Origin of the sequence: Pseudomonas sp. 28 E 9, from assembly GCF_900004785.1 — a bacterium.
Taxonomy (GTDB): domain Bacteria; phylum Pseudomonadota; class Gammaproteobacteria; order Pseudomonadales; family Pseudomonadaceae; genus Aquipseudomonas; species Aquipseudomonas orientalis_A.
Genome location: NZ_CVTK01000054.1, coordinates 1 through 57235 on the forward strand (window position 1 = coordinate 1; position 57235 = coordinate 57235).

At 62.7% G+C, this 57235-nt stretch carries 50 protein-coding genes; 28 read left to right on the plus strand and 22 right to left on the minus strand.

What is annotated here, in order from left to right; translation table 11 throughout:
• Positions 1 to 206: 206 nt before the first annotated feature.
• Both BFQ00_RS21830 and BFQ00_RS21835 read right to left on the minus strand, forming a co-directional pair.
• A complete protein-coding gene (locus BFQ00_RS21830) occupies positions 207 to 1700 on the minus strand; it encodes a CoA-acylating methylmalonate-semialdehyde dehydrogenase (protein ID WP_065934735.1) in 1494 nt (497 codons plus the stop codon).
• Between the two features lie 39 nt (positions 1701 to 1739).
• Complete coding sequence (locus tag BFQ00_RS21835; protein ID WP_065934736.1) at positions 1740 to 3089, minus strand: aspartate aminotransferase family protein; 1350 nt, start codon at positions 3087 to 3089, stop codon at positions 1740 to 1742.
• Between the two features lie 127 nt (positions 3090 to 3216).
• On the opposite strand from BFQ00_RS21835, the gene BFQ00_RS21840 reads away from it, so the two are divergent.
• From BFQ00_RS21840 to BFQ00_RS21865, 6 genes are all read left to right on the plus strand, one after another.
• Positions 3217 to 4137 (plus strand): LysR family transcriptional regulator, encoded by a 921-nt coding sequence (locus tag BFQ00_RS21840; protein ID WP_065934737.1) that lies wholly within the window; start codon positions 3217 to 3219, stop codon positions 4135 to 4137.
• Between the two features lie 87 nt (positions 4138 to 4224).
• A complete protein-coding gene (locus tag BFQ00_RS21845) occupies positions 4225 to 5619 on the plus strand; it encodes a uracil-xanthine permease family protein (RefSeq protein ID WP_065934738.1) in 1395 nt (464 codons plus the stop codon).
• Between the two features lie 87 nt (positions 5620 to 5706).
• Positions 5707 to 6366, plus strand: coding sequence for a TetR/AcrR family transcriptional regulator (locus tag BFQ00_RS21850; protein WP_065886509.1), 660 nt, complete (start codon positions 5707 to 5709; stop codon positions 6364 to 6366).
• 12 nt (positions 6367 to 6378) lie between these two features.
• On the plus strand, positions 6379 to 6960 hold the full coding sequence (locus BFQ00_RS21855) for an IMPACT family protein (RefSeq protein WP_065894623.1): 582 nt from the start codon (positions 6379 to 6381) through the stop codon (positions 6958 to 6960).
• 57 nt (positions 6961 to 7017) lie between these two features.
• Positions 7018 to 7704: an SDR family oxidoreductase gene (locus BFQ00_RS21860; protein WP_057726414.1), complete on the plus strand. Its 687-nt coding sequence runs from the start codon at positions 7018 to 7020 to the stop codon at positions 7702 to 7704.
• A 237-nt stretch (positions 7705 to 7941) separates the two neighbouring features.
• A complete protein-coding gene (locus BFQ00_RS21865) occupies positions 7942 to 9300 on the plus strand; it encodes an 8-oxoguanine deaminase (RefSeq protein WP_065934739.1) in 1359 nt (452 codons plus the stop codon).
• 75 nt (positions 9301 to 9375) lie between these two features.
• On the opposite strand, the gene BFQ00_RS21870 is transcribed toward BFQ00_RS21865, so the two are convergent.
• A complete protein-coding gene (locus BFQ00_RS21870) occupies positions 9376 to 10467 on the minus strand; it encodes a calcium:proton antiporter (RefSeq protein WP_065897928.1) in 1092 nt (363 codons plus the stop codon).
• 193 nt (positions 10468 to 10660) lie between these two features.
• Here BFQ00_RS21870 and BFQ00_RS21875 point away from each other — a divergent pair, with 193 nt between their 5' ends.
• Entirely contained in the window at positions 10661 to 11614 is a 954-nt protein-coding gene (locus tag BFQ00_RS21875; protein ID WP_065934740.1) for an adenosine deaminase, read from the plus strand.
• Between the two features lie 139 nt (positions 11615 to 11753).
• Here the strand turns inward: BFQ00_RS21875 and BFQ00_RS21880 are convergent, their stop codons facing one another.
• The 3 genes from BFQ00_RS21880 to BFQ00_RS21890 all read right to left on the minus strand — a co-directional run bounded on the left by BFQ00_RS21880 (position 11754) and on the right by BFQ00_RS21890 (position 14974).
• Positions 11754 to 13124, minus strand: coding sequence for an MFS transporter (locus BFQ00_RS21880; RefSeq protein ID WP_065934741.1), 1371 nt, complete (start codon positions 13122 to 13124; stop codon positions 11754 to 11756).
• A gap of 84 nt (positions 13125 to 13208) precedes the next feature.
• Positions 13209 to 13910, minus strand: a complete 702-nt coding sequence (locus tag BFQ00_RS21885; RefSeq protein ID WP_065886504.1) for an ArsR/SmtB family transcription factor — start codon at positions 13908 to 13910, stop codon at positions 13209 to 13211.
• A 137-nt stretch (positions 13911 to 14047) separates the two neighbouring features.
• Positions 14048 to 14974: a LysR family transcriptional regulator gene (locus BFQ00_RS21890; RefSeq protein WP_065934742.1), complete on the minus strand. Its 927-nt coding sequence runs from the start codon at positions 14972 to 14974 to the stop codon at positions 14048 to 14050.
• Between the two features lie 117 nt (positions 14975 to 15091).
• Here BFQ00_RS21890 and BFQ00_RS21895 point away from each other — a divergent pair, with 117 nt between their 5' ends.
• The 3 genes from BFQ00_RS21895 to BFQ00_RS29705 all read left to right on the plus strand — a co-directional run bounded on the left by BFQ00_RS21895 (position 15092) and on the right by BFQ00_RS29705 (position 16858).
• The gene (locus tag BFQ00_RS21895) at positions 15092 to 15385 is read left to right on the plus strand and encodes a putative quinol monooxygenase (protein WP_065886502.1); all 294 of its coding nucleotides are present in this window, start codon (positions 15092 to 15094) and stop codon (positions 15383 to 15385) included.
• Between the two features lie 140 nt (positions 15386 to 15525).
• Positions 15526 to 16539: a zinc-binding alcohol dehydrogenase family protein gene (locus BFQ00_RS21900; RefSeq protein ID WP_065886501.1), complete on the plus strand. Its 1014-nt coding sequence runs from the start codon at positions 15526 to 15528 to the stop codon at positions 16537 to 16539.
• 145 nt (positions 16540 to 16684) lie between these two features.
• Entirely contained in the window at positions 16685 to 16858 is a 174-nt protein-coding gene (locus tag BFQ00_RS29705) for a hypothetical protein (protein ID WP_163001561.1), read from the plus strand.
• A gap of 8 nt (positions 16859 to 16866) precedes the next feature.
• On the opposite strand, the gene BFQ00_RS21905 is transcribed toward BFQ00_RS29705, so the two are convergent.
• Together BFQ00_RS21905 and BFQ00_RS21910 are read right to left on the minus strand one after the other, a co-directional pair.
• On the minus strand, positions 16867 to 18060 hold the full coding sequence (locus tag BFQ00_RS21905; RefSeq protein WP_065894629.1) for a multidrug effflux MFS transporter: 1194 nt from the start codon (positions 18058 to 18060) through the stop codon (positions 16867 to 16869).
• A gap of 85 nt (positions 18061 to 18145) precedes the next feature.
• A complete protein-coding gene (locus BFQ00_RS21910; protein ID WP_065886499.1) occupies positions 18146 to 18337 on the minus strand; it encodes a heavy-metal-associated domain-containing protein in 192 nt (63 codons plus the stop codon).
• Between the two features lie 146 nt (positions 18338 to 18483).
• Here BFQ00_RS21910 and BFQ00_RS21915 point away from each other — a divergent pair, with 146 nt between their 5' ends.
• From BFQ00_RS21915 to cueR, 3 genes are all read left to right on the plus strand, one after another.
• On the plus strand, positions 18484 to 18855 hold the full coding sequence (locus BFQ00_RS21915; RefSeq protein ID WP_065934743.1) for a hypothetical protein: 372 nt from the start codon (positions 18484 to 18486) through the stop codon (positions 18853 to 18855).
• 82 nt (positions 18856 to 18937) lie between these two features.
• Complete coding sequence (locus BFQ00_RS21920; RefSeq protein ID WP_065934744.1) at positions 18938 to 21130, plus strand: heavy metal translocating P-type ATPase; 2193 nt, start codon at positions 18938 to 18940, stop codon at positions 21128 to 21130.
• Positions 21127 to 21528 (plus strand): Cu(I)-responsive transcriptional regulator, encoded by a 402-nt coding sequence (gene cueR, locus BFQ00_RS21925; RefSeq protein WP_065894633.1) that lies wholly within the window; start codon positions 21127 to 21129, stop codon positions 21526 to 21528. The genes BFQ00_RS21920 and cueR overlap by 4 nt, the downstream gene beginning before the upstream one ends.
• 123 nt (positions 21529 to 21651) lie before the next feature.
• Here cueR and BFQ00_RS21930 read toward each other — a convergent pair whose 3' ends face one another.
• Together BFQ00_RS21930 and BFQ00_RS21935 are read right to left on the minus strand one after the other, a co-directional pair.
• A complete protein-coding gene (locus BFQ00_RS21930) occupies positions 21652 to 22548 on the minus strand; it encodes a PA4780 family RIO1-like protein kinase (protein WP_065894635.1) in 897 nt (298 codons plus the stop codon).
• Between the two features lie 216 nt (positions 22549 to 22764).
• Entirely contained in the window at positions 22765 to 24042 is a 1278-nt protein-coding gene (locus BFQ00_RS21935) for an acetyl-CoA C-acetyltransferase (protein ID WP_065897933.1), read from the minus strand.
• 105 nt (positions 24043 to 24147) lie between these two features.
• Here BFQ00_RS21935 and BFQ00_RS21940 point away from each other — a divergent pair, with 105 nt between their 5' ends.
• The 4 genes from BFQ00_RS21940 (at position 24148) to BFQ00_RS21955 (ending at position 30056) form a co-directional block, all read left to right on the plus strand.
• Positions 24148 to 25500 carry a 3-oxoacyl-ACP reductase gene (locus tag BFQ00_RS21940; RefSeq protein ID WP_065934745.1) on the plus strand — a complete coding sequence of 451 codons (1353 nt, stop codon included), beginning with the start codon at positions 24148 to 24150 and terminating at the stop codon, positions 25498 to 25500.
• A 2-nt stretch (positions 25501 to 25502) separates the two neighbouring features.
• Positions 25503 to 26351 carry a MaoC family dehydratase gene (locus tag BFQ00_RS21945; protein ID WP_065934746.1) on the plus strand — a complete coding sequence of 283 codons (849 nt, stop codon included), beginning with the start codon at positions 25503 to 25505 and terminating at the stop codon, positions 26349 to 26351.
• Positions 26352 to 26653: 302 nt separating this feature from the next.
• Complete coding sequence (locus BFQ00_RS21950; protein WP_065934747.1) at positions 26654 to 28252, plus strand: collagen-like triple helix repeat-containing protein; 1599 nt, start codon at positions 26654 to 26656, stop codon at positions 28250 to 28252.
• Between the two features lie 121 nt (positions 28253 to 28373).
• Positions 28374 to 30056: a ShlB/FhaC/HecB family hemolysin secretion/activation protein gene (locus BFQ00_RS21955; protein WP_065934748.1), complete on the plus strand. Its 1683-nt coding sequence runs from the start codon at positions 28374 to 28376 to the stop codon at positions 30054 to 30056.
• Between the two features lie 115 nt (positions 30057 to 30171).
• Here the strand turns inward: BFQ00_RS21955 and BFQ00_RS21960 are convergent, their stop codons facing one another.
• The 3 genes from BFQ00_RS21960 to BFQ00_RS21970 form a co-directional block, all read right to left on the minus strand.
• Positions 30172 to 30576 carry a response regulator gene (locus BFQ00_RS21960; RefSeq protein WP_065886490.1) on the minus strand — a complete coding sequence of 135 codons (405 nt, stop codon included), beginning with the start codon at positions 30574 to 30576 and terminating at the stop codon, positions 30172 to 30174.
• 64 nt (positions 30577 to 30640) lie between these two features.
• On the minus strand, positions 30641 to 30832 hold the full coding sequence (locus tag BFQ00_RS21965; protein WP_065886489.1) for a Flp family type IVb pilin: 192 nt from the start codon (positions 30830 to 30832) through the stop codon (positions 30641 to 30643).
• A 26-nt stretch (positions 30833 to 30858) separates the two neighbouring features.
• Positions 30859 to 31056 carry a Flp family type IVb pilin gene (locus tag BFQ00_RS21970; RefSeq protein ID WP_065886488.1) on the minus strand — a complete coding sequence of 66 codons (198 nt, stop codon included), beginning with the start codon at positions 31054 to 31056 and terminating at the stop codon, positions 30859 to 30861.
• Positions 31057 to 31388: 332 nt separating this feature from the next.
• Here BFQ00_RS21970 and cpaB point away from each other — a divergent pair, with 332 nt between their 5' ends.
• Genes cpaB through BFQ00_RS22010 form a run of 8 tightly spaced genes read left to right on the plus strand, consistent with a single transcriptional unit; the run spans position 31389 to position 38804 of the window.
• Positions 31389 to 32318, plus strand: a complete 930-nt coding sequence (gene cpaB / locus BFQ00_RS21975) for a Flp pilus assembly protein CpaB (protein ID WP_065934749.1) — start codon at positions 31389 to 31391, stop codon at positions 32316 to 32318.
• 15 nt (positions 32319 to 32333) lie between these two features.
• Complete coding sequence (locus tag BFQ00_RS21980) at positions 32334 to 33554, plus strand: type II and III secretion system protein family protein (protein WP_065897455.1); 1221 nt, start codon at positions 32334 to 32336, stop codon at positions 33552 to 33554.
• A complete protein-coding gene (locus BFQ00_RS21985; RefSeq protein WP_065934750.1) occupies positions 33551 to 34747 on the plus strand; it encodes an AAA family ATPase in 1197 nt (398 codons plus the stop codon). Before BFQ00_RS21980 ends, BFQ00_RS21985 begins: the two co-directional genes overlap by 4 nt.
• Entirely contained in the window at positions 34744 to 36006 is a 1263-nt protein-coding gene (locus BFQ00_RS21990) for a CpaF family protein (protein ID WP_065886484.1), read from the plus strand. The genes BFQ00_RS21985 and BFQ00_RS21990 overlap by 4 nt, the downstream gene beginning before the upstream one ends.
• Before the next feature lie 19 nt (positions 36007 to 36025).
• A complete protein-coding gene (locus BFQ00_RS21995) occupies positions 36026 to 36907 on the plus strand; it encodes a type II secretion system F family protein (RefSeq protein ID WP_065934751.1) in 882 nt (293 codons plus the stop codon).
• Position 36908: 1 nt separating this feature from the next.
• Positions 36909 to 37802 (plus strand): type II secretion system F family protein, encoded by an 894-nt coding sequence (locus BFQ00_RS22000; protein WP_083208086.1) that lies wholly within the window; start codon positions 36909 to 36911, stop codon positions 37800 to 37802.
• A gap of 10 nt (positions 37803 to 37812) precedes the next feature.
• Positions 37813 to 38532 carry a tetratricopeptide repeat protein gene (locus tag BFQ00_RS22005; RefSeq protein ID WP_065934752.1) on the plus strand — a complete coding sequence of 240 codons (720 nt, stop codon included), beginning with the start codon at positions 37813 to 37815 and terminating at the stop codon, positions 38530 to 38532.
• Positions 38533 to 38534: 2 nt separating this feature from the next.
• Entirely contained in the window at positions 38535 to 38804 is a 270-nt protein-coding gene (locus BFQ00_RS22010) for a DUF3613 domain-containing protein (RefSeq protein ID WP_065934753.1), read from the plus strand.
• A gap of 131 nt (positions 38805 to 38935) precedes the next feature.
• On the opposite strand, the gene BFQ00_RS22015 is transcribed toward BFQ00_RS22010, so the two are convergent.
• The gene (locus tag BFQ00_RS22015; protein ID WP_065934754.1) at positions 38936 to 39718 is read right to left on the minus strand and encodes a response regulator transcription factor; all 783 of its coding nucleotides are present in this window, start codon (positions 39716 to 39718) and stop codon (positions 38936 to 38938) included.
• A gap of 125 nt (positions 39719 to 39843) precedes the next feature.
• Complete coding sequence (locus BFQ00_RS22020; RefSeq protein ID WP_170827586.1) at positions 39844 to 40314, minus strand: prepilin peptidase; 471 nt, start codon at positions 40312 to 40314, stop codon at positions 39844 to 39846.
• 75 nt (positions 40315 to 40389) lie between these two features.
• On the opposite strand from BFQ00_RS22020, the gene BFQ00_RS22025 reads away from it, so the two are divergent.
• Together BFQ00_RS22025 and BFQ00_RS22030 are read left to right on the plus strand one after the other, a co-directional pair.
• Complete coding sequence (locus tag BFQ00_RS22025) at positions 40390 to 40830, plus strand: TadE family protein (protein WP_065886479.1); 441 nt, start codon at positions 40390 to 40392, stop codon at positions 40828 to 40830.
• The gene (locus BFQ00_RS22030; RefSeq protein ID WP_065934755.1) at positions 40827 to 43559 is read left to right on the plus strand and encodes an ATP-binding protein; all 2733 of its coding nucleotides are present in this window, start codon (positions 40827 to 40829) and stop codon (positions 43557 to 43559) included. Before BFQ00_RS22025 ends, BFQ00_RS22030 begins: the two co-directional genes overlap by 4 nt.
• Here BFQ00_RS22030 and BFQ00_RS22035 read toward each other — a convergent pair.
• The 6 genes from BFQ00_RS22035 to pbpC form a co-directional block, all read right to left on the minus strand.
• A complete protein-coding gene (locus BFQ00_RS22035; RefSeq protein WP_065934756.1) occupies positions 43556 to 45541 on the minus strand; it encodes a pilus assembly protein TadG-related protein in 1986 nt (661 codons plus the stop codon). The two genes, BFQ00_RS22030 and BFQ00_RS22035, sit on opposite strands and share 4 nt — an antisense overlap.
• A gap of 782 nt (positions 45542 to 46323) precedes the next feature.
• Positions 46324 to 46881, minus strand: coding sequence for a DUF4136 domain-containing protein (locus tag BFQ00_RS22040; RefSeq protein ID WP_065894662.1), 558 nt, complete (start codon positions 46879 to 46881; stop codon positions 46324 to 46326).
• Between the two features lie 44 nt (positions 46882 to 46925).
• Entirely contained in the window at positions 46926 to 47528 is a 603-nt protein-coding gene (locus BFQ00_RS22045) for a DUF4136 domain-containing protein (RefSeq protein ID WP_065886475.1), read from the minus strand.
• Positions 47529 to 47552: 24 nt separating this feature from the next.
• Positions 47553 to 48302 carry a methyltransferase gene (locus BFQ00_RS22050; RefSeq protein ID WP_065934757.1) on the minus strand — a complete coding sequence of 250 codons (750 nt, stop codon included), beginning with the start codon at positions 48300 to 48302 and terminating at the stop codon, positions 47553 to 47555.
• Positions 48295 to 48603, minus strand: coding sequence for a MazG-like family protein (locus tag BFQ00_RS22055; protein WP_003188211.1), 309 nt, complete (start codon positions 48601 to 48603; stop codon positions 48295 to 48297). The genes BFQ00_RS22050 and BFQ00_RS22055 overlap by 8 nt, the downstream gene beginning before the upstream one ends.
• A 471-nt stretch (positions 48604 to 49074) precedes the next feature.
• Positions 49075 to 51405, minus strand: coding sequence for a peptidoglycan glycosyltransferase PbpC (gene pbpC, locus BFQ00_RS22060; protein ID WP_065934758.1), 2331 nt, complete (start codon positions 51403 to 51405; stop codon positions 49075 to 49077).
• Positions 51406 to 51496: 91 nt separating this feature from the next.
• Here pbpC and BFQ00_RS22065 point away from each other — a divergent pair, with 91 nt between their 5' ends.
• A complete protein-coding gene (locus BFQ00_RS22065) occupies positions 51497 to 51790 on the plus strand; it encodes a hypothetical protein (protein ID WP_065886472.1) in 294 nt (97 codons plus the stop codon).
• Positions 51791 to 51915: 125 nt separating this feature from the next.
• On the opposite strand, the gene BFQ00_RS22070 is transcribed toward BFQ00_RS22065, so the two are convergent.
• A complete protein-coding gene (locus BFQ00_RS22070; RefSeq protein WP_065934759.1) occupies positions 51916 to 56814 on the minus strand; it encodes an alpha-2-macroglobulin family protein in 4899 nt (1632 codons plus the stop codon).
• Between the last annotated feature and the right edge of the window lie 421 nt (positions 56815 to 57235).

A 57235-nucleotide genomic window follows, 5' to 3' on the forward strand; every position in this document is an offset into this window, starting at 1 on the left:
TGAACTGAAGCAACCTGCTGTCAAAACTTGCTTAACTCATTGTTTACCAAGGAGTTTTCCGTTTCGACTGCGCCGGAAGTGGGGCGAATTATAGGCGTACAGAATCTGCCGTCAACCTTCTTTTTCACATTTCTGTCATATAAGTCAAAAAACCCCGGAAAACGCGAAGGCCGGCCCCAAGGGGCCGGCCTTCCACTTATCCCGCCTTACAAACTGGGGAAAGCAAACTGCGAGGCTTCATGACTGGCCCGCTGCGGCCAACGCTGGGTGATCGCCTTGCGACGGGTATAGAAACGCACCCCATCCGGCCCATAGGCGTGCAAGTCGCCAAACAGCGACCGCTTCCAGCCACCAAAGCTGTGATAAGCCACGGGCACCGGCAAAGGCACGTTGACCCCCACCATGCCCACTTCGATTTCATCACAGAACAGACGCGCCGCCTCACCGTCACGGGTAAAGATGCACGTACCGTTACCGTACTCATGGTCGTTGATCAACTGCATCGCCGCTTCCAGGCTGTCCACACGCACCACGCACAACACCGGCCCGAAGATCTCTTCTTTATAGATGCGCATCTCGGGGGTCACGCGATCGAACAGGCTGCCACCGAGAAAGAACCCTTCTTCATGCCCGGCGACGCTCAAGCCGCGACCGTCAACAACCAACTCGGCGCCCGCCGACACGCCCTCTTCTATATAGCCGCTGACCTTATCCCGCGCCTGCCCCGTCACCAGCGGGCCCATATCCAGGCCACAGGTGGTGCCCGCACCGATCTTCAGCGCTTTGACCTGCGGTACCAGCTTGGCAATCAACGCATCCGCCACCTGGTCACCCACACACACCGCCACCGAGATCGCCATACAGCGCTCACCGCAGGAGCCATACGCTGCGCCCATCAAGGCGCTGACGGCGTTATCCAGGTCCGCGTCCGGCATCAGCACGGCATGGTTCTTCGCGCCACCCAGTGCCTGCACACGCTTGCCGCGCTTGGTCGCTTCGGAATAGATGTACTCGGCAATCGGCGTCGATCCTACAAAGCTCAGCGCTTTTACCTCGGGCGCCTCGATCAATGCATCCACCGCGCCCTTGTCACCATGCACCACGCTCAGCACGCCTTTGGGCAGACCCGCTTCCTGCAACAATTGCGCGATCAGCAACGTCGAACTCGGATCACGCTCCGACGGTTTGAGGATGAAACAGTTACCGCACACAATCGCCAGCGGATACATCCACAACGGCACCATCGCCGGGAAGTTGAACGGCGTAATGCCCGCCACTACGCCCAGCGGCTGGAAATCCGACCAGGCATCAATGTTCGGGCCGACGTTGCGGCTGTATTCGCCTTTGAGAATCTCCGGCGCCGAGCACGCGTACTCAACGTTCTCGATTCCGCGCTTCAACTCACCGGCGGCATCCTCCAACGTCTTGCCGTGCTCTTCGCTGATCAGCTGCGAAATACGCGCTTCGTTGTGTTCCAGCAACTGCTTGAAACGAAACATCACCTGCGCCCGTTTGGCCGCAGGCGTGTTACGCCAGGCCGGGAACGCCGCCTTGGCCGAGTCGATCGCCTGTTGAATGGTCTCGCGACTGGCCAACGGTACCTGGTGAATGACCTGGCCCGTGGAGGGGTTGTACACATCGGCGCTACGACCGCTGTCATTGACCAATTCACCGTTGATCAAATGCTGGATAAGGCTCATGCAGGGCTCCTGAAAAGTTTTTCTATATAGAAGGAGAAATCAGTCGATCTTGTTCAGCACTTCACCGACCGCATCGAACAGGCGATCCAGGTCCTGCGGCTTGCTGTTGAAGGTTGGTCCGAACTGCAGGGTGTCGCCGCCAAAGCGCACGTAGAAACCGGCTTTCCACAGCGCCATGCCGGCCTCGAACGGACGCACGATGGCATCCCCGTCACGCGGCGCAATCTGGATGGCTCCGGCCAGGCCGTAATTACGAATATCAATCACGTTCTTGCTGCCCTTCAAGCCATGCAGCGCATTCTCAAAATGCGGTGCGACATCGGCTACGCTCTGCACGAGGTTTTCCTTTTGCAGCAGGTCCAGTGCCGCGAGGCCGGCCGCGCAGGCCACCGGGTGCGCCGAGTAGGTGTAGCCGTGGGGAAACTCCACCGCGTACTCCGGCGTCGCCTGGTTCATGAAGGTCTGATAGATCTCGCTGCTGGCAATCACCGCGCCCATCGGAATCGCGCCATTGGTGACTTGCTTGGCAATGCACATCAAGTCCGGGGTTACGCCAAAGCTGTCGGCGCCGAACATCGAACCGGTGCGCCCGAAACCGGTGATCACTTCGTCGAATACCAACAGGATGTTGTGCTGATCGCAGATCTCGCGCAGACGCTTGAGGTAACCCTGTGGCGGCACCAACACGCCTGCGGAACCGGCCATCGGCTCGACAAACACCGCAGCGATGTTCGATGCGTCATGCAGTTCGATCAGCTTGAGCAACTCATCGGCCAATGCGATACCGCCCTGCTCCGGCATGCCACGGGAGAAGGCATTGCTCGCCAGCAACGTATGCGGCAGGTGGTCGACGTCCATCATCGACTGACCAAACAGCTTACGGTTACCGTTGACACCGCCAAGGCTGGTACCGGCAATGTTCACACCGTGATAGCCCCGGGCGCGGCCGATCATCTTGGTCTTGGTGGCCTGGCCCTTCAGGCGCCAGTAGGCGCGCACCATCTTCACGGCGGTATCGGCGCACTCGGAGCCGGAGTCGGTGAAGAACACATGGTTGAGGTTGCCTGGGGTCAGGTCGGTAATCTTTTCCGCCAGTTGAAAGGACAACGGATGACCGTATTGGAAGCCCGGAGAGTAGTCCAGGGTGCCCAACTGCCGGGCCACCGCCTCCTGGATTTCCTTGCGCGTATGCCCGGCGCCGCAGGTCCAAAGGCCCGACAGCGAGTCGTAGACCTTGCGCCCCTTGTCATCGGTCAACCAGCTGCCCTCGGCGGCCACGATCAGGCGCGGATCGCGCTGAAAGTTACGGTTGGCGGTATAAGGCATCCAGTGAGCATCCAGCTTGAGTTGGCTGGCCAGGGATGATGGGGCGTTTTCCGGCATGTTCATCAGCAAAACCTCGCAAGGCAAAAGGCAGCATCGGGATTGAAAAAAGCGTAGTTGCAGCTAAATTGCCACGGGGATAAAGTCGGTGAAATCCAACTCTTCTAACCTTCAGTCAGGACTTCACTAAACTATGAGCAGCCGTCGCCCCGACCCCCTGGCCCAGGTCAGCGACTTTGATATTCGCCTGCTGCGCATCTTTCGCAGCGTGGTGGAGTGTGGTGGCTTTTCGGCTGCGGAAACCGTACTGGGGATTGGTCGCTCGGCCATCAGCCAGCAAATGAGCGACCTGGAACAACGCCTCGGGCTGAGGCTCTGTCAACGCGGCCGCGCGGGGTTCTCGCTGACGGAAGAAGGCCGCGAGGTCTATCAGTCGGCGTTGCAACTGTTGAGCGCCCTGGAAAGTTTTCGCACCGAAGTCAATGGCCTGCACCAGCACTTGCGCGGAGAGCTGATCATTGGCCTGACCGATAACCTCGTCACTCTGCCCCATATGCGCATCACCCACGCCCTGGCGCAATTGAAGGAACGTGGCCCGGATGTGCAAATTCAAATCCGCATGATCGCCCCCAGTGAAGTCGAGCAAGGTGTCCTCGACGGCCGTCTGCATGTCGGCGTGGTGCCCCAGGCCAGCGCATTGTCGGGCCTGGAGTACCAACCGCTGTACAGCGAGCGCTCGCTGCTTTATTGCGCGGTCGGTCATCCACTGTTTTATGCCGACGACAAGCAACTGGACGACGCGCGCCTCGACAGCCAGGACGCCATCGCCCCCACCTTCCGCTTGCCCACCGAGATCCAGGCCCATTACCAGGCGCTCACGTGCACCGCCAGCGCCTCGGACCGTGAGGGCATGGCGTTCCTGATCCTCACCGGGCGCTATATCGGCTACCTGCCCGACCATTACGCCAACCTTTGGGTACAACAAGGCCGACTGCGCGCGCTGAAAGCGGCTACACGGTTTTACGATTTGAGCCTGGCATCGGTCACGCGCAAGGGTCGTCGCCCCCATTTGGTGCTGGAAAGTTTTCTGCAAAGCCTGGCGGCCACGCGCTAATTCGGGCCTTACACAAAAAGCTGAGCAGGTGGACAGTTTTTTGCAAGGCACAAGGACCTTGAACCGTCCGCCCCGAGTTGACCCGCCATGCCACCAGAATCCTCCAGCCCCAACGACTTGATCTACGGCCTCGATGATCGCCCCAAACCACTGCCCGCCCTGCTGGCCGCCCTGCAACATGTGCTGGCCGCGTTCGTCGGGATCATCACGCCGCCCTTGATCATCGGTTCCACCCTGGGCCTCACCGCGCACCTGCCCTACTTGATCAGCATGGCACTGATGGTCTCCGGCGTCGGCACGTTCATCCAGGCGCGCAGGCCGTTCGGTATCGGCGCCGGGATGATTTGCCTGCAAGGCACCAGCTTTGCGTTCCTGGGCGCGGTGCTCTCCGCCGGCTTCCTGGTCAAGCAACGCGGCGGCAGCCCTGAGGACATACTGGCGATGATTTTCGGCGTGTGCTTTTTCGGCGCCCTGGTGCAGATCGTTCTGAGCCGGTTTATCGGCCAACTGCGCCGGGTCATCACGCCCCTGGTGACCGGGATCGTGATTACGCTGATCGGCATCAGCCTGATAAAAGTCGGCATCACCGATCTGGGCGGCGGGTTCAACGCCCCCGACTTCGGCGCCCCCATCAACCTGGCCCTGGGCCTGTTCGTGGTGCTGACGATCATCCTGCTCAACCGCTCGAATACGCCCTGGGTACGACTCTCGGCCATCATCATCGGCCTGGCGCTCGGCAGCCTCGCCGCCTGGTTCAGTGGCAAGCTGGTGCCCCAGGCATTACCCGACGTGCCTCTGATCAGCCTGCCCGTGCCGTTTCGCTTTGGTTTCAACTTCGATTGGAGCGCCTTCCTGCCAATCGCGCTGATTTATCTGATCAGCAGCATCGAAACCGTCGGAGACCTCACCGCCAACTGCATGATCGCCCGCCAACCCATCAGCGGTGCGTCTTATATAAGCCGACTCAAAGGCGGCGTGCTCGGGGATGGCGTCAGTTGCATGATCGCCGCCATGTTCAGCGCCTTCCCCAATACCACCTTCGCGCAAAACAACGGGGTGATCCAACTTACCGGCGTGGCCAGCCGTTATGTCGGCTTGTACATTGGCGTGGTGCTGGTATGCCTTGGGTTGTTTCCCATGATCGGCGCGGTGCTGCAGCAAATCCCCAAACCGGTGCTGGGCGGTGCGACCCTGGTCATGTTCGGCAGCGTCGCCGCAGCCGGTGTGCGCATCCTGGCCCAGGCGCCACTGGATCGACGCAGCATGCTGATCATCGCCACCTCCTTCGGTGTCGGCCTGGGCATCGCCGCCCAGCCCAACCTGCTGCACTTGATGCCAACCCTGGTGCAGAACCTGTTCGACTCCGCCATCACCAGCGGCGGGCTGACCGCCATTGTGCTGTGCCTGCTGTTACCGGAGGCCAAAACCGTCCACGCCGTTACAAACCACACGCCCGAAAGCGACTCCCTGGAATCGCTTTGACGGTTTTATTGCATCAACACTTGTCTGAGGCTTGAGGGTGGGTTATCTGTGCACACGTCGCCCCCATCGATCAGCACGGAAACCTCCATGAGCCTCGAAGTTCCTGCCCACAGCAACCACGCCGGTAAACCCGCCAGCCGCATTCGGCAAAAGAACGAACAAGCGATTCTCCAGGCGGCTGAGGATGAATTCGCGCGCCATGGCTACAAGGGCACCAGCATGAACACCATCGCGGCGAGTGCCGGGCTGCCCAAAGCCAACTTGCACTATTACTTCACCAACAAACTGGGCCTGTACATTGCGGTGCTCAGCAATATTCTCGAATTGTGGGACAGCACGTTCAACGCGCTGACCGCCGAGGACGACCCGGCCGTGGCCCTCTCCCGGTACATCCGCACCAAGATGGAATTCTCGCGACGCCAGCCACAGGCCTCGCGGATCTTCGCCATGGAGATCATCAGCGGCGGCGAATGCCTCACCGAATATTTCAGCCAGGACTACCGCGCCTGGTTCAGCGGCCGTGCAGCCGTGTTCCAGGCCTGGATCGATGCCGGCAAGATGGACCCCATCGACCCGGTGCACCTGATCTTCCTGCTGTGGGGCAGCACCCAGCACTATGCCGACTTCGCCACCCAGATCTGCCGCGTCACCGGTCGCACCAAGCTGACCAAGCAGGACATGGAGGACGCCGGCACCAACCTGATCCACATTATTCTCAAAGGCTGCGGCATCAAGCCGGCCCCCTGAACGAAGCGACTTATGCCATTCACGCTCACAGGCTTTTGCGAATTTCGTGAAGAAATACGCAAAAGCCGCTTTATCACCCTGGCGGCGCCGATTACCAGCGCGCACGACGCCCAGGCGTTTATCGAGCAGCACAGCGACCTCAACGCGACGCACAACTGCTGGGCCTGGAAACTGGCCGACCAATACCGCAGCAACGACGACGGCGAACCCGGTGGCACCGCCGGGCGGCCGATCCTGGCGGCCATCGAGGCGCAAGGGTTTGATCAGGTCGTCGTGCTGGTGATTCGCTGGTACGGCGGAATTCAACTGGGCACCGGTGGTCTCGCCCGTGCCTACGGCGGCGGCGCAAATAAATGCCTGCAGAATGCCGAGCGCATCGAGTTGATCAGTCGTGTACCGCTGAGGTGCGCCTGCGGTTTCTCCGAATTGAACCTGCTGAAGCTGCGCGTTGCCGAACTGGACGGGCTGATCGTCGAAGAAACCTTCACCGCCAACGGCGTGGAGCTGCAACTGGCTCTGGGCGAAGCCCACATCGACACCTTGCAAACCCAGCTCGCCGACCTGAGCCGGGGACGTATCCTGCTGCAACGCTGAAACTGCTACTGTTGCTCACTGCAACTCCCTGAACCGCGACTCCAAAGGAAGCTTTTCATGTCTACGCCAAAAACCGCACTGATCATCGGCGCCTCGCGCGGGCTGGGCCTCGGCCTGGTCAAGCAACTGCTCCAGGACGGCTGGGACGTGACCGCCACCGTGCGTGACCCGAACAAGGCCGACGCCCTGAAAGCCGTGGGCCCGGTGCAGATCGAAAAACTCGACATGGACGATCAACAAGCCGTGATCGCCCTGGCCCAACGCCTGAAAGACCGTACCTTCGACCTGCTGTTCGTCAATGCCGGCGTCAAGGGCCCCGCGAACCAGGAGCCTGGTCACGCCACCCTGGCGGAAGTCGGCCAACTGTTTTTCACCAACGCCGTGGCTCCGATCAACCTGGCCCAGCGTTTTGTCGGGCAGATCCGCAAGGACACCGGCGTGCTGGCCTTCATGAGTTCGGTGCTGGGCAGCGTCACCATTCCCGACGGTTCGGACATGGCGCTGTACAAGGCCAGCAAGGCGGCGCTCAACTCCATGACCAACAGCTTTATCACCCAACTGGGCGAGCACAAGCCGACGGTGTTATCGCTGCACCCGGGCTGGGTGAAAACCGACATGGGCGGCGAAAATGCGCACATCGACGTCGAGACCAGCGTGCGTGGCCTGGTTGACCAGGTAAATGCCTACACCGGCAAGGGCGGCCATCATTTTGTGGACTACAAGGGCGACACCATCGCCTGGTAGATACACCGATTACCCTGTGGGAGGGGGCTTGCCCCCGATGCCGGTGTATCAGTCATATATAAATTGGCTGACCCACCGCTATCGGGGGCAAGCCCCTCCCACACTGACCGCGTCCGCTTGCCTGCACATGGACCGACACGTAATCTACCCACCTCGCCTTCACCGGCGACCCTGGATCAGCAGACAGGGCAACACTGAGCTGGCAAACCTGAACCCATCATTCAGAGGAGCCGGCCAATGCCTGCGACCCGTATCTGGTTAAAAAATCCCCTCGCGATCTTCACCGCCAATGGCCTCGATGCCCGTGGCGGCCTGGTACTGCAAGACGGCGTCATCATCGAATTGCTGGCCCAAGGGCAAGCACCTGCACAACCCTGTACGCAGGTGTTCGATGCCCGCGAGCATGTCGTCCTGCCCGGGCTGATCAACACGCACCACCATTTCTACCAGACCCTGACCCGCGCCTGGGCGCCGGTGGTCAACCAGCCGCTGTTTCCCTGGTTGAAAACCCTGTATCCGGTCTGGGCCCGACTGACCCCGGAAAAACTGGCCCTGGCGTCGAAAGTGGCCCTTGCGGAATTGCTGCTCTCGGGTTGCACCACGGCAGCGGACCACCACTACCTGTTCCCCGACGGCCTGGAAAACGCCATTGATGTGCAGGTCGACAGCGTACGCGAGCTGGGCATGCGCGCCATGCTCACCCGCGGTTCCATGAGCCTGGGCGAAGCCGATGGTGGCCTGCCGCCGCAGCAGACCGTGCAACAGGGCCAGGTCATTCTCGACGACAGCCAACGCCTGATCCGTGAATACCACGAGCGCGGCGACGGCGCGCAGATCCAGATTGCCCTGGCGCCCTGTTCGCCGTTTTCCGTCACCCCCGAAATCATGCGCGCCAGTGCCGAACTGGCCACCTCGCTCGACGTGCGCCTGCACACGCACCTGGCGGAAACCCTCGACGAGGAAGACTTCTGCCTGCAACGTTTCGGCCTGCGCACGGTGGATTATCTCGACAGCGTCGGCTGGCTCGGCCCGCGCACCTGGCTGGCCCACGGTATTCACTTCAACCCGGATGAAATCGCACGCCTGGGCGCTGCCGGCACGGGCATCTGCCATTGCCCGAGTTCAAATATGCGCCTGGCCTCCGGTATCTGCCCGACCCTCGACCTGCTCGCGGCCGGTGCCCCCCTCGGCCTGGGCGTGGACGGTTCCGCCTCCAACGACGCTTCGAACATGATTTTGGAAGCGCGCCAGGCCCTGTACATCCAGCGCCTGCGTTACGGCGCAGAAAAAATCACCCCTGAAGGTGTGTTGGGCTGGGCGACCAAAGGCTCGGCGCAGTTGTTGGGGCGTACGGATATTGGAGAGTTGGCGGTAGGAAAGCAGGCGGACCTGGCGCTGTTCAAACTCGATGAGCTGCGCTTCTCCGGCAGCCACGATCCCATTTCCGCACTGTTGCTGTGCGGTGCCGATCGGGCGGACCGAGTGATGATCGCGGGTCAATGGCGGGTAATCGACGGACAAGTGGAAGGCCTGGACCTGAAAGCTCTGATCGCCGATCACACCCGGGCGGCCCGTCAGTTGATCGCCGGAATCTAAACCAAGCACAGTCCAAAATGTGGGAGGGGGCAAGCCCCCTCCCACATTTGGCTTTATGGTGCTCTTGAAATCGGGTTACAACCCCAGCAGCGACAGCATGATAAAAGTCGCAAACAGCACGAAATGCGTCATCCCCTCGATGGCATTGGTTTCGCCATCATTGAGGTTGATCGCACTGACGATCAGCGTAATAAACACCATCACTGTCTGCACCGGCGTCATCGCCATCTGGAATGGCTGGCCGGTGTAGAGCGCCATGGCTTCCATCACCGGCACCGTCAGGATCACCGTCGACAGCGACGCACCCAGCGCGATGTTGACCACCGACTGCATGCGATTGGCCAAGGCGGCGCGCAATGCCGTCAGGATTTCCGGCGCGGCGGAAATAGCCGCCACGACGATCGCGGTGATCACCGGCGGGGCGCCCGTGCCCTCCAGGCCCAGGTCGAGGGTCTTGGACATCACCTCGGCCAACGCACCAATCACTATCACGCCAAACACCAGGGTGCCGATCGAGAACGCGAGGTTTACGGGCTGCTCGTGCTCTTGCTCGGTTGATTTCTTGCGGCGTTTTTCCGGGTAGCTGTAGCTGAAGAAATAACTGTGCGGGCCTACCTGCATTCTCAGGAACAAGGTGTAGAGCACCACCATCGCGCCGATGGTGAAGGCCGAGTAAATTTTCCAGTCGGCCTCGGGGATAAACTCCGGCACCACCATCGACACGCCCATGGCGGTGAGAATCATCACGCTGTAGGTGCGTGCTGAGTCATCGTTGTAGGACTGCTCGCCATGCTTGATGCCGCCCATCAGCGCGGCCAGGCCGAGGATGCCGTTGATATCGAGCATCACCGCCGAATAGATGGTGTCGCGCACCAGCGTGGGTGAAGGCTCGTTACTCATCATGATCGCCAGGATCACCACTTCCACCAGCACAGCGGCCAGGGTCAGGATCATGGTGCCGTAGGGGTCACCGACCTTTTCCGCCAGTTGTTCGGCATGGTGGGCCACGCGCATCGACGCCATCACGATAAACGCAATCAAGGCGAGACCGGCGAGCAACGCCACCATCTGCCCACTGTGGAGCATCCAGTGTTCCAGCGGGTAGGCGGCAATGGCGGCAATCAGCGCCAGCAGCATGAATTTTTCTTGCTTGAGAGAAGTGAGCATGGGGGGCCTTTATGTACGGCAAATCAGTCATCGTTGGGGTACAGACTGCGCCACGCCGCTAACGTTTCGTTACACCTTAGTTCACGTCGAACTTGAGCGAATAAATCAAATACTCTCCTGCTGGTCAGGTTTTGCCGATTATTTCAGCCATGGCCTGTAGAATGCCGCGATTGCACCTGATGAGATTTTAGCTATGTACGATTGGCTCAACGCCCTGCCCAAGGCTGAACTGCACCTGCACCTGGAAGGCTCGCTGGAGCCTGAGCTGCTGTTCGCCCTGGCCGAACGCAACAAGATTGCGTTGCCATGGAACGACGTCGAAACCCTGCGCAAGGCCTACGCCTTCAACAATCTGCAAGAGTTTCTCGACCTGTATTACAAGGGCGCCGACGTGCTGCGCACCTCCCAGGATTTCTACGACCTGACCTGGGCCTACCTGCTGCGCTGCAAATCCCAGAACGTGATTCACACCGAACCCTTCTTCGACCCGCAAACCCACACCGACCGCGGCGTACCCTTCGAAGTGGTGCTCAACGGTATCGCTGCCGCGCTCAAGGACGGCGAGCAGCAACTGGGGATTACCAGCGGCTTGATCCTCAGCTTCCTGCGCCACCTGAGCGAAGCCGAAGCGGAGAAAACCCTCGACCAGGCGCTGCCGTTCCGTGACGCGTTCGTCGCCGTGGGCCTGGACAGTTCCGAGATGGGTCACCCGCCGAGCAAGTTCCAGCGCGTGTTCGACCGTGCCCGTTACGAAGGCTTCCTCACCGTCGCCCACGCCGGCGAAGAAGGCCCGCCCGAGTACATCTGGGAAGCCATCGACCTGCTGAAAATCCAGCGCATCGACCATGGCGTGCGCGCCATCGAAGACGAGCGCCTGATGCAACGCATCATCGACGAGCAGATCCCGCTGACCGTGTGCCCGCTGTCCAACACCAAGCTGTGCGTCTTCGACGACATGGCCCAGCACAACATCCTCGACATGCTTGAGCGTGGGGTGAAGGTCACGGTGAACTCGGATGACCCGGCCTACTTCGGCGGTTATGTCACCGAGAACTTCCACGCGCTGTACACCTCCCTGGGCATGACCCAGGACCAGGCCAAACGCCTGGCGCAAAACAGCCTGGATGCGCGATTGGTCAAGCCTTGACCGCTATTTACTGAATGAATGAAGGCTAAATGTGGGAGGGGGCTTGCCCCCGATTGCAGTCTGTCAGTCGCTGCCTGTGGTGACTGACACTCAGCTATCGGGGGCAAGCCCCCTCCCACAGGGGTTTAAATGTTGTCTGTCAGACTTCAGACAACTCCTCCAACGTCTTGCCCTTGGTCTCCATCCCAAACACCCACACCACCAGCGCCGCCACCGCAAAACACAGCGCGCCCAAGGCAAACACCCCGCCCTGCCCGGTTATCGGAAACACCAGCCCGGTGACCAGTGGCCCCAGCAATGACCCCACGCGACCAATCGCCGAGGCAAACCCGGACCCCGTTGCGCGCGCCGAGGTCGGATACAGCTCCGGCGTATAGGTGTACAACACCGCCCACATGCCAAACAGAAAGAACTGCATCAACAAACCGGTCGTAACCAGCAGTCCGACATTGCCGCCGAACACCGCGCTCTGCCCATACAAAAACGCCATCACCCCGCCGCCCAGCAACGTCACCACGCACACCGGCTTGCGCCCCCAACGCTCGACCAGCCACGCCGCCATCAGAAAACCGGGGATCCCGCCCAGGGAAATGATGACCGTGTAATACACCGATTGCGTCACGGCAAAGCCTGACTGCTGCAGCAACGCACTCAACCAGGACGTCAGTCCGTAGAACCCGAGCAGGGCAAAGAACCACACGCTCCAGATCATCATCGTGCGTTGACGGTACTGAGCCGACCACAACTGCTGGAAGGCCGAGAAGAACGTGCCTGGCGTACTCGCCACCCGCGGCAAGGCAACAGGCTGCGGCAATTCGGCGCCCCCGAGGGAGTCGCGCACCTTTTGCTCGATGCCCAGCAGTACCTTGTCCGCCGCCTCGTGGCGCCCGGCCTGTTCCAGCCAGCGCGGCGACTCCGGAATAAAAAACCGGATGGCCAGTACAAATATCGCCGGCACCGCCAGCACCAGGAAGATGTCGCGCCAACCCACCACCGGCAGCAGGAAGTAAGACAGCACCCCGGCAGCGACAAACCCCAGCGGCCAAAAACCATCCATCAACGCGATATACCGCCCGCGTCGTTTTGCCGGAATCAGCTCGGACAACATCGACTGTGCGATCGGAAACTCCATGCCCATGCCAATGCCCAGCAGGATGCGAAACAGGGTCAGCGCCTCGACCGTCTGCGCGGTCGAACACAAGTAACTGGCGACGCCCCACAACACGATGCTCCACTGAAATACCGGCTTGCGCCCGAAGCGATCAGCCAGCATCCCCGAGAGCGAAGCACCGACCACCATGCCGAAAAAACTCGAACTGGCCAGCAACCCGGCCTGGGCCGTACTCAGGCCGAACTCGGCTTTGATCGAGCCCAACAGGAACGTCATCATCGCCAGGTCCATGGAGTCGAAGAAAAACGCCAGGGCAATGATGATGAAAATGATTCGGTGGTAACCACTGATGGGCAACCGTTCCAGCCGCTCTGCTGCGCTATAGTCCTGCATCCCCATGCCCCACCCCAAAGTGTGAAAAACCCCTGGCCGAGTGTGCGGCATCGTCTGCCCTGGCGATTGCTGGATGCGACCTGACCGAAACTAGGAGCGACGCTCCTGCAGTGCGGCCAACCGGTTGATGTGCACAAGCCCGGCGTCGCTGACAGCCAAGGCCCGGGACTCGCCGATGGCACTCACCCAGTTCGACTGCAAAAACAGCCGCAACAGCCCGGCGCCCAGCGCACCGCCGACATGCGGTTGCTGCTGGCTCCAGTCGAAACAGTCACACACCAACGGCGACGAGAATGCCTGGATGAAAATACCCAGCTCCGCCAGATGCCGGGTGCCCTTGACCGTCACTTCGGTACGTTGTTCGTAGCGCTGGATCCAGCCTGCCTGCGCCATCCGTTGATACAGCCCGGCCGCCAGTTCACCGCCGAGATGGTCGTGGCACACGCGGGCGCGACGCACCAGCGGCGGGGTCTGCAACGCGGGGAGCTGAACATCCGGCGCGGCGCGCGCCGCACTCGCCATGGTGGTCGTCGCCAGCGCGTCGATGGCGGCACTGACATCGGCCGCCGCCACGCGAAACAGCCGTTTGCCCCGGCGCGCTTCGACCCGCAGCAAGCCGCTGCCGGTCAACCGCGCCAGATGGGCATTGGCCGACGCCGGTGACAGCCCGGCGAACGTCGCCAACTCCTCTGAAGATTTCGCCGAACCGTCCATCAATGCCCACAGCATTGCGGTGCGCTTGGGCTCGGCAAGCAAGCTGGCGATACGACTGATACATGGTGCCTGTTCCATCTTTCGACTCCCCGTTGAACCGTTTTTCTGCTGCGGTTGGCGCCAAAGTATAGGGGCCAAAACAGCCGGTTCCATCACGTCTTACAGACTGAATGCGGACAGCACTTGAGGGAAATGTCCTGCTTTGCTGGAGGCCATTACTTCCCAGCGAATCGCTCCGACAGTTGCTTCGTCAATGTCGCACAACGGGACACGAGCATGTCCCGCAGCAAGTTGACGGGCTTGCTCAACTGCGCACGGTGCGCGCACAGCAGGTTGAGTGGGGTACGCTCACCGCGCAGCTCCGGCAGGATCAAGCGCAGACGCCCGGCCACGACGTCGGTACTCACATCCAGCCAGGACTTGTAGGCAATGCCGACGCCGGCCACCGCCCAGCGGCGCACCACGTCGGCGTCGTCACTGACGCGATCGCCGGAAACCGTCAGGCTGACCTCGCGCTTGCCGTCATAAAAACGCCAATGGTCGTGTACCCGGTCAGCGAGCATGTAGAGCAGGCAATTGTGCTGGGCCAGTTGCTCCAGATGCCGCGGTTCGCCGTGGCGGGCCAGATAACTGGGCGCCGCGCACAGCACCCGGATATTTTCCGGCGCGATGGGCAGCGCAACCAGGCTGGAATCCTCGGGTTCGCCATAGCGCAAGGCGATGTCCACCGGCTGGCGGTACAGGTCGGCAATGCGATCCCCCAGCAACAGGCGCACGCTCAGTTGCGGGTATTCACGCTGGAAGTCATCCAGCCAGGGCAACAGCAGGTTGCGACCGAAATCCGAAGGCGCCGACAGTTGCAGCATGCCGCTGACATGGTCCTGCCCACTGGCCAACAGGCGTCGCCCTTCATCCAGTGAGCTCAACGCGGCGCGGGCATAGGTGAGAAACCCCTCACCTTCGGCGGTCAAGCGCAGGCTGCGGGTGGAACGTGCCAGCAAACGCGCGCCCAGCTGTTGTTCTATGCGCTTCAACGCAGCGCTGGCCACCGCCGGGGACAGGTCCATAACCCGCGCGGCCGCCGACAGACTGCCCAGGTCCGCTGCCCGGACAAACAACTGCAAATCATCAAAGCGCAGCATCAATTTCCGCCAATTATCAATTTTCTATTGAAACAGACCTTTGTTTTAGCCGCTTTTATCCGTGCTGGAAATAGCCAATCATCTGGCCATCCCGTTCCCTATCGACCAGGAGTTGATATGTCTACCGCCTTTAACGTGATCGCCACGCTGATCGCCAAGCCCGGCCAACAGGCCACCCTGGAAACCCTGCTGCGCGGTCTGCTTGAGCCGACGCGCCTGGAAGCCGGTTGTGAGCAGTACGACCTGCACCAGGATCTGCAACATCCCGAGACGTTCTACATGCTCGAGCGCTGGAGCGACGACGCGGCCCTGGCCGACCACGACCAGAGTGCGCATATCCAGGCGTTTCGGACCAAGGCCGCCGACGTGATCGAACACTTCGAACTCAAGCGCCTGAAGTTTCTCGCCTGACCATCCCCTTTTTCTGTAGGAGCGAGCTTGCTCGCGAAAAACGCAAGAACGACGTGTTCAACCAGAAGTATCGCGTCCTCGTTAACGATTTTCGCGAGCAAGCTCGCGCCTGCATTGACCGTATTTACCCCGGAGAAATCATGAAAGCCATCGCCTATTACACCTCCCTGCCCATCAGCGACGTGAACGCCCTGCAAGACATCGAACTGCCCGAACCCGTCGCCGGGCCGCGTGACCTGCTGGTGGAAGTCAAAGCCATCTCGGTCAACCCGGTGGACACCAAGGTGCGCCAGAACGTCGCTCCGGAAAACGGCGCCGCCAAGGTGCTCGGCTGGGACGTGGCCGGCGTGGTCAAGGCGGTCGGCAGCGAAGTGACGTTGTTCAAGGCCGGTGACAAGGTGTTCTACGCCGGCTCCCTGGTACGCCCGGGCGGCAACAGCCAATTGCACACCGTGGATGAACGCATTGTCGGTCATATGCCCAAGAGCCTGGGCTTTGCCGAAGCCGCGGCGCTGCCGTTGACCGCCATCACCGCCTGGGAGCTGCTGTTCGAACGCCTGCAAATAGCCGAGGGCAAACAGGACCAGGGCCAGAGCCTGTTGATCGTCGGCGCAGCGGGCGGCGTGGGTTCGATCCTGACCCAACTGGCCAGCCAGCTCACCGCGCTGAAAGTCATCGGCACCGCGTCGCGCCCGGAGACCCAGGAATGGGCCAAGGCCCTGGGCGCCGACCTGGTGATCGACCATAGCCAGCCGCTGAGCGAGGCACTCAAACACGCCGGTCACCCGCAAGTGACCCACGTCGCCAGCCTGACCCAGACCGACCTGCACCTGGATCAACTGGTAGAAGCCCTGCAGCCCCAGGGCAAGCTGGCGTTGATCGACGACCCCAAGGCGCTGGACGTGAGCTCGCTCAAGCGCAAGAGCCTGTCGCTGCACTGGGAGTTCATGTACACCCGCTCGATGTTCGAGACCCCGGACATGATCGAGCAGCACAACCTGCTCAACCGCGTGGCCGCGCTGATTGACGCCGGCACCTTGAAAACCACACTCGGCGAGCATTTTGGCGTGATCAATGCGGCGAACCTGCGCCGTGCCCACGCGCTTCTGGAAAGCGGCAAGGCCAAGGGCAAGATCGTGTTAGAGGGGTTCTAGAAAACGGCTGTCAGTGTCGTCTGTTACTTATGTAAGTAATGGACGACACCATTAGTCCGAGAGTTGACCTTTGTCATCTCTGTGAGCGCATACGGGTTTATATTGGCCGCCTTTGCCACGATTCTTTTACGTGAGGAAGTCAGCAATGAAGATCCTGATAAAAGCGTTAGCAAAAAAATCCCAGTGGGAGGTCCGCCTGGACCAGCGGTCGATTATTTTTCACACCGAAGCCGAGGCCCGTGCCTTCGCCGACACCTTGCAAACCCGCATCCAGGCCCCCCACCGCTTTCCACTCAGCCAGCAACGCGCCGCCGGCTGATCGGCTCTTCAGACCTGCGCCTGCGCGGCCCTTGCCCGTTGCAGGCGCAAAGTCGCCATCGCAATCGTCACCGCCAGCACCCCGCACAGGCTGATGACCATCGCCATCGGCATGGCCGTGCCGTCGTGCAACACCCCGACCAACGATGCCGCCCCCGCCGCCACACCAAATTGAATGCACCCGAGCAAGGCCGAGGCGCTGCCGGCGCGCGCGCCTTGCCCGTTCATGGCGCACGCCGAGGTGTTGGGCAGAATGCAACCCAGGCTGGCGATACAGATAAACAACGGCACCAGCAACGGCCACAAGGCTTCGGTGCGCAGCGCTGCAATCCCAAGCAGCGTCAGCGCCGCCGCCACGTAAACCCACACCGTCCGCGAGAGCAGAAACGCCGGGCCGCGCTTGGCCAGTAACCGCGCATTCAACTGCGCCACCAGGATAAACCCGGCGGCATTGGAACCGAACAGCCAGCCGTAATGCTCGGCGGGCACGCCATACAGTTTGATGAAGACGAACGGTGAACCGGCGATATAGGCAAACATCCCCGCAATCGAGATGCCACCGGTCAGGGCGTAGCCCAGGTAAACCCGGTCCGACAACAGCGCGCCGTAGCGGCGCAACGAGCCGGACAACGGCTGGCGCGGCTGATGCGCCGGAAAGGTTTCCGGCAAGCCCACCGCCACCGCAATGGCCGCCATCACGCTGAACAGCGACAGCGCCAGGAAAATCGACTGCCAGCCCCACAGCCCCACCATCAGCCCACCCGCCAGCGGCGCAAGGATGGGCGCAAGGCCTGTGACCAGCATCAGTTGCGAATACACCTTGGCCGAGCCCACGGCGTCGCATTTGTCACTCACCACCGCCCGCGAGATCACCATGCCCGCGCAACCGCCGAGCGCCTGCACGAAGCGCGCACCGATCAGCCATTCCAGGGACGGCGCATAGGCACAGGCGAAGGACGCGAGGGTGAACAGCGTCACACCGCTGAGCAGCGGCACGCGCCGGCCAAAGCGGTCGGCCAGCGGGCCGTAGATCAATTGGCCGATGGCCAACCCCGCGAAATACACCGCCAGGGTCAGTTGGACATGTTTTTCGTCGGTGGCAAAAGCGCTCGCGATGGCCGGAAAGCCCGGCAGGTAAAAGTCGATCGCCAACGGCGCAAAGGCGCTCAAGGCGCCGAGGATCAGAATAATGCGAAGGTTCATCAGGCACCCAAGTGAGTCGGCAGCCCGACAGTCTAGCCGCGCTTGGGTGCCTTGAACATTAAGATAGCTCGCTAACTATTAAAAATCAGACCACGGTGTAGCCTTCTTCCTTGATCAACTGTGCGATCGCTTCGCGCTCCAGCTGGCTTTGCACCCTGACCTGCTTCGCCGCAAGATCGACCGTCACCTCGGCATCTGCATCCTGGCTGTGCACCGCCTGGGTCACCGCCCGAACGCAATGGCCGCAGGTCATTCCTTCAACATTGAATATTTGCATGACAAGACTCCTTGGATGAGGTTGAACCCAGTCTCGACCTTGCCACGATGGCAAGGTCAAGTTTCAGAAACGTCGGCCGGGCTGGTATTCGGCGGCGACGTCGGCCAAGCTTCAACTTTATCGATGTGACCCACGGAGCATTCGCCATGCGCTGGTCTTTTTTTACCCTTGCCGGCCTGATGAGTTTTTCTGCCGTTGCGCCCGCCGCTGAAGACTACGCGGTGCTGATCATTTCCCGGGAGCGCCTGGAAGTGCCGACTTCCTGTGAAATCGGCCTGTATATCCAGGATCAACTGGCCGGCCGCCTGTTTCAGGAAGAGTCCACTTCATTCAACCTGCCTGCCGGCAATGTGTCACTGCGCCTGAAACTGCTGCCGGGGCAATCGCCGGGCTGTCTGCCCGGCATGCTCGCCCCGCCCGCCCAGAACATCACGCTCAAGGCCGGCGACGTGCGCAAGCTGCGGATTGCCCAGGGCCCGGACGGCATGTACCTCAAAGCCGCCGAGCTGGGCTATTAAGCTGGGACTTGTAAGCTGGGACTTGACCTTACCCACAGGTCAAGGTTGATGCTGGGGGCACTGTCTTCCAGAGGACTGCCCCATGAATGGAACCACCACCTTTGACCTGCCCATCGGCGGCATGACCTGCGCCAGTTGCGCCGGCCGTGTGGAGCGTGCACTGGGCAAGGTGCCGGGGGTGCAACGTGCCAGCGTCAACCTGGCCAACGAACGCGCCCACATTGAGGTAATCGGCCAGATGGACCCCGGCGTGCTGATCGCCGCCGTCGACAAAGCCGGCTACACCGCCAGCCTGCCCCAGGCCTCCACCACCACCCAGGCCGATCAAGCCCGGCACCTGCATCGCGAACGCTGGGCGCTGATGCTGGCGATCGTACTGGCATTGCCCCTGGTGCTGCCGATGCTGGTCGAACCCTTCGGCCTGCACTGGATGCTTCCCGCCTGGGTGCAGTTCGCCCTGGCGACGCCGGTGCAATTTATCCTCGGTGCGCGTTTTTACCGGGCCGCCTGGAAAGCCGTGCGCGCCGGCGCGGGCAATATGGACCTGCTGGTGGCGATCGGCACCAGTGCCGGTTACGGCCTGAGCGTTTATCAATGGCTCACCCGGCCCGCTCCGCATTTGTATTTCGAAGCCTCGGCCGTGGTGATCGCACTGGTGCTGCTGGGTAAATACCTGGAGAGCCGCGCCAAGCGCCAGACCGCCAGCGCCATTCGTGCCCTCGAAGCCTTGCGCCCCGAGCGGGCGGTGCGCGTGTTGGAGGGGCGTGAGGAAGAGGTCGCCATCACTGCGCTCAAGCTCGGTGACCTGGTACGCGTGCAGCCAGGCGAACGCTTCCCGGTAGACGGCGAAGTTGTCGATGGCCAAAGCCATGCCGACGAAGCGCTGATCAGCGGCGAAAGCCTGCCGGTGCCGAAACAACCGGGCGACCGGGTCACCGGCGGCGCGATCAACGGTGAAGGTCGCCTGCTGGTGCGTACCCAGGCCCTGGGCGCGGAAAGCGTGCTGGCCCGGATCATCCGCCTGGTCGAGGACGCCCAGGCCGCCAAGGCACCGATCCAGAAACTGGTGGATAAAGTCAGCCAGGTCTTCGTCCCGACGGTGCTGGTAGTGGCGTTGCTCACCCTCGCGGGTTGGTGGCTGTACGGCGCACCCCTGGAGAGCGCAATCATCAACGCGGTCGCGGTCCTGGTGATCGCCTGCCCGTGCGCCCTGGGCCTGGCGACGCCGACGGCAATCATGGCCGGCACCGGCGTCGCTGCGCGCCATGGCATTCTGATCAAGGACGCCGAGGCGCTGGAGCATGCCCATGCGGTGAGCGCCGTGGTGTTCGACAAGACCGGCACCCTCACCTCGGGCGCGCCGAGAATCGCCCATCTGGCGGCGGTGGACGGCAACACCTCGCGCCTGCTGCAACAGGCGGGAGCCCTGCAGCGTGGCAGCGAACACCCGCTGGCCAAGGCGGTGCTGGATGCCTGTGACGAACAGGGGCTGCACCCGGCTGACGTCAGTGCCAGCCAGTCCCTGACCGGACGCGGCATCGCCGGCACCCTGGACGGCCGGCAACTGGCCCTGGGCAATCGACGCCTGCTGGAAGAAACCGGCCTTGACGCCGGCCCGCTGAGTCAGCGCGCGACTGAATGGGAAGCCGAAGGTCGCACCCTGTCCTGGCTGATCGAACAAGGCGCACATCCGCGCGTGCTGGGCCTGTTCGCGTTTGGCGACACGCTCAAGCCCGGCGCACTGCACGCCGTGCAGCAACTCAAGGCACAGCACATCAGCAGCCACCTGCTCACCGGCGACAATCGCGGCAGCGCGCGGGTGGTCGCAGAGGCCCTGGGTATCGACGACGTCCACGCCGAAGTGCTGCCCGCCGACAAAGCCGCCACCGTGACCGCACTGAAGAAAACCGGCGTGGTGGCCATGGTCGGCGACGGCATCAACGACGCACCGGCTCTGGCTGCGGCCGATATCGGCATCGCCATGGGCGGCGGCACCGACGTGGCCATGCACGCCGCCGGCATCACCCTGATGCGCGGCGACCCGCGCCTGGTGCCGGCGGCCCTGGAGATCAGCCGCAAGACTTACGCAAAAATTCGCCAGAACCTGTTCTGGGCCTTTGTGTATAACCTGATCGGCATCCCGCTGGCGGCCTTCGGCCTGCTCAACCCGGTGCTGGCAGGCGCGGCGATGGCGTTGTCCAGCGTCAGTGTGGTGAGCAATGCGCTGCTGCTGAAAACCTGGAAACCCAAGGACCTGGAGGATCAACGCCCATGAATATCGGCCAAGCCGCCCGCCAAAGCGGGCTGAGCGCGAAGATGATTCGCTACTACGAATCCATCGGCCTGCTCAAGGCAGCTCATCGCACCGAGAGTGGTTATCGCCTCTTCAGTGCCGACGACCTGCACACCCTGGCGTTCATCAAACGCTCGCGGGACCTGGGGTTTTCACTGGAAGAAGTCGGCAAGTTGCTGACCTTGTGGCAGGACCGCCAACGCGCCAGCGCCGACGTGAAAGCCCTGGCGCGCCAGCATGTCGAGGCGTTGAATCAGAAGATTCGCGAGTTTGAGCAACTGCGCGATACGTTGCAGGACCTGGTGGAACACTGCCAGGGCGACCACCGGCCGGATTGTCCGATTCTCAAGGAATTGGCTTCAGGCAAGTGCTGCGCCTGACTGGTTGCACATAAATCCAATGTGGGAGGGGGCTGGCAGTTTGTCAGCCAGGCATGTGTTGATTGACACACCGCCATCGGGGGCAAGCCCCCTCCCACACTTTGATTTTCATCTACCCGAAGGTTACTGCATCCAGGGCGGCGGCGGTTCTTCTGCCGTCTTGGTCGATGGCGCATCGTCCGCCGCACGAATCGCTTGCTTGCGCTCTTCGTCCAACCGCGCCGCTTCGATCTCGCGGATCACACCGCCCACGTCAGCCAGTTCTTCCGGCTCGTCGAACTCACCGGTCAGGATACTGGCTGGGTGCAAGGTGCCGGCTTCGTACAACGCCCACATTTCCTTGGCGTACTTGGTCTTCTTCAGCTCCGGGGCAAAGCGCCCGAAGTAGGAAGCCATGTTGCCCACGTCCCGCTCCAGCATGTTGAACGCGTGGTTGTTACCCGCCGCATCCACCGCCTGGGGCAGGTCGATGATCACCGGGCCGGTCGGCGTGAGCAGTACGTTGAACTCGGACAGGTCACCGTGCACCAGCCCGGTACACAGCATCAGCACGATCTGGGAAATCAGGAAGGCGTGGTATTCGCGCGCCTGGTCCGGCTCCAGCGTCACGTCGTTCAGACGCGGCGCCGCATCGCCGTACTCGTCGGCCACCAGCTCCATCAACAGCACGCCTTCGAGAAAGTCGTACGGCTTGGGCACGCGAACGCCCGCCCCGGCCAGGCGGAACAACGCCGCCACTTCGGCGTTCTGCCAGGCATCTTCGGTTTCTTTCTTGCCGAACTTGGAGCCCTTGGCCATGGCCCGGGCCTGACGGCTGTTACGGACCTTGCGGCCTTCCTGGTATTCGGACGCCTGACGAAAACTTCGTTTATTCGCCTCCTTGTAAACCTTGGCGCAACGCAATTCGTTGCCGCAGCGCACCACATAAACAGCTGCTTCTTTACCACTCATGAGTGGGCGCAGCACTTCGTCGACCAGACCGTCTTCGATCAGGGGTTCAATGCGTTTAGGAGTCTTCATCAGCTTTTATTGTGGGTCCTGTATTACCAAACACGCGTGTGGCACTCGTTATACGGCAATCCACTCGTTGGAGGGAGAGGCTACCGCAATTTCCTGTAGGAGCGAGCTTGCTCGCGAAGAACTCAAAGGCAACGCGTTTATCCCGGATGCACGCGTTATCCGTGACATCTTTCTTGAGCACGCTCGCTCCTGCAAGGGGGATTCGTCAAGCCTCGTTCATCGTTCAATGATCGCCGTCACGCCCTGCCCCCCCGCCGCGCAGATCGAAATCAAGCCACGGCCTTTGCCCGCCGCATCCAGCAACTTGGCCAGGTTGGCGACAATGCGCCCACCGGTCGCGGCAAACGGATGCCCGGCGGCCAGTGAACTGCCCTTGACGTTGAGACGGCTGCGGTCGATGGCGCCCAACGGCGCCTCCAGGCCCAGGCGCGTTTTGCAGTAATCGGCGTCTTCCCAGGCCTTGAGCGTGCACAACACTTGGGCAGCGAACGCTTCGTGGATCTCGTAGTAATCAAAGTCCTGCAGCGTCAGGCCATTCCTCGCCAACAGACGCGGTACGGCGTACACCGGCGCCATCAGCAGGCCTTCGGCACCGTTGACGAAATCCACCGCCGCCGCTTCGCCGTCGCGCAGGTACGCGAGGATCGGCAAACCGCGCTCCCTGGCCCAGGCCTCGCTGCCCAGCAGCACCAGCGAGGCGCCGTCGGTCAGCGGCGTGGAGTTGCCGGCGGTGAGCGTGCCTTTTTCACTGCGTTCGAACGCGGGCTTGAGCGCGGCGAGTTTTTCCAGGCTCAGGTCAGGGCGCAGGTTGTTGTCGCGGGTAAGGCCCAGAAACGGCGTGAGCAAATCGTTGTGCCAGCCTTCGGCGTAGGCGGCGGCCATGTTCCGGTGGCTCTCAAGGGCAAGCTGGTCCTGCTCGGCGCGAGGGATCTGCCAGGTCTGCGCCATCAGCTCGCAGTGCTGGCCCATGGATAACCCGGTGCGCGGTTCACCGTTGCGCGGCAGCTGCGGCTTGAGGTGATGCGGACGAAGTTGTAACAGGACTTTAAGCTTATCCGCCATGGACTTGCTGCGGTTGGCTTGCAGCAACAGCTTGCGCAAGCCTTCATTGACCCCAATCGGCGCATCGGAGGTGGTGTCCACCCCACCGGCAATGCCGCATTCGATCTGGCCCAGGGCAATCTTGTTGGCCACCAGCAAGGCGGCCTCCAGCCCGGTGCCGCAGGCTTGCTGCACATCGTAGGCCGGGGTTTGCGGCGACAGGCGCGAGCCGAGCACGCATTCGCGGGTGAGATTGAAGTCGCGGGAATGCTTGAGCACCGCGCCGGCCGCCACCTCGCCGATGCGCAGGCCGTGCAGGTTGAAACGTTCGATCAGGCCCTCCAGGGCGGCGGTGAGCATTGCCTGGTTACTGGCCGTGGCGTAGGGGCCATTGGAGCGGGCGAAGGGAATGCGATTACCGCCAATGATCGCCACACGGCGCAATTGAGTCATGGAAAGCTCCCTCTGTCTGTTATGGGCTTGATCACTGAGCCTAGTCGAACGACTGCTACCCTGGGATGGTCAACCCTTTGAACCCCAGTCTTCGGAGAGCGTTCCATGTCTGACCGTTATATCGACTTCGCCAACTCCAGCCTCGGCCATCGCCTGGTCGCCGCCCTTGGCCTGCCGTCACCGGTACGCCTGGAACGCTGGCAAGCCGGGCGCCTGCGCCCGGTGGAAGGTGCACTGCTGTTGGGCGGCGGCGCGCTGGCGAATAAAATCCTGCCGTTTGCCAACAAACTCACCGATGCGTTGTACAGCTATGGCGCCCAAACGCTGGACGCGCCGGCGTGGATTCCCGGGCATGGTGCCAAACTCAAGGCCGTGGTGTTCGACGCCAGTGACTTGCAACACACCGACCAGCTCAAGCAGCTGCGCGAATTCTTCCAGCCATTGCTGAAAAACCTCGCTCCCAGCGCACACCTGGTGATTCTTGGCCGCGCGCCGGAAAGCCTCGGCGATCCGTTCGCCGCCAGCGCCCAGCGCGCCCTGGAAGGGTTCAGCCGCTCCCTGGCCAAGGAACTGCGCAGCGGTGGTGTGTTGCAGTTGCTGTACGTGGGCGAGGGTGCCGAAGACCAGCTGGAAGGCGCGTTGCGGTTTTTCCTGTCACCCAAGAGCGCCTATATCTCAGGGCAAGTGATTCGCCTGGAGGCCTGCGCCACGCCGGTCGAGGATTGGACGCGCCCGCTGGCCGGGCGCAAGGCGCTGGTGACCGGCGCTGCCCGGGGTATTGGCGCCTCCATCGCCGAGACCCTGGTGCGCGATGGCGCCGAGGTGATCCTGCTGGATGTGCCCCAAGCCAGGGCCGACCTTGACGCCCTGGCCGCACGCTTGAACGCGCGTACCCTCACGCTGGATATCTGCGCCGAGGACGCCGCCGCGCAGTTGATCGAACACTTGCCCGACGGCCTCGATATCCTGGTGCACAACGCCGGTATCACCCGCGACAAGACCCTGGCCAACATGACTCCTGAATATTGGGACGCCGTGCTGGCGGTCAACCTCAATGCGCCGCAGGTGCTGACCCAGGCACTGCTCGACAGCGGCACCCTGCACGACAACGCCCGCGTGGTGCTGCTGGCCTCCATCAGCGGCATCGCCGGCAATCGCGGGCAGACCAACTATGCCGCGAGCAAGGCCGGGCTGATCGGCTTGGCCCAGGCATGGGCACCGCTGCTGAAAACCCGTGGGATCAGCATCAACGCCGTCGCACCCGGCTTTATCGAAACACAGATGACCGCGCATATTCCGTTCGCCCTGCGCGAGGCCGGCCGGCGCATGAGTTCGCTGGGCCAGGGCGGCGTGCCGCAGGACGTGGCCGAAGCCGTGGCCTGGCTGAGCCAGCCGGGCTCGGGTGCCGTCAGCGGCCAGGCACTGCGGGTGTGCGGGCAGAGTCTTCTGGGAGCGTGACTATGCAATGGCAGACAGTGGACAGCACACCGTTTCTACCGCCGCTGTACTGGCGCGCGGCACTCAAGCGCAAGATCACCGGCAGCGCACTGCCCGAACATGGCCTGCGTTGCCAGGTGCGCGTCGATCCCAAGGCTGTCGCGGCGTACCGCAAGGTCTGCGGGTTTGCCGACAGCCCGATGCTGCCGGCGACTTATCCGCACATCCTGGCGTTCGGCCTGCAGATGCAATTGCTGACCGACAAGACCTTTGCATTCCCGTTGCTGGGGCTGATTCACCTGAGCAACCGCATTCGCGTCCATCGACCCCTGGGCGGTGTGAGTGAGCTGACCGTCGGCGTGTACACCTGCAATCTCAAGCCCCACGCCAAGGGCGCGACCTTTGACTTGGTGACCGTGGTCGAGGATGCCCTGGGGCTCCTCTGGGAAGCCCAAAGCACAATGTTATGCCGTGGTGTGAAGCTTGAGGGCGAGACCGTGGAGCATGGGTTGTCGGTGCACGTGCCCCTCAGCGAGCTGTCCCGTTGGAACGCCCCGGCTGATATCGGTCGACGTTATGCCCGCGTGTCCGGCGATTACAATCCGATTCATCTCAGCGCACCGACGGCCAGCCTGTTCGGCTTCCCCCAGGCCATCGCTCACGGGTTATGGAACAAGGCCCGCACTCTGGCGGCGCTGGACCAACACCTTCCGCTCGCCAATGTCGACATTGAAGTTGAATTCAAAAAATCCGTACGCCTGCCCGGCGAAGTGATACTGATGACCAGCGGCGCCGGCTCAAGTGGCGAGTTAGTGTTGAACGGCGCAGGGGCTATTGAGCATATGCTCGGGAAGTGGCAACCGATTGCCTGAATTCCACTGTTTAATTGTATATATACACCTTAAGTTATAGCGGACCCGCCCGGGTCCGCTTTTTTTATTCAACTTATTGATTTTCATAAACTATATTTACTGAACTTCTACACTTTATACCGTTTGTATTAGCGCTTAAGCCGACTAAGACCTTATGTATATAAATCGTTAATACGAAGTTGAGCGTTGCGAGAAAACCGACCCAGGTCTGTGATTAATCACACGGACAAACGTATCGCTGGCCGAAGAAACGGCGAACGTTTGAAACAACCAAGGTTGTACCTGGTGCAAGGAACTCAATCATGAAAACTCAAGTCGTGTTCTGGAAAGCAAGTACCGCACTGGCGTTGATTCTGGCAATGAGCCTCGGCGGCTGCAGCAGCGGTGGTGGCGGACACAAATCAAGCGTGGCGGCGTCGTCGCCGGATGCTGGCGCAGGTGCCGGTGGCGGTACGGGGGGTGGCACCGGCGGCGGCTCTGGCGATGGTACCGGCGGCAGCACGGGTGGTGGTACCGGTGGAGGTACAGGCGGCGGCACGGGTAGCGGTACCGGTGGTGGTACAGGCGACGGCACTGGCGGCGGTACCGGTGGTGGCACTGGCGGAGGCACTGGCGGAGGCACAGGTGGCGGCACTGGCGGCACTGGCGGCGAAACAGGTTCGACAGCCACTCCGCTCGTCACTGGCCGGATCGCCGGCACCCTCGGCACCACCGTGGGCAATGTGGGCGCAGCGGTGGGTGATCTCGGTTCGACCTTGAACGGTGTGCCCATTGTCGGCACGACGGCAGGCGGCCTGGTCACTTCGGCCGGCACCGCCGTCACCAGCATCGGCACCGGCGTCACCGGTGGCCTGGGCTCCCTGGGCACCCGCCGTAACTCGCTGGGCATCACTGTGTCGGGTGTTGGCAACGGCGTGTCCGATTTGGGCGGTGGCCTGTCGACCACCGGCCGATCGCTGTCGACCACCCTCGGCGGTGTCCCCGTCGTCGGCGGTCTGACCGGCGGCGTGGGCGGCGCAGTCGGTGGTGTGGTGGATAACGTCGGCACTGCCGTGACAATGCTCGGCGATACCCTCAGCACCGCCAGCACCACCGGTCCCTTGGGCTCCCTGACCGGCAACGTGAACCGCAGGGTACTGGTGCCGGTGGTTTCACTGGTGGAAAACACCACCGGCAACCTCGGCAATGCCACAGGCCTGGGTACGCCTGTCAACGGCCTGGTGGACAAAGTGGGCGCCGCCGTCACCGGCCTCGGCACCCAGGTCGCCAGCACCGGCGGTACCGGCAACCCTGTGACCAAGCTTGTCGGCAACGTGCTGACGGGCGTCGGCGGCACGCTCGACAAGTCCGGCGGCTATGTCGCGCCCACCGGCGGCGCCGCAGCCCCCGGTATACCGGAGCTGGTCGGCGGCCTGGTGAACAACGCAGGCACCGGCCTCAACGTCGGCAACACCAACGGCACCGTCAGTGCAGCCGGTGTGACCGGCGGCGCATTGGGCAACACCATTGCCTCGGTGGGCACCGTACTGGGTGGCACGGGTGTCGCCAACACCGGCGCCACCGCCCCGGTCGCAACCGTGACCGCCAACGTCGGCGCAGCCTTGAACCCAGTGACCTCCGGCGTCACCACAGTGACGCAAAACATCGGCACCACCACCGGCGTCGGTGCTCCGGTCAACGGCCTGGTGACTCAAGTCGGCGGCGCCGTCAGCAGCCTGGGCACTAACCTGAGCACGGCCAGCGCCAACCCGGTCACCACGACCCTGGGCACCACCGTAACCGCCGTGGGCAATACGGTAGGCTCAGTGGGCGGCCTGGTCACAGGCGGCAACGGCGGCAACGGCGGCACTGCAGCAACCGGAGGCCTGGGCGGTTTGGTGAACGGCCTGACCGGCAGATAGAAAATGCACCTGGCCGATTAGACGGTCTCCCCTGCGACGCCTACGCTTGGTTGAGACGAGAGACACGGAGTCAGTCTCTCGTCTTTTTGCTGGGCTGCCGCAGTTGACCAAGGAGTGTCCCATGCGCGTGTTCACGCCGTTGTTCCTGCTGACCCTCAGTGCTTACGCCCAGGCCGAGACCCTTCCCAACTTCCTCAACAGCAATGACACCATCCGCACCTTGCCGGTACCCAACCTGCCCGCCGACGCCTATCGACCGGCCACGCCGCAAACCCAGGTGCCTGAAGCGCAGCCCACCGCCGGCCAGCCCCTGTTGATGGACACCAGGGTGACCATCCGCAAACTGCAGATCGAAGGCGGCACGATCTATCCGCTCACCGAGACGGCCCAGGCCTATGCACCGCTGATTGGCCATGAGACCAATCTTGCGCAATTGATCGAAGCCACCCGAGGCATCACCCGTCGCTACCAGCAGGACGGCTACCTGTTGTCCTACGCGTTCCTGCCGCAACAGACCTTCGAAAACGGCCTGGTCCGCGTGGTACTGGTGGAAGGCTACATCAAGGATTACCAGCAAACCGGCGATGTCGGTGCGGTGTCGGCCTATGTCGACAAACTGGCGCAAAAGCTCCTCGCCGAACGCCCCCTCACGCGCAAGACCTTCGAGCGCTACACCACCCTGATGAGCCGCATCCCCGGCCTCACCGTACAAGCGCAAGTGCCGCCGCCGGGCACCACCGATGGCGCCACGCACATGCAGATCCAGGCCAGCCGCAAGCCCTTCACCACCAGCATGAGCCTGGTGCAGAAAAACCGGGGCGGCACCCAAGCCTTGCTCAGCGCCACCAGCCATGCGCAAACCGCCCTGGGCGAACAGTTGAGCGTCAGTGGCCTGTTCCCACCGGGCGAGGACAAAGAGCACTACTACCGCGTGGACTACAACCAGTTCATCAATGCCGAAGGCACCCAACTGGCACTCGCCGCAGAGCGTTATCGCGCCGATCCCCACAGCCGTGTGCAACTGGACGGCGGCTTCGAACTCAAGCCCCATCAGTCGATCGATCGCTACTCCGTCGGCCTGAGCCACCCCTTCATTGCCTCGCCCACCGAGTCACTCACCCTGGGCACGCGCCTGTACGCGGTGGACCAGACCACCCGCTACAAACTGGTGGGCTACCCGCTGCGCTTCGATATCGAATCCAACCTGCGTGCCCTGGCGTTCGAGGGCGACTGGCGCAAGGCCGACGCGCGACAGCTGCGCATCCTCACCGGCGGCCTGTATCACGGCATCGACGGTGTGGGCGCCAAGGCGCGCAGTGACCTGGACGTGGCCAAACCGGACCTCGACTTCTTCCGCCTGCGCCTGTCCGGCGTACAAAGCGACAAGTTCTTCGACAACTGGCAAGGCGTGCTCTCGGGTGCGCTCTACTGGAGCGACAACAGCCTGCCCGACAGCGAACGCGCCACGTTTGGCGGGCAGAACTTCGGCCGTGGCTACCCCGACGACCAGGGCTCGGGCGACAAGGGATGGGGCGTGGCGTACGAGGTCAACTACAGTTTCAACCGCACCGGCGATTGGCTGAAGGTGCTGCAACCCTACGTGGTGCTCGACCGCGCCAGGACCTGGTTCAACGACCTGCCGGTCAAGGCCGGCGACATGTCCTCGGCGGCGGTGGGTTTGCGCTTTGGCGATAACAAGTACTACAACATCGCCCTGGAGGCCGCCAAGCCGATGTCGGACATCGCCCTGGACAGCTTCAACCGGCGTGCGCGGTACACGCTGAGCTTCAGTTATCAGCTGTAAACGCCAAACATCCCTGCAGGAGCGAGCTTGCTCGCGAAGAACGTCAAGGCGACGCGGGGGACCTGGATGCCCGCGTCATCGTTAGCGTTCTTCGCGAGCAAGCTCGCTCCTACACCTACAGTTGATGAATTGTCTGGGGGAAAAGACTGTTGAGCGTATCGATCAGCCGCACCAGATAGATGGGCTTGCGAAACAAGTCCAGCACCTGCAGGCGCAGCATGTCGCTGACGTCATCCATCTCGGCATGGCCGGACATCACGATCACCGGCAGGTGGGAACGGGAAGTGTGCTCGCGCAGGCGCTTGATCAAGGAAATCCCGCTTTCCTCGGGCATGCGCAGGTCGGTGATGACCAGGGCGATATCGGGGTGCAGGGTGAGTTCCTGCAGGGCGAATGTCACGGAGGTGGCGGTAAAACAAACGAAGCCCTCGTTCTCCAGCGACTCCGCCAGTTCAACGAGGGCATCCTCTTCGTCGTCCACCAGCAGGATTTGCTGGCGGGGGGATACAGCAGCGTTCATGGGCACGTCCTGATCTTGCCAATCAAAAACCTAAAGTACCCGCGCAGTGCTGCCTGCCTGAGGGTCAGGGCGTGATGGTGCCTGTAATTTTCTCAAACAACGCGGTGATCTGTGGCGACAGTGTAGTCCCGGCTGCCAATATCACAAGCGCGACGATGGCCACCAGAATGAGGTATTCAATCGCTGTGGCCGCCTCTTTACGCGCAAAGAGCACCCGCAGTTGAACACAGAGTTTCATCAACAGATTGAGGATCATGATCCTGCTCCTTGCGCTCCGACTGCTTAAGGCGTTGGGGTAATCGCGGTGGTGATTTTGGTGAAGAACGCGGTGATCTGAGGCTTCAGGGTGGTCCCGGCTGCCAGTATGACCAATGCCACGATGGCGACCAGAATGAGGTACTCGATGGCCGTGGCCCCTTCCTTGCGCTGAAACAGCAACTGAAGTTGCACGTGAAGTCGAATCAACAGGTCAAGCAACATAAACACTTCTCCTCAGGCGACCAAGCGCCCTATCCCGGTGCTGCACAGTAATTGCGATGTGCCACCTGAGCATTGCCAACAAACCCCGGCCTCACAACTGTAAGAATTGACTAGTCATAAAGTAGTAGGGGCCTCTCTGACCTCGTAAATGCGTGTTTTCAAAGGGGGCGCACCTTGCATGCCGAAGAAATCTTTGCGTCAGTAATGGCATTTCGTCCTAGCTGAACTACCGTCAAATAGCGAAATAGTTAGTCACTGTTCATAGCAGCCAGGCTGCGACGTGAGCCTGCTGGATAGGCGGGCTGTGGTGTAGCAGGAAATGGAGAGCCGTCATGAACACGCGTCTGAGCATGGTACTGGCCGGTGTGTTACTGGTCGGTGCGCTGTTTGCCGGCTATTGGGGCTTGGTCCTCAGCCGTGAGCCCGCCCCGGCGCCGCCACCGCCACCCGCGGCAGCTCCCGCCGAACAAGCCGTTGCCGCGGTGGAAGACCAGACCCGTCAATCGGTCGTCGTCCTGGCCCACGATGTGCCCCCCTTCGTCGCCCTGGTGGCCGCTGATCTGAGCATCGAAAAACTGCGCACGGCACCGGCCGGCAGTATGAGCAGTGTCGAGCAGGCCATCGGCCGTACACCGTGGCGCGCACTCGGCGCCGGCAGTTGGTTGAACGACGAAAGCTTCACCCCCGGTGGGCCGCTGGCGCGCATGATCCGTGCCGATGAACGCGCCCTGGCCGTCGCCGTCGATGAAGTGATTGGCGCCGCCGGCCAGTTGAGTCCCGGCGACTATGTGGACGTGCTGCTGTACCTGCGCCAGGACGCCGCCAACCTTGAACAATCGGCCCAAGTGGTGATCCCGGCCATACGCCTGCTCAGTGTCGGTGACCAGATGGGCCTGACCAACGACGGTACCCCGGCGTCTCCTCGTGCGCTCACCGCCGAAGAGAAAGCCCAGCGCCAGGCCCCCTCACGCACGGTGGTGCTGGCCGTGCCCGAACAGCTGTTGAGCCGGTTGATGCTGGCCACCCAGGCCGGCACCCTGCGCCTGGCCGTGCGCAGCGCCGACGAACGCTTGCTGAGCCGCTACTGGGCCGGCGAAGGCGACGCGCCGGGCAACCTGCAAAACGCTAACCGCGACCTTTATCAGTTCACGCAACTGGCCTTCACCCAGGCCCCCAGGAAAGTGGCCCAGAGCAGTGCCCCGCGCCGGGCCGGTGTCGAGGTGATCCGTGGCAATCAAGCAACCCAACAAACACCCGACTGAACAAGGATGCTGTGCATGAGCCGACGTTTCATACCGGTGTTCACAGGGAAAATCGCCTGCGCCCTGCTGCTGTCGCACCTGTCCATGAGCCTGGCCGTGGCCGCTCAGGGCAATTGCGCCAGCCTTGGACAATTGCCCGCCGCGTTGTCGGTCGGCGAGGGCCTGCAACAGGCACTGCAATCGCCGGTGGCGATCACGCGCCTGGCCATTGGCGATCCGAAAATCGCCGACGTTCATCTCAATGGCGACCGGGGCTTCCTGCTCACCGGCGTCGGCCCCGGCACCACCAGCCTGATGGTCTGGACCGCCTGCTCGACCACGCCGCGCCAGAGCATGGTGTTCGTCAAGGGCAAGGCCAACAGCGCCCTGACCAGCCTGTCGCTGTCGCCGGCCGATGATCCGCTGCTGCCCAGCCAGGTCCAGACCGACATCCGCTTCGTCGAAGTCAGCCGTACCAAACTCAAGGAGGCCAGCACCAAGATCCTCGGCATCGGCAACAACTTCTTCCTCGGCAGCCCGAACTTGCTGTTCCCCACACCCAGCACCTTCAAACTGCCGGTGAGCGCGGACAACTTCAATATCGGCTTTGGCGGCGGGCGCGTCTCGGCGATGATCAACGCCCTGGAAAGCAGCGGCTTCGCCTACACCCTTGCCCGGCCAAGCCTGGTGGCCATGAGCGGGCAAAGCGCAACCTTTCTCGCCGGTGGAGAAATCCCCGTGCCGGTGCCGAGCAGCGGCAGCGACACCATCTCGATCGAGTACAAGGAATTCGGCATCCGCCTGACCCTCACCCCGACCGTGGTCGACCGTAACCGCATTTCCCTCAAGGTGGCGCCGGAGGTCAGCGAGCTCGACTACACCAACGCCGTGGTCATCGAAAATATCCGCGTGCCGGCCCTGACCATCCGCCGCACCGATACCAGCGTGTCCCTGGCCGATGGCGAAAGCTTTGTGATCAGCGGCCTGATCAGCAGCAACACCACCACCAACATCGGCAAGTTTCCCGGCCTGGGTGACATCCCGATCCTGGGCGCGTTCTTTCGCGATTCCTCGGTCCGACGCGAAGACAAGGAGCTGCTGATGATCGTCACGCCGCACCTGGTGCAACCCCTGGCGGCCAATGCCCAACTGCCGGCGTTGCCCGGTGAAAAAGTGCGCAACTATGACCCGAACTGGTACCGCCTGTTCTTCCTGGAAAACGGTAATTTCGACCGGCTCAACGGGCTGTCCCAATGAGCGACAACCTGAGCCAGACGTTCCTGGCAATCACCCGCAACACCACCGACCTGGAGTGGCTGCAGGGCGCGCTGGCGCCCCTTGGCCAAGTGGTCAGCGCCGGCAGCGGCACCCTCGATGAATTGCTCGCCCTGGTCGATGTAACCTTCGCCAACCTGGTGTTCGTCGGCCTTGACCGCGAGCACCTGGTGGCCCAGAGCGCGCTGATCGAAGGTGCACTGGAAGCCAAGCCGATGCTGGCCATCGTCGCCCTCGGTGACGGCATGGATAACCAGTTGGTGCTCAATGCCATGCGCGCTGGAGCGCGGGATTTCGTCGCCTACGGCTCGCGCTCCAGCGAAGTCGCAGGCCTGGTCCGCCGCCTGAGCAAGCGCCTGCCGCCGGTGGCGACCAACACGCTGCTGGGCGGCCTCTCGGTACTGTACGGCACCCAGGGCAGTTCCGACGGCGCACTGCTCACCAGCCACCTGGCGCTGGTGGTGCAAAAGAGCGGCCAGCAGACGCTGTTGCTCGATCTGGGCCTGCCACGCGGTGACAGCCTGGCGCTGCTGGGCCTGGAAAGCTCGTTCAACTTCGGCGATGCCCTGCGCCACCTGAGGCGGCTGGACACCACCCTGATCAACAGCGCCTTTACCTCGGTCGAAGGCGGCCTGCGCATTCTCGCCTACACGCACAACGACGAGCCCCTGGAGCGCACCAGCGCCGCCGAGCTCTACATGCTGCTCAGTGCGCTGCGCCAACACTTCCAGCACATTGTGGTGAACCTTGCCGGCCAGCCGGACAGCGAAGCCCTGCGCACCTTTGTCAGCCATTGCGACAAACTGCTGTGGTACACCGATCAGAGCGTGCTGGACTGCCGGCGCAACCTCGCCGTACTGAACCTGTGGCGCGAAAAAGGCATGAAGCTCGACCATGCCAGACTGCTGATCGATCGCTACGTCAAAAGCTGCGCGCCGGACGCCGATGCCTTGAGCAAAAGCTTCGGCCTGGAAGTGATTGCCGTGTTGCCGCTGAGCGCGGAGGTCCGGCTGAACGCCAAGAACCAGGGGCAAACCCTGTTTGCGCTGACACCGCGCGAAGCCCTGACTCAGGCGCTCAAGACCCTGGGCGAGCGCCTGGCGAAACGTTCGCAGGACGCCAATCGAAAATCCTCCAGCCGCTGGCTGGAGCGCTTGTTGGGAGCCGATAAATGACCAGCGAAAAACTCTTCGGCGCCCCCGCACGAGGCGTGGGTGGCAACACCGACCACGACGGCCTGAAACTGGTGCTGCACCGCTACATCATCGATGCCATCGAAGAGTCGGGGAAAAACCTGCTGGAAGGCTCGCGCCAGTCGCTGGCGCAATTTGTCATCGACAAAGTCGCCGAGTACATCAACCGCATGCACCTGGCGATCTCGCGCTACGAGATGGAGCGCCTGGCCGAAGAAATCGTCGACGAACTGACCGGTTTCGGTCCGCTGGAAGTGCTGCTGCGCGACCCGGCCGTCACCGAAATCCTGGTCAATGGCCCGCACCGGGTGTTTATCGAGCGTGACGGCCTGCTGCACCAGAGCGACCTGCGCTTTATCGACGCGCACCATGTGGAGCGCGTCATGCAGCGCATCCTCGCGCCGCTGGGGCGGCGCCTGGATGAGTCGTCGCCGATGGTCGACGCACGCTTGCCCGATGGCAGCCGGGTCAATGCGATCATCCCGCCGATTGCCCTGGACGGGCCGTGCCTGTCGATTCGAAAATTTCGCAGGGACATGCTCAAAAGCAGCGATCTGGTGGCCATGCAGACCATCGACCAGAACATTTTCGACTTCTTCCAGGAAGCGGTGGGCAAGCGTTGCAACATCCTCATCAGCGGCGGCACCGGCACCGGTAAAACCACACTGCTGAACATCCTCAGTCAGTTGATCAACCCCCATCAACGCCTGGTCACCATCGAGGACGTGGCCGAACTGCAACTGGCCCACCCCCATGTCGTACGCCTGGAAACCCGTCCACCGAATGCCGAGGGCCATGGCGAGGTCAAGGCCAGCGACCTGATCCGCAACGCCCTGCGCATGCGCCCCGACCGCATCATCCTCGGCGAAATTCGCGGCGTGGAAGTGATCGATGTCCTCACCGCCATGAACACCGGCCACGACGGTTCCATGAGCACCGTGCACGCCAACAATGCCGCCGATGCCCTGCTGCGCCTGGAAACCCTGGTGGGCCTGACCGGCCGCGTGGTCGCGGAAAAGACCCTGCGCCAGATGATCTGCGCGGCACTGGATGTGGTGGTCCAGTTGACCCGCCTGCCGGACGGTCGTCGTTGCGTCAGCGAGGTGGTCGAAGTGGTGGGCATCCGCGACGACGTGTACGTGACCAACACGCTGTTTCGCCATGACCGGCGTACCGGCTTCGGCTTCGTGCGCGAGGCGCTCAACCCGGCCGGCGAAAAACTGCGCCGCGAACCGGCCTAGCCCTGGAGGGGAATCGAGCATGACCGGGGCCATCCTGCTGTGCATCTGCCTGATCCTGATCGGCCTGTCGGTCCGCTCATTCCAGAACGGCTTGCGCCGCGCCCGTACCGAACGCGTGCTGGACCGCCTCGCCGAAGGCCAGCCGCAGCTCGTCGAAGAAAGCGCTTCCTGGAGCGGCGTGGAACGCATGTTCCTGCGCGCCGGCCTGGGCAAACCCAGTGACAACCTGCGCATGTGGCTGACCGTCTGGGGCCTGGGCGCCGTGCTGGGGGTGATGCTCGCCGGTTGGCTCGGCCTGCTGGTGATGCTGCTGTTGCCGCCCGTGCTGCTGCGCCTGTACCTCGCCTGGCGTTACCAGCGCCGGATCAAACGCATGATCGAGCAACTGCCGCCATTGCTCGACCACACCGTGCGCAGTCTCAAGGCCGGACGCACCCTGGCCGACGCGGTGCTGGGCGGTATCGAGGTGGCTGAAGACCCGCTGAAAAATGCCATGGGCCGAATGCGGCGCAACGTGCAACTGGGCGTCAGCCTGCCGGAGTCCGCCCACGATTTCGCCGAATTCTACGAACGCGACGAGTTCCGTCTGTTCGCCCTGGGCTTGAAGGTCAATCACCGCTACGGCGGCAATGCCAGCGAGCTGTTGGAAAACCTGATCAAGATGATCCGCGAGCGCGAGCAAGCCGCGCGCCAGCTGCGCGCCCTGACCGGCGAAACCCGGGTGACCGCCTACGTGCTCACCGCGCTGCCCATTTCGATGGTGGGCTATTTCCTGGCGGTCAACCCGGACTACCTGATGACCATGTGGAACGACGGCACCGGCCGCCTGCTGTTGTTCGTCGCCCTGATCATGCAGGTGCTCGGCTGTTTCACCCTGTGGCGCATGTTGCGGAGCGTATGAGATGGCTATTTCATTGCTAATCAGCGCCGTGTTGTTTCTGGCCGCCCTGGCGCTGGTGCTGGCCAACCTGATCAAACATCGGCGTGGTCAGCGCCTGGTTGCCCAGCGCCTGCAAGGCCGGATGGGCCGCGAACACCGTCTCGGTGCGATGATGCGGCAGTTGGGCAACAGCCCGCTGGCGCAACGCTCGGTCAGCCTGGACAACGAAACCCAGACCCTGCTCAACCGCGTGGGTTGGCGCAAAGCCAACCAGCGCTCGATGTTCGCCGCCTTCCAGATCGGCACGCCGGTGCTGCTGCTGATCGTGACCCTGATCACGCAGCAGGTGCTGTTTCCCAAGGGCGACTCGCCATGGCTGGTGCCCCTGATCGCGCTCGGCATCGGCTATCTGTTGCCCAAGCGCATCCTGGCCAGCGTGGCCAAGGCCCGCCAGCAGCGCATCTCCCAGGAAGTCTCGACGTTCATTCCGCTGCTGCGCATCCTGTTCGAATCGGGCATGGCGGTCGAACAGGCGCTGCGTGTATTGAGCATCGAAGCGCAACGCCTGCTGCCGGCGCTGACCCATGAATTGCGGCTGATCCTGAACCGGGTCGACTCCGGCCTTGAGCTCAGTGAAGAGTTGGGCAAGACCGCCAGGCTGCTGGCCGTGGACGAGTTCACCGACACCTGCATCATCCTCCAGCAACTGGTTCATCAGGGCGCCGGCGCGATGAAGTCGTTGCTGGCGCTCAAGCAATTGCTCGACGACCGGCGCCTGACCCGCATCCAGGAATTTGTGTCGAAGATGTCGGCGAAGATGTCGGTGGTGATGATGGTGTTTCTGTTTCCCGCCTTGCTGATCGTGCTCGGGGGGCCGGCATTCATCGGCATCACCCGGGCCTTGAGTAACTTATGAGGAATGCTCGATGAAAGCCTTGATCGCCGGTTTGAGCCTGTTGCTGCTCGGTGGTTGCGCCACCGATGGCCAAACCCCCTGGAGCGCCCTGACGGCCCCCGGCAGTTGCCCCAAGCCCGACGCCGAACAGACGCTGTCGTTGAACCTGGCCGATGAAATGGCCAACGACGGCAAACTGCACGCCAGCCTGGCCAACCTGCACACCCTGCCGGCCAGTTTGCCCCAGGTGCGCCTGCGTCAGGCCAAGGCGTATCGCTTGCTCGGGCGCAGCGCTGAGCCGCTGTACCGCAGCCTGCTCGGCACCTGCATGGCCGCCGAAGGCGAACACGGCCTGGGGCAAATGGCCGCGGCCAAAGGCGACAACGGCCTGGCCATGGCCCATTTGCAGCGCGCGGCGCGGCTGGCGCCCACCGACGAGAAAATCCGCAATGACCTGGGCGTGGTGTACCTCAACCAACTGCGCCTGGAAGATGCACGGTTTGAATTCATGACCGCCATGGAGCTCAAGCAGAGCGACCCGCTGGCGGCCATCAATCTGGTGACGCTGCTGATCTATCAAGACAACTGGAAGCAGGCCGCGCAGGTGGTCAGCCAGACAGGCCTGGGCCCCGAACAAGTCACCCAGGCCCAGGCCCGCGCCGAGCAACTCAAGGCCTCAAGCGTCAAGGCCGCAAAGGCCAAGGATCAGATCGCCACGGTCAGTGAAGCCCACAGCAACCCGAGGAATTGACGATGAAACTGCCCTGTCTTGCCAGCCTCGCCGCGCTGGCCCTGCCCCTCAGCGTCATGGCCATCGAGCCTGGCCCGTCCTCCCCGCAGCAGGCCGCCACGGAGGACTGGCTGGCCCTGCAGGTCAGTGGCCGAGCGGCATCCACCACGCCACAGGCAGCCTCCGCCGCCGAACGCGACCTGGCCGCGCAGCGCTGGCTGGAAAGCTTCAAGCATGAGATTCCGGAGTTTTTCGAGCAGAAAGTCGGCGGAAAAACCGAGGGCGGCAACTGAGCAAGCAAAAATGTAGGAGCGAGCTTGCTCGCGAAAAACTCACAGGCGCCGCGTTCATTCAGAAAACACGCGTTATCGTTGACGTTTTTCGCGAGCAAGCTCGCTCCTACATCATCATCGACCGTTGCCTCTCAGTGCGCCGTCACCCGCTGGCGCATCGCCGCGTTGTTGGGCGCCAACGCCAGTGCCAACTGCGTGCGGTTATGCATATGCGTCAGGCGCAGCACCTGGGAAACATACAGCTTGACGGTGTTCTCGGTGATGCCCAGTTCGCAGGCAATCTGATAATTGGTCTGCCCCTTTCCAACCAGCCTGGCTACGTCCAGTTGGCGCGGTGACAACTGGTGGAAAATCGCAGGCATTTCAACCTGGCCCGCCTCCTGCGTCGAGGCCTCTTCAGCGTCCGGCCCGGGCGGACTGCGGCGCACTTTATCGAGATCCTGGTACAGGTCGTCGATCGTTTCGGAGAGAAATTGCAGCTTCTGGTTCAGGTTGCCCAGTTGCAGGTCTTTCCTGCGCTCCTGCAACGCGACTTCCTGGCGCTGCAAACCTTCGAGCAATTCGTCCAGATTGATTGGCTTCTGGTAGTAGTCCGCGATGCCGGCGCGCAGGGCCTTGATCACGTCCTGCTTGTCGGAGCGCCCGGTCAACATGATCGACTCGAACACCCGCTGCCTGCCGGCAATCTTTTGCAGCGCCTGGACCAACTCGATGCCGTCCATGCCCGGCATGTGCAGATCGCACAGCACCAACCCGATTTCACTGTCTTCGCCAAAGCGTTTCAAGGCTTGCTGACTGGACTCACAGGGGACACAACGGAACCCGCTGCTTTCAAGAAACTCACACAGCTCTTCCACGATCAGCGGCTGATCGTCGACCACGAGCACTTTTACCGCAGAATTAAGCTTGTTCACGCGCTACTCCATGCCTGGCAAGCCAAAGATTGACCCATCCTCAAACCACTCAATTCCTATACAACGCCTTAATAAACGTAGACGTACTTCCCGACTCTGTACATAGCGCCAGAGCCCTGCGGCGCTCAGTGGATCCAAAACCAGACCAGCGTAAATCCCACCAGCAGGAAGGGCGCAAACGGCAGTTTTTTTGACGGTTCGGGGGCCAGGTGCCCGAGGCAATCCGTAAGCCTTTGACCCATAAGCGGCCAGAGCTTTGGCGCCAGCAACAGCCAGAGCACACTCGTCAGGGCGGCGCCGATAAACGCACCCAATAAATACTCGGCGTCCGAGACCAATGCCAGGGCTGCGAGCAGCTTCACATCCCCGGCGCCGAGACGGCCCAGGGCGTAACCCGGCAAGGTCAACAGCAGCGCCAGCACAAATGCCCACAGGCCTTGGCCGACCGAGGCGCCGAGCCAGGTGCTGCCGGTCCAGAACAGGTAGACCCCGCCCAGCAATGCAACCCCCAGCGTCAGGCGGTTGGCGAGCAATCGCTGCCGCGTGTCCTGCACCGCACACACCACCAACCACACCATCACCACTACACCCTGGATCACGTAAAAAACCTGCCTTTTCGCTGATTGATTCTATGCTGATATCAAGTAGTAGCCGTCAGGGTAGACGCGGTGATGAAAACTAGCCTCCCCCACAAGCAGAAAGGCACAGCCGCGATCGAGTTCGTGGCTGTCTTCGTGATTTTTTTCGCGGTGTTCTACGGCATGGTCAGCTATAGCCTGCCGCTGCTGTTGCTGCAGTCGTTCAACCAGGCCACCGCCGAAGCGGTACGCCTCAGCGTGGGGCTCGACCCGGCGATGCAGGGCTACAGCAGCGCCGTGCAAACCACCGCCAGAAGCGCAATCAGCGACCGCCTGAAGTGGATCCCCAGCGCCTATCACTTCGATGCGGCAACCCATGTCAGCACCACGTTCGTGAATGGCCTGCTGTCGGTACAGATCGACTATCCCTCAGCCAATCTACAGGCGGTGATGCCCTTCATCGTGCTGCCCGGCATTGGCAGCGTGCCGCAGTTGCCGGCGACGCTGCGGGCCCAGTCGAGCTTGCAGTTTTGACTTCGGGGGACACGCTGTTCGGGCGTTTGCTTGGCCGTAGCGCTGCGCTGGCAATCCTACCCGCTGCGCCGCCTTCGGCCGGTTTGCAGGTGCAACTGGATGCGCAGGGCCAGGTGCTCGGTATCAGCGGCACACTGCGCTCACAGCTGGCGCCCCATGCCGAGGCGGCACCGCTGCGAGCCTTGCTGCGCGCCCATAGCGCCCTGGCGGTGGAGGGCGTTCCCGCCGACTGGCAGCGCCATAGCCTTGACCTGGATTTCCAGGGCATCGCCGGGCAGGTGCTGCACACCCGTGCCACCCTCGAGCCGCACGACAATGGATGGCGGCTGCATGCGGTGGATATCGGCGATCTGCTCAGCGGCCGACGACTGGCCGAACAGCGTGAACAGAATCAGCAATTGACCAGTCAGGCCAGCGAGCAATTGCGCGTGTGCAGCCTCAGCCGCTTGCCCGAGGTGTTCAACGACCAACTGTGCAGCGTGGCGCAGCGTTGGCGAATCCCGTGTATCGCCCTGGCGCTTGTTGATCAAGAGGACCAGGCCTGGGTGATCTACAGCCACTACGCCCAACATGACGCGCCGCAGTTGTGGCACACCGGGCAGCGCCTTGGCACGTGCCTGGACAGCCTCGACGGCACCGTTCCCTTGAGCCTGCACGCCACTTACGGTCACGGGGAGCACCCGCGGCTGCACAGCGTGTTCGGCAATGCCAACGGTTTCCTGGTGCCCTACCGCGATGCCCAGGGTGTCGCCGCGTGGCTGTTGTGCGCAGCCTTCAGCGGTGAAGCCGACACACGTGAGCGCGACTGGCTGGACCTCGCCGCCGCCCTCGCCGCCCCGCTGCTCGGCCGTCTGCGTGAACAGCGCCACCATCTGCAACTGGAACGCCAGGAAGCCCTGCAGGGTTTGCTGGGCACCGGCTGGTGGGAATTGCTGCCCGCCGGCGGCGAGATCCAGCTCGCACCGCAGTTGATGCGCAACCTGAGCGGCGAAGAAAGCCCTACCCGTCAACGCTTGGAAACCTGGCTGAACCTCATCCACCCGGCCGATCGCCAGGAACTGCACAGCCGCCTGCACGACTTGCAGACCCTTGGCAAACCCATGCTCGCCAGCGTGCGCCTCAACCGTGGCGACAGCGACCAGCCACCCATCTGGTACCGCGTGCAGGGCCAGGTATTGGGCGCCAGTGAGCAGCGCCGCTGGATCGGCTTCATGCTCGATATCAGCGACGTCAAGAACCAGCAACTGCAAGCCGACGCCGCCCACGCCCGCCTGGACAACCTGATCGCCAGCTCGCCGGCGGTGATCTATGTGCAGCGCTACGTGAAAGGCGCCCTGGAGCCGGTGTTTTTCAGCGACAGCCTGCTGCCGCTGCTGGGCCGCACGCTCGCCGAATGCAGCCACGACAGCCTGGTGCAATGGGTCCACCCGGATGACCGCGACCTGTATTTCCAGCGTACGCGCCAACTGCTGCGCGAAGGCAGTGTGCGCAGCCGCTACCGGGTCCAGGATAAACACGGCGACTACCACTGGCTGCTCGACGAAGCCAAGTTGCTGCGCGACGACCTCGGCCTGCCGGTGGAGGCGGTCGGCCTGTGGCTGGACGTCACCGAGGCGACCCTGGCCGCGCAACAGGTCAAGGACAGCGAGGAACGCTACCGCATCCTCGTGGAAGACTCCCCGGCGATGATCTGCCGCTACCGTCCGGACCTGACCCTGACCTTTGGTAATACGCCCCTGGCCAACTACCTGGAGTGCCTGCCCGGCCAATTGCCGGGGCTGAACCTGGGGCACTGGTTATCGGCCGAGCAACGCGCGGCGTTCGTGCTGCGCATCGAGCAACTGACCCCGGAATTTCCCGTGAGCACGGCGGAAATCAGCCTGCAACTGCCGGGGCGCGAGCATGCCTGGTGGGTATGGTCGGACCGTGGCGTGTTCGACGAACACGGCAATCTGCTCGAAGTGCAGGCCGTGGGCCGCGACAACACCGAAGTGCGGCGCTCGCAACAGCAACTGACGCAAAGCGCGAAAATGGCCACCCTCGGCGAAATGGCCACCGGCCTGGCCCATGAGATCAACCAGCCGCTGAACGTGATGCGCATGGCCATCGTCAACGTACTCAAGCGCCTGGGCAATGGCGACGCGCAGATCGACTACCTGACGGAAAAACTCCAGCGCATTGACGCGCAGGTACAACGCGCGGCGCGGGTGGTGGACCACATGCGCGTATTCGGCCGCCGCTCGGAGGTCGAACAGCAGCCCTTCGACCCGGCGCAGGCGGTGGAAGGCACCCTGTCACTGCTCAGCGAAGGCCTGCGTGGCAAGGGCGTGGAGATCAAACTGACCCAGGCCGATACGCCTGTGCAGGTCACAGGCTACGCCGACCAGCTGGAGCAAGTGCTGATCAACCTGATGGTCAATGCCCGCGATGCGCTATTGAGCCTGAAGGAAAAGCACCCGGACCTGCGCCCATGGATCGCCCTGCACACCGAACACGACAGCCGCCACGTGCGCATCTGGGTCGAAGACAACGGTGGCGGCATTGACCCGCGTTTGCTGGAGCGCATCTTCGAGCCGTTCTTCACCACCAAGCCGATTGGCGTAGGCACCGGGCTGGGCCTGTCGGTGAGCTACGGCATCGTTGAAAACATGGGCGGACGCCTCAGCGTCAGCAACGGCGAACACGGCGCGCGATTCTGCGTGGAGCTGCCCAGGGTCGCCGATGCTTAGATCACCAGATAGGCCTCGCCGGCCTGGCCGCAGCTCAGGTTGGCGCCCACGGTCACGCTTGCCAGGCTGATACCCAAGCTGCTCAACAGGTTATTGAGGATCGGATTGAGCAGCGGGCTCAGCACATTGTTCAACATGGGCGTCACCAGCGTGCTGACGCCGCTGAGCAACGACACCGTGCCGGCGATCACGCTTCCCAAGGGGTTGCTCCCCACCGGTTGATAAGCAGTAATGCCGACGCCATTGAGGGCTGTGGTAAGGCCACTGACCAGGTTGGTGGCCGGTGCGAACGTTTGATAGCTGGGGGCAAGCCCCACATTGGCGGGCATGGCAAAGGGCGTGGTGCTGGAAAACACCAGGTTCTGGATACTGTTGCTGCCCGCAATCGGGCTTTGCACCTTGATCCCGACGCCGCCCCCCGCAAACGGTACGCGAGGGTCGCAACTGCCGATGCCGAGGATCTTATGGCACGTCTTGATGCCGAAATCGATCAAGGCCAACGGCTCCACGGTCATTGGCTGTGTGGATGAAAACGCATTGCTGATATTGCCCACGTTCAGCGAGGCCGCCGAGGTGGTGGTGTAGGCCGTCAAGCTCTTGGTGCCCGCGCCTGCCGCCGGGCAGCTATAGGCGGTGACATAGCTGCTGGCGCCGCCGGCATCCAGCACAATCTTCAGCGGCAAGTTGCCCGGCAGCGCCAGCACATCCAACTGTTGGCAACCGGCGCCCAACAGGCAAAGCGTCGAGTTAATCGTGGTCACCAGGTTCAAGCTCAACAGGCCGCTGAGGACCGGTGTCAGCGGCCCCACCAGGTCATTTACTGCTGTGGTCAAGCCGGACAAACTGCCGAGCACCGGCAAACTCACGGTTATCTGCGTGCGCAGTTGGGCGGTGCGCACATAAATTTTATTCGGGCCCAACGGGTTGGCCGCCGCCAGCATCGGATTGCCGATGGCCGATAACTGCGGCGGCTCCATGACTTTGATCTGCGTGGAGATGTTGGCCAGCCCCAACAGGCTGACGGGCAGCGTCACCGCCGCCGCGCTCTGGTTGCCGGCCAGTTGCACCACGCCCTGGACCAACTGAAAGAGCTGAAGATTGGCATTCAGCGCGGCGGCGGTGATACCCGTCTGCAACTGCAGGATTTTGCCCAGTGTGAGCGGCAACGGATTGTTGAGCGTCGCCCCTTTGATAGCGCCCAGCGCGGTGACTGCATCCAGCGTCAACGGGTCGCTGCCCAGCACGGTGATTGCCGCCTGAACCAATTGCGAGGCGCTCACCGTGGTGCTCAGCAGTTGGGTGTAGTCGCCGGCGGTGACATGCAGGTCGACGGCCAATTGATCGAGGTAACTGAGCATATTGATATTGCTGTTGAGCAGGCCGTTCCAGCCGAGCACGGAAACATTGACCCCACCACCGAGCAGCCCACTGAACACCGCGTTCATCATGCTGGCACTGCCGGTATCAACGTTAACCAACGTGCTCCTGATGCTCAACTGCGCAATCGGCGGGGTGGGTTTGGCCGCCACTGCCGTCGCACTCAACCGGGTATTGAGGCTGACCGAGTTACCCGACATCAGCGACCAGATCCCACCGGCCACGCTGGTGGGCACGGTTTTGCCGACCACCACCTCAATGGCTGACGACAGCGCCGGGTTGGCAGCAAACACCCGTCGGCCGGAAGCCGCCGTGGTTACCGCGCCGCAGCGGGTGACCAAGGTATTACCGCTACCCACAACGAAGTGATTGCGTGCCACACTTTGCGCCGCAAACGCCGCCGCGCTCAAACCCGCCGCACAAGTGCCGCTGCGGCTGACCGCTTCCAGCGCTGCCGTGTCCGCCACTCCCTGCAGCCGGCGCTTCTCCAGATAAAGCCGCCCGCTGTCCACCGCCAGCAAAGTAAACGCCAACACCAGCGCCAACACACCAACGGCCATCAGACCGATAGCGCCACGTTGCTTGCCATGAAATCGGGGAGACATCGAGCACTCCTGTGCCGGCGAGTCGCCGAGCGTTTACGCTCCTGAGGGTATGGATGAGTGTAGACAAGAGTGGCGGCTGGCAAGGGTCAATGTGGAAGGGGGTTGCCGCCGATGAGCCAAGATATCAACTTCGTAGTCTAAAGCCGCCAACGCTAACCACGATGCGAAGCGAGTCGCTCTTGATCTGGCTTTTGATCTTGGTCTAAGGCGCCCCGTCAAACCATGCTGGCTGAACGCAGGAGCGGATATGCCCCCAGCATCCTGGTCGGCCCAGAGGCCGCCATCGGGGGCAAGCCCCCTCCCACATTTGCACCGGGATCGACACAAGATACCGGTCGGCTCTAAGGCCGCCGCGCTTTTGCTTTTGATCTTAGGCGCCCCGTTAAACCACGCTGGCCGAACGCAGGCTTGAATCCGTGGGTAACCCGGCAGGACGCCGGGTTAGCCGCCCCGCGCCATGGATGGCGCGTGGCGGCGGCCCACGGATTCAAGCCTGCGTTCGGGCACACCGAGCCTAAGCGAGGTGCCGAGTGGTGGGGCAAGAGCGTTTTGCTTACTTTTGCGCTTTTCAAAAGTGAGCCGCTGTAAAAGCGGAACCCATAGCAGCCGTTACCGCAGAAACGGATATGTACTCGATCTGATCCAGCATCCTGGTCGGCCCTGAGGCCGTCATCGGGAGCAAGCCCCCTCCCACATTTGGACCGGGATCGACACAAAATCCTGGTCGGCCCGGAGGCCGCCATCGGGGGCAAGCCCCCTCTCACATTTGACCGAGTGAGCCGTTACCGGGGCGGATAGTTGGCAAGTATCCTGGCCACGGTGCTGCGGATGGCATTACTCCGGTCCTGCGGATTCGGCGAACTGGCCATGATCTGCTCATCACTGCCACGCCACACCAACTTACCATCCCTGCCATCGAGCAAATCAATCTGCAGCGTCGCCACCTTGTAAGAGATGCTGCGCGTTTCGTTATACATCGGCGCACCCCAATACCCATTCCACGGCCCGCCCCAGGCACCGCCGTAATTAGTGGTGACCTGTTGCTGACGGTCCTCGACGATCAGATAGGCCTGCACAGACAGCTCGGCCTTGCTACCGGGCCCAGCGGGGCGCAGACCACGCTGGTCAAGCTGCTCGCCCACAGCCTGGCGAATACGCTGCTCGGTCAGGTCGCTCTTGATACGCGGATCATCCGGACGATATTGCAGCGCCGGCTCTTTCCAGGCCCAGTTACGGTAGGCGCCAAAGTCGCGGCTGGCGTCAAAGTCATGGTTGACCTGATTACTCTGGCAACCGCCCAGCAGCAGGACAACGGCAAGCGTAGCGATACGACGAAACATAAGGGTTCTCCGATGATCGGTCCGGCTTCAGTTGAGCATAGCGGTTAACGCGGAGGATACGCCGTCATTGCCTTCTGCACCGCCTGGCGCAACGCATCGGCGCGCTCGCTGAGGCTGCCCTGGCTGCCCGTTTCGGCGCTCGCGCTCCACACCGGCTGGCCGCTGCGGGCGTCGAACAGATTGACGCGCACCACCACGACCTGCACTTCATAGGTACGCACCATCGGCACCGAGTTGTACATGCCGTAGCCATTGCCATAGCGGTTGTAGCCGCCATAACCGTAGCCATAATCGTCCTGAACCTGGCGCAGGCGCTTCTCCAGGCGCACATCGGCGCTGACCAGCAGGTCGGGCGCACGCGTGTCATGCACCGGGCGCAGGCCGCGCTGGTCCAGCGCACCGCTGACAGCTTCGGCCACCTGGGCCGAATCCGCCCAGGCGGTGCCGGCCGGCAACTGGCCGTTGCGCCAGGCCCAATTGCGGTAGGCGCCATAGTCGCGCACCGGCGCCGGGTAAGCGCTGGCATCAAAGGTGGTGGCCGCCTGGGCCGGAGCCGGCGGCATCGGCGCCGACGCGGCCACATAAGGATTGGGGCTCGAGCAGGCGCCCAGCCCAAGGGACAACAGGATCAAACAGAGACGACGCATTTCGACCTCCGCAGACTGGGCTGCTTAAACCGGACGGCACACCCAGTGCAAATAACGCCCAAGTCCGGCAAAGCTTGGGTGACGACGGTGAGCGAGCTCCATCTCCAACAGATCCTGCATCTCGGCGCGCGCCTGGAATTCCACCGGCATATAGTCATGGAACACGCGCACGCCACTTTGGCTTTCGACCTGCCACAGCCCTTCGAGTTGCGCCGCCAATTCCCTTGGGTCCAGCGGCTGTTGCGGCGTGAGGCTCTGCTTTTCGCCGGCCATCTCGTTCTTGCGCATCTTGCGAAAGTGGCCCTTGAGCAGGTTGCGATAGATCAGCGCATCGCGGTTATAGAACGCCAGGGACAACCAACCGCCGGGCAGCGTCAATTGATGCAGCACCGGCAGGATCGCATGGGGTTCGGCCAGCCATTCCAGCACGGCGTGGCACAGCACCAGATCGTAGGGCTCGGTGAGCTGGCCGAGCAAGTCTTGCCAGGGCGCCTGGATGAACGTGGCGCTCTGCCCGGCATCGGCAAAACGCTGGCGCGCGCCGTCGAGCATGGGCGCGGCTGGCTCGGCCAGGGTCACCTGATGGCCACGCTCGGCCAGCCACAACGACATATGCCCCAACCCCGCGCCGATATCCAGCACGCGCAACGGGCGATCCGGCAACGCCTCGGCGAGATCGGCCTGCAACACCGCCAGGCGAATCGCACCCTTGGCACCGCCATAGATTTTCTCGGCGAAGCGCGTGGCCAACTGGTCGAAATGCCGGTCACTCATGGGCAAACCGCCGTTCGCTGTCGGCCAGCTTGGCGCGCACCACTTCGTTCATGTCCAGGCCCAGCTCACTGCACAGCAATAGCAGGTACAGCACGATATCGCCGACTTCCTGGCCGGCATGAGCGAGCTTATCGGCCGGCAATTGGCGCGACTGGTCTTCGGTCAGCCATTGGAAAATCTCGACCAGCTCGGCCATTTCCACACTGGCGGCCATGGCCAGGTTTTTCGGGCTGTGGAATTGCTTCCAGTCGTTGGTATCGCGGATGCGGTGCAGGCGTTCGGTGAGGTGTTCGAGGTTCATTGGGGGCTCCTGAATGGGTATAGCTTCAGGGGGATGGGGAGTGAAGGCAAGTGAATAGCGGTGTTGCCCCCGATGAGCATAGGTATCCACACAACTCTGTAGCGCTCAACCGTAACCACGATGCGAAGCGAGTCGCTCTTGATCTTGATCTGCTTGTGATCTCAGGCGCCCCGTTAAACCACGCTGGCCGAACGCAGGCTTGAATCCGTGGGTAACCCGGCAGGACGCCGGGTTAGCCGCACTGGGCCATGGATGGCCCATTGCGGCGGCCCACGGATTCAAGCCGGAGTGAGGGCACACCGAGCCCAGGCGAGGTGCCGAGTGGTGGGGCAAGAGCGTTTTGCTTACTTTTGCGCTTTTCAAAAGTGAGCCGCTGTAAAAGCGGAACCCATAGCAGCCGTTACCGCAGAAACGGATATGTACTCGGTCCAATCCAACATCCTGGCCAGCCCAGAGGCCCCCGATGAGGCCCTAATCAACAACACTGAACTCAAGCCTGGCAGTCTGCCCGGCCTCATCCAACACACTGAGCTGATAGCGCCCCAACCGCTCGAAACTGGCATTGATGCTGTCCTGATTGGCGCTATCCCCCAACGGCGCACCATTGAGAAACCACCAGCGCCGCCCGCTGCCGCCCAGTGCGGAGATTTTCAGGCGTAGCGCCTGTTGACTGGCAGCGGGCAAACGCAGTTGATCGCCCTCGCGCACGCCCACAATGGACAATGGCGAAGCGGCGGCCAGTGCCGGCGGCGGGCAATCCGGGTCGGCGGCCGGGATGCGTGCTTCACGGCGCTCCACCCTGGGCAGCCAGGGCTCCAGCGGTGCCGGCCACAGGGCGATATGCTTCGGTTCGGCGCCAGGGCAATGGGCGTCCACGCGCAACCCCTTGGCGTTGACCCAGAGGTTTTCCATCAACCCCACGCTCAACGGCTGATCCAGTGCCTGCAACGTCGGCGGCGTGGTGTTATCCAGTGTCCAGGCAAAACGCTGGCGACGACAATTGGGATCGCTGCGACTCATCGGCTGCCCCAGCGGCCAACAGATTGCCGCCACGCCCACATTGGCCGGCACGGCCTTGACGGGCGCGCTGATGCCGCGTTGGCTGTCGCGGTTGGTCAGTACGTCATGCACCTGCAACATCAACGGCGCCGCCGACGCCAGGCCAAACTGCCCCGGCACCGGAGTGCCGTCCGGCCGGCCGATCCAGACGCCGATCAGATAACGCGGGCCGACACCAATCGCCCAGGCATCACGAAAGCCATAGCTGGTGCCGGTCTTCCAGGCCAGCGTCGGGCGTTGCACCAGCTCGGCCCGTGGGTCGCGGTCCGGGCGGGCCTGGCCGCTGAGGATGCGTCGCACGATCCAGGCCGCCCCTGGTGACAGCAATGGGCGCTCGCGCAGCGCGTCATCCGGCTGCAGGCGCAGGGTGGCGCTCTTGCCGTCGCGGGCCAATGCACTGTAGCCGCTGACCAGCTCTTCCAGGCGACTGCCGGCACCGCCCAGGATCAACGCCAGGTTCGGCTCGGCCAGCGCCGGCAACGCCAGCGGCATGCCGCCGATGCGCATCTGCGCGGCAAAGCGTTTCGGCCCGTAGGCTTCCAGCAATTGCACCGCCGGCAGGTTCAGCGAGCTGGACAGCGCCGTACTCGCCGGCACCGCCCCGGTAAAGCCCATGGAGAAATTGCCCGGCCGGTAATCGCCGTAGCGGCGCGGCACGTCCTGCAGCAGGGACTCGGAATGAATCAGGCCGTCGTCCAGGGCCATGCCATAGAGGAAGGGTTTCAAGGTGGAACCGGGCGAGCGCAGCGCGTTGATCATGTCCACATGGCCAAAACGCTTGGCATCATTGATATCCACCGAGCCGAGGTAGGCGCGCACGGCCATGGTTTCCTCCTCCACCACCAGGATCGCCGCCGAGGTATGTTCGGGCAAACGCGCACGCCAGCCCAGCAGCAGGTCTTCGAGGCGACGTTGCAGGGTGGCGTCCACGGTGGTGCGGATCAAGGGCGGGCTGTCCGGCCGGTTCAGGCGCCGCGCGAGCAAGGGGGCCAGGCTCGGTTCCAGGCGCGGCGCGAGCAGCAGCGGTTCTTCCAGGGCTTCATCGACCGCCGATTGCGGCCATACCTGGAACTCGGCGAGGCGGCGCAGCACTTTGTCCCGCGCCTGCTGCGCGCGTTGCGGGTGACGGTCCGGGCGCAGGCGGCTCGGTGCCTGGGGCAATACCGCGAGCAGGGCGGCTTCGGCGTGGGTCAGTTGCGCCGGGGATTTGCCCAGATAGGCCCAACTGGCCGCCGCCACGCCCTGCAGCGTGCCGCCGAAGGGCGCGCGGTTCAGGTACAGGGTGAGGATTTCGTCCTTGGACAGATGCCATTCCAACTGCGCGGTCCGCCAGAGCTGACGCAACTTGCCCTGCAGGGTGCGTGAATGCGGGTCGAGCAAGCGCGCCACCTGCATCGACAAGGTGCTGCCGCCCGACACCACCCGTGCGCCGGTCAGGTTCTGCCACGTCGCCCGCACCAGCGCCAACGGATTGACCCCGGGGTGGCGATAGAACCAACGGTCTTCGTAGGTCAGCACCGCGTCCAGGTAATACGGCGAGACTTCGCGGGTGTGCACCGGATAGCGCCACACGCCATCGGCATCGGCAAAGCGCCACAATGGCGTGCCATCCTCGGCCAGCACCACCCGGGCCAGGTCGTCCTGGGGCAACGGCAAGGGCCAGATACGGTCGGCCAGCCATAGCAGGGCAATGACCAACAACAGGCTCACCAGTGTCCAGCGAGCAACAAAACGCAAATTCAACCGGGCAAACCTCTATGCTTGCAGGGAACTCGCCTGTCGCAACAACGACCAAAGGCACAGTTACGCCCACCTTCTTAATCAGGACACGCACATGCAGGTAGAAAGCTTTTTCGAATGGTTGGGCCAGGCGCTCGGCTCCGTCATCCGCTTTATCGTCGACGGTCTGAGCGGCTTGTTCGGAGCCTTGACCCACGCCGGCGGCAACTTTATCGATGGCTTGTCGCGCACTCTGGGCATGGACACCTCGATCATCAGCATCATCACCCTGATTGTCGGGCTGCTCTTTTTGTACTCGGCGGTACGCGCCTTTATGCGCGCCTCGGTCATTATCGGGATCATCTGGCTGGTGCTGGGCCTGTGGTTGTTGAGCTGGGTTGTGCACTGATCACACTCCCTGTGGGAGGGGGCTTGCCCCCGATAGCGGTAGTTCAGTCAATGCATCGGGTGACTGACACACTGCCATCGGGGGCAAGCCCCCTCCCACATTGATCTCCCTTTCAACTTCAGCAATCAGCGGCCCTTGATCACCATATCTGCCGGGGTTTCGCCCACCGCCTGCCAGTTCGGCCGATACATCGACTCCACCTGGGGCGGCGGCACGCGGTAGGTGCCCGGTGTCACTGCACGTGCCAGGTACAGCAAGTGCGTGGTGGTGCCGTAACCGTCCAGGTTCATCGCCGCCACGTAGCGGTCATCACGAAATTCCTGATGCTTGAGCGACGCGTTCTGCATCGACTCACGCCATTCCTTCACCTGGCTGCTGGCGTTCTCCAGGCTGGCCGCGCTTTGGGCCAGGTTCTGGTTTTCCAGTTCCAGGCCGGCGGGCAGCAGGTCGACCACCAGGGCATCCGGTACGCGTTGCTTGGCGCTGACCGCTAAATGCACCAGCACCAGGTCGCCGCTGTTGAGGCTGCGCAGGTTCAGCGGCTGGCCGTTCATGCCCAGGTATTCACGACGGATGCTCAGGTTTTCACCGCCCGCTGCCGGTGGCACTTGTGGGTAACCGGAAATCGTCAGTTGCTGGTACACCGGCGTGTCCCCCTGATTGCTCAGGCTCAAGTCGCTGGTCAGCAGCTTGTCATCCAGTTGCAGGGTTGATTGCTGGTTGTTCAGTTCACGCACACCGCCACTGCCGGTCAGCGACACTTGCCAGTTCGCCTCTGGCTGGGCGAGCCCGAGCCGCCCGGCGAGGAACAGCGAATTACGCTCCTGGGTCGACAGATACGGGCTGGCCGCCAACTGGTCCGAGAGCGCGAACAGGCGTTCTTCGCGCTTGCCCTTGGCCAGGTCATTTTCTTCCAGCAACGCCAGGATCATCGCCTGATCGCGCAACGGGCTGCCGTAGTCGGCCAGCCATTCCTTGGCGCTGCGCTGCGCGGCCAGGCCGGCGAGCAGCGCCTGGTCCGCACGCGGCTGGTCGCCCATTTTCTGCAGGGCAATGGCCAACTGCACCAGGGGCAAGCCGGAACGCGCATCGCTGCGTCGCTCGAAGATACTGCGCAAGGCCCCCAGCGGCGCCTGCTGACTGCGCGCCAAAACCATGCCGGCGTAGGCCTGCACGGCAAAACGGGTGTGTTCGGCGTTGTCGCTGTAGTCGACTTCGATCAGGTTGCGCTCCTGCACATAGCGCAGCAGACGCTCACTGGCTTTCTTCAGCGCCTCGGCCGGCACTGCAAAACCCTGGTCACGGGCGCGCAGCAGGAAGTCGGTGACATAGGCGGTCAGCCAATATTCTTCCTCGCCGTCGGCGCCCCACAAACCGAAGCTGCCGTTGTAGCGCTGCATGCCCAGCAGGCGTTCGATACCCAGCTCGATCTTGCGTTTACGCTCGGCATCCGGCTCGCCCTTGATGCTCAGGCGTTTAAGCAACGCGTCATCGGCGTAGAGCGATGGGTACAGGCCGCTGGCGGTTTGCTCCAGGCAACCGTAGGGATAGGCCTTGAGCGCGCTGATCTGCGCGCCGAGGTTCAACGGCGGTCGGCTGGACAGGCTCAACAGCGCCTCGCTGCCTGCGCTGTCGAACTGCTCCAGCGTGCCCGCAGGCAAGCTCCACGGCTGGTCCTTGAGTACGGCGCGGTAATGCTTGAGCAACGCAGGGTAGGCAGGGCGTACGCCCAGGGTCCATTCACGGCTGAACGGCGGCAGGTTTTCACCGGGCAGATCCAAACCGTTGACCGTCACCTTGACCTTGCCGTTGCCCAGGCCGCCCCAGGCTTTCACCGGGATACGCAGCGTGGTGCGCTGGCCTTGTTTCAACTCGACGCTGTGCGCGCCGCCGTTGACCAACTGCAACTGCCCTTCGGCGCTCAGTTGCACGTCCAGCTTCTGCGCCTTGCCCGACAGGTTGGACAGGTCCAGCGCCAACGTCGTCTCGTCACCCCCGGCCAGGAAGCGCGGGGCCGACAACTCGGCAATCAGCGGCGCGGCGATCACGGTCTTGGCTTCGGCCATGCCGTAACGGTCATCGCTCCAGGCCTGGGCCATCAGGCGCAACTCGCCGTTGAAATCCGGAATATCGACGCTGACTTCGCCCTCGCCCTGCTCGTTGAGCGTCACCGGTGCGCTTTGCAGGGCGACGATGGTCACGCTGGTGTCCGGGCGCTTGCCGCCCTTGGCCAGTGCCGCATCGCCCCCGAACGCCAGGCTGGCCAGACGGCCCTGGCCGGCTTCGATCAACTGGCCGTAGATGTCGAACTGGTCCACGCCGTAGGCCTTGCGGCCGAACAGGCTGGAGTACGGGTCGGGTGTGGGGTATTCGGTGATATTGAGGATGCCCACGTCCACTGCGGCCACCAGCACATGCACCTGTTTGGGCACACTGCCGTCGGCGTTTTTGGCGGCGATCTTCACCGTCAGCGGCTGTTTGGGGCGCATTTTTTCCGGCACCGTCAGCGTCAGGCCAAGCTTGCGCTGGGTACGGTCCAACGGCAGATGCAGCAGGCCCACCGCGCGTTTGGGGGTGATATTGGCTTTGCGCTCGCCGGGGCGGATCACCAGCGCGCTCACGTACAGGTCATGCCGCGACCACTTCGGGTCGAGCTTCACGGCAAAGCTCTTGCCTTCGGCCGGCACGTCGATTTCCTGCCACCACAGCGGCCCCTCGGCGGACTCAACCAGCAGGTAGCCTTTACCGGCCGCCGGCGGCGTGACGGTGACGTTGGCGGTGTCGCCATCGGCATAGGCGGGTTTATCCAATGCCAGCTTGACCTGATCGGGGCGCACAGCGCCGCCTTCGGTGTTGTCCTGGGCCTGGTAGCCGGCCCAGAAGCGCAGGCTGCTGATCAAGCCGGTCTGCGGGTCTTCGACCTCGACGCGGTAGGGGCCCCACTCCACCTGGAAGCTGACCTTGGCGGTGTCGCCGGCCTTGATGTCGAGGGTTTGTTCGTCAAGGTTGAGGAATTTCTCGTTGTAGTGATAGCTCCAGCCATCATTGTCCGAGTAGTTCCAGTAATAGTCGCGGCGCTCACGCACCAGACGCACCTTGAGGTTCTGCGCGGCAAGTTTCTGGCCGTCCTGGTTGGCCACCAGCACTTCGAATTCCGCCGGGCCGTCGCCGTTGGTTTCAGTGCCGTCAAACAGCCCGCGCAGGCCGGGCAACTGCTCGGCCGGCCAGATCGGCTGTACCAGACGCCGGGTGATCGGCCGCCCGCCCGACTCCTGCAGACTGGCCTGCACGATCAATTGCAGGGGCGACTTGGCCTCGGCCCATTTGCTTTCCAGGGTCAGTTCTTCCTGGCCCTTGGCGTCCAGCGTGCTTTCGTCCAGCTCGAAATCCTGGCTCAGCTCTTCTTCGGTGACCGAGCCGAACTGGTAGCCCGGCAAGCTTTTGACCGCCTCGCGCAGCGGGCGCACATAGACCTGCCCGCTGACCCGGTTGCCCGAGGCCGGCGCGCCGTACAGATAACGGCCATTGACCTGGATGACCGCGTCATCCGCCGGGCTCAGTGGCGTGTCACTGCCCTTGAGCTCCAGCGCCAGGCGCTCGGGCAGGAAGTCTTCGACGAGGAATTCATACAGCTGCGGCTTGCCATCGCCCAGGTCGAATACCAGCTGCCAGCGCCCGGTCGGTGCTTCGCCGGCCAGTTGCAGCGGGTATTGATAGAGACCGGAGGCGTCGGCCTCCCACACGAATTTGCGGCTGACCTGCTCATCGGGGCGCCGCACTTCGACGCTCACCGGCTGCGGCTTGACGGCGTTGCCGTCCTTGTCGCGCAACAGGGCGTTGAGCAGCACGGTTTCACCGGGGCGATACAGGTCACGCGGGCCGAACACAAAGAACTGCAACGGGTGCGACGGCTGCCCACCGATATCGAACTCGGCCAGGTCCAGCGCGGCACTGTCCAGACGCAGCAAACTGGTTTGTTCACCCTGCTTGGCCAGCAACACCTGGGCTTTTTTCGGCAGCGGCAACTCGGCGTGGCCACCGTCTTCGGTCTTGCCCTGGCCGAGTACGCGGCCTTCGGCATCGAGGATTTCCAGTTCGACGCCGTTCAACGCCTTGCCACCTTCCAGCGCCTGGGTAAACACATCCAGGCGATTGGCGTAGCGGTGCACCGACAGGCCGATATCACTCAAGGTAAACAGCGTGGCCGGTTGCGAATAGTTGTAGGTGCCCGAGGCACGCATCACCGCCAGGTACACACCCGGCTGCTGCAATTGCTTGAGGCCGGCGATCGGCAGCAGCAGGGTCTCGCGGGTGTTGCGCGCCGGGTTGAGGTCAAAACGGCCGCCGTAGACCAGGTCGGCCATCGGCAGCAATTCGCGGGATTCGTAACTTTGCAGGCTGGTGTTGCGCCCCCACTGCGCCAGGAACGCCGGCAGGGACTCGGCCTTGATCCGGAAGAATTCAACGTCGATCTTGTCGACGTTCAGCGCGATCACCGGCAGGCCCTCAGCCAGGCGCGTGGGCAACAGCGTGCCACGGCTGGCGAAGCCGACGGTGGCTTGCAGATCGCGGGTTTCCAGGCGAGCGGTGTATTCGGCGGCGAGCAGGTTGTCGTTGACCGCCTTCACCCCGGCATCCACCGTCAGCACCAACTTGCGCTGCGGCTCCAGGTGGCGCAGGCGCAATTCCATCAAGTTATCGGAAAGCTCCCAGGCGCCATCGACCTTGCCCGACTTGCTGTCGACCAAATGGACTTTGTCGGCGAACTTCTGATCCGGGTCCAGGGGAATGGAAAAACTCACCGACAGGGTGCTGGCCCCGTCCAACTGCACCTCGGACACATCCACCACGCTTAACTCACGCCCGGCGTACCGCTGCTTCAACGCCGCCACATCCACCGCCGCCTTGGCCGGCTTGGGCGCCACACTCGCCGCCGGGGCAGAGGGCGCGGACGGTTTATCGGAAGAATCGCAGGCGCTCAGCAGGGCCAGCGCACAGGCCAGGAACAATCCTTTGTTAAGCATGGGGCACTCGTAGTCAGAGGGGACCGGGGAGGTGAACTATATATCAGCGCCGCTCAAGCTGCTGCGCAGCCGATCACATTGACCGACGGAGGGCGGGTTGGTTTCTAAGGGCGCTTGAAACCAAGCCAAATCCCACAGCCACTGAAGATTAAAATGTGGGAGGGGGCTTGCCCCCGATAACGGTACATCAGCAACAAATCAGTTGCCTGACGCATCTACCCAACTCTGTAGCCCCAACCGTAACCACGATGCGAAGCGAGTCGCTTTTGATCTTGATCTCAGGCGCCCCGTTAAACCACGCTGGCCGAACGCAGGCTTGAATCCGTGGGCAACCCGGCAGGACGCCGGGTTAGCCGCCCCGCGCCATGGATGGCGCGTGGCGGCGGCCCACGGATTCAAGCCTGCGTTCGGGCACACCGAG

Coding starts and splice junctions, on each gene's coding strand:
- BFQ00_RS21830 (WP_065934735.1), bottom strand. CDS start 1,700: ATGAGCCTTATCCAGCATTTGATCAACGGTGAATTGGTCAATGACAGC.
- BFQ00_RS21835 (WP_065934736.1), bottom strand. CDS start 3,089: ATGAACATGCCGGAAAACGCCCCATCATCCCTGGCCAGCCAACTCAAG.
- BFQ00_RS21840 (WP_065934737.1), top strand. CDS start 3,217: ATGAGCAGCCGTCGCCCCGACCCCCTGGCCCAGGTCAGCGACTTTGAT.
- BFQ00_RS21845 (WP_065934738.1), top strand. CDS start 4,225: ATGCCACCAGAATCCTCCAGCCCCAACGACTTGATCTACGGCCTCGAT.
- BFQ00_RS21850 (WP_065886509.1), top strand. CDS start 5,707: ATGAGCCTCGAAGTTCCTGCCCACAGCAACCACGCCGGTAAACCCGCC.
- BFQ00_RS21855 (WP_065894623.1), top strand. CDS start 6,379: ATGCCATTCACGCTCACAGGCTTTTGCGAATTTCGTGAAGAAATACGC.
- BFQ00_RS21860 (WP_057726414.1), top strand. CDS start 7,018: ATGTCTACGCCAAAAACCGCACTGATCATCGGCGCCTCGCGCGGGCTG.
- BFQ00_RS21865 (WP_065934739.1), top strand. CDS start 7,942: ATGCCTGCGACCCGTATCTGGTTAAAAAATCCCCTCGCGATCTTCACC.
- BFQ00_RS21870 (WP_065897928.1), bottom strand. CDS start 10,467: ATGCTCACTTCTCTCAAGCAAGAAAAATTCATGCTGCTGGCGCTGATT.
- BFQ00_RS21875 (WP_065934740.1), top strand. CDS start 10,661: ATGTACGATTGGCTCAACGCCCTGCCCAAGGCTGAACTGCACCTGCAC.
- BFQ00_RS21880 (WP_065934741.1), bottom strand. CDS start 13,124: ATGGGGATGCAGGACTATAGCGCAGCAGAGCGGCTGGAACGGTTGCCC.
- BFQ00_RS21885 (WP_065886504.1), bottom strand. CDS start 13,910: ATGGAACAGGCACCATGTATCAGTCGTATCGCCAGCTTGCTTGCCGAG.
- BFQ00_RS21890 (WP_065934742.1), bottom strand. CDS start 14,974: ATGCTGCGCTTTGATGATTTGCAGTTGTTTGTCCGGGCAGCGGACCTG.
- BFQ00_RS21895 (WP_065886502.1), top strand. CDS start 15,092: ATGTCTACCGCCTTTAACGTGATCGCCACGCTGATCGCCAAGCCCGGC.
- BFQ00_RS21900 (WP_065886501.1), top strand. CDS start 15,526: ATGAAAGCCATCGCCTATTACACCTCCCTGCCCATCAGCGACGTGAAC.
- BFQ00_RS29705 (WP_163001561.1), top strand. CDS start 16,685: ATGAAGATCCTGATAAAAGCGTTAGCAAAAAAATCCCAGTGGGAGGTC.
- BFQ00_RS21905 (WP_065894629.1), bottom strand. CDS start 18,060: ATGAACCTTCGCATTATTCTGATCCTCGGCGCCTTGAGCGCCTTTGCG.
- BFQ00_RS21910 (WP_065886499.1), bottom strand. CDS start 18,337: ATGCAAATATTCAATGTTGAAGGAATGACCTGCGGCCATTGCGTTCGG.
- BFQ00_RS21915 (WP_065934743.1), top strand. CDS start 18,484: ATGCGCTGGTCTTTTTTTACCCTTGCCGGCCTGATGAGTTTTTCTGCC.
- BFQ00_RS21920 (WP_065934744.1), top strand. CDS start 18,938: ATGAATGGAACCACCACCTTTGACCTGCCCATCGGCGGCATGACCTGC.
- cueR (WP_065894633.1), top strand. CDS start 21,127: ATGAATATCGGCCAAGCCGCCCGCCAAAGCGGGCTGAGCGCGAAGATG.
- BFQ00_RS21930 (WP_065894635.1), bottom strand. CDS start 22,548: ATGAAGACTCCTAAACGCATTGAACCCCTGATCGAAGACGGTCTGGTC.
- BFQ00_RS21935 (WP_065897933.1), bottom strand. CDS start 24,042: ATGACTCAATTGCGCCGTGTGGCGATCATTGGCGGTAATCGCATTCCC.
- BFQ00_RS21940 (WP_065934745.1), top strand. CDS start 24,148: ATGTCTGACCGTTATATCGACTTCGCCAACTCCAGCCTCGGCCATCGC.
- BFQ00_RS21945 (WP_065934746.1), top strand. CDS start 25,503: ATGCAATGGCAGACAGTGGACAGCACACCGTTTCTACCGCCGCTGTAC.
- BFQ00_RS21950 (WP_065934747.1), top strand. CDS start 26,654: ATGAAAACTCAAGTCGTGTTCTGGAAAGCAAGTACCGCACTGGCGTTG.
- BFQ00_RS21955 (WP_065934748.1), top strand. CDS start 28,374: ATGCGCGTGTTCACGCCGTTGTTCCTGCTGACCCTCAGTGCTTACGCC.
- BFQ00_RS21960 (WP_065886490.1), bottom strand. CDS start 30,576: ATGAACGCTGCTGTATCCCCCCGCCAGCAAATCCTGCTGGTGGACGAC.
- BFQ00_RS21965 (WP_065886489.1), bottom strand. CDS start 30,832: ATGATCCTCAATCTGTTGATGAAACTCTGTGTTCAACTGCGGGTGCTC.
- BFQ00_RS21970 (WP_065886488.1), bottom strand. CDS start 31,056: ATGTTGCTTGACCTGTTGATTCGACTTCACGTGCAACTTCAGTTGCTG.
- cpaB (WP_065934749.1), top strand. CDS start 31,389: ATGAACACGCGTCTGAGCATGGTACTGGCCGGTGTGTTACTGGTCGGT.
- BFQ00_RS21980 (WP_065897455.1), top strand. CDS start 32,334: ATGAGCCGACGTTTCATACCGGTGTTCACAGGGAAAATCGCCTGCGCC.
- BFQ00_RS21985 (WP_065934750.1), top strand. CDS start 33,551: ATGAGCGACAACCTGAGCCAGACGTTCCTGGCAATCACCCGCAACACC.
- BFQ00_RS21990 (WP_065886484.1), top strand. CDS start 34,744: ATGACCAGCGAAAAACTCTTCGGCGCCCCCGCACGAGGCGTGGGTGGC.
- BFQ00_RS21995 (WP_065934751.1), top strand. CDS start 36,026: ATGACCGGGGCCATCCTGCTGTGCATCTGCCTGATCCTGATCGGCCTG.
- BFQ00_RS22000 (WP_083208086.1), top strand. CDS start 36,909: ATGGCTATTTCATTGCTAATCAGCGCCGTGTTGTTTCTGGCCGCCCTG.
- BFQ00_RS22005 (WP_065934752.1), top strand. CDS start 37,813: ATGAAAGCCTTGATCGCCGGTTTGAGCCTGTTGCTGCTCGGTGGTTGC.
- BFQ00_RS22010 (WP_065934753.1), top strand. CDS start 38,535: ATGAAACTGCCCTGTCTTGCCAGCCTCGCCGCGCTGGCCCTGCCCCTC.
- BFQ00_RS22025 (WP_065886479.1), top strand. CDS start 40,390: ATGAAAACTAGCCTCCCCCACAAGCAGAAAGGCACAGCCGCGATCGAG.
- BFQ00_RS22035 (WP_065934756.1), bottom strand. CDS start 45,541: ATGTCTCCCCGATTTCATGGCAAGCAACGTGGCGCTATCGGTCTGATG.
- BFQ00_RS22040 (WP_065894662.1), bottom strand. CDS start 46,881: ATGTTTCGTCGTATCGCTACGCTTGCCGTTGTCCTGCTGCTGGGCGGT.
- BFQ00_RS22045 (WP_065886475.1), bottom strand. CDS start 47,528: ATGCGTCGTCTCTGTTTGATCCTGTTGTCCCTTGGGCTGGGCGCCTGC.
- BFQ00_RS22050 (WP_065934757.1), bottom strand. CDS start 48,302: ATGAGTGACCGGCATTTCGACCAGTTGGCCACGCGCTTCGCCGAGAAA.
- BFQ00_RS22055 (WP_003188211.1), bottom strand. CDS start 48,603: ATGAACCTCGAACACCTCACCGAACGCCTGCACCGCATCCGCGATACC.
- BFQ00_RS22065 (WP_065886472.1), top strand. CDS start 51,497: ATGCAGGTAGAAAGCTTTTTCGAATGGTTGGGCCAGGCGCTCGGCTCC.
- BFQ00_RS22070 (WP_065934759.1), bottom strand. CDS start 56,814: ATGCTTAACAAAGGATTGTTCCTGGCCTGTGCGCTGGCCCTGCTGAGC.